General features: G+C 28.9%; 46 protein-coding genes, 5 tRNA genes and 1 other annotated feature (1 of these 52 running past the window's edge). Of the genes, 14 read left to right on the top strand and 37 right to left on the bottom strand.

What is annotated here, in order from left to right; all coding sequences use genetic code 11:
* The 4 genes in view from Q0V24_RS03210 to Q0V24_RS03195 are tightly spaced (at most 18 nt apart) and all read right to left on the bottom strand, a layout consistent with a single transcriptional unit that may run on beyond the window.
* Positions 1-336 carry the 5' end (the start) of a hypothetical protein gene (locus tag Q0V24_RS03210; RefSeq protein WP_297518682.1) on the bottom strand. Its footprint begins 369 nt before the window's first position, so only the first 336 of its 705 coding nucleotides appear in the window; its start codon is at positions 334-336; its stop codon lies beyond the left edge, outside the window.
* 10 nt (positions 337-346) lie between these two features.
* Positions 347-1,237, bottom strand: a complete 891-nt coding sequence (locus Q0V24_RS03205; RefSeq protein ID WP_297518681.1) for a permease — start codon at positions 1,235-1,237, stop codon at positions 347-349.
* Between the two features lie 16 nt (positions 1,238-1,253).
* Complete coding sequence (locus tag Q0V24_RS03200; protein WP_297518680.1) at positions 1,254-1,841, bottom strand: GTP-binding protein; 588 nt, start codon at positions 1,839-1,841, stop codon at positions 1,254-1,256.
* Between the two features lie 18 nt (positions 1,842-1,859).
* A complete protein-coding gene (locus tag Q0V24_RS03195; RefSeq protein ID WP_297518679.1) occupies positions 1,860-2,804 on the bottom strand; it encodes a GTP-binding protein in 945 nt (314 codons plus the stop codon).
* 753 nt (positions 2,805-3,557) lie between these two features.
* On the opposite strand from Q0V24_RS03195, the gene Q0V24_RS03190 reads away from it, so the two are divergent.
* The gene (locus Q0V24_RS03190) at positions 3,558-4,310 is read left to right on the top strand and encodes a hypothetical protein (RefSeq protein ID WP_297518678.1); all 753 of its coding nucleotides are present in this window, start codon (positions 3,558-3,560) and stop codon (positions 4,308-4,310) included.
* Positions 4,311-4,326: 16 nt separating this feature from the next.
* Entirely contained in the window at positions 4,327-4,536 is a 210-nt protein-coding gene (locus tag Q0V24_RS03185; RefSeq protein WP_297518677.1) for a hypothetical protein, read from the top strand.
* A gap of 36 nt (positions 4,537-4,572) precedes the next feature.
* Here Q0V24_RS03185 and Q0V24_RS03180 read toward each other — a convergent pair whose 3' ends face one another.
* The 5 genes from Q0V24_RS03180 to Q0V24_RS03160 form a co-directional block, all read right to left on the bottom strand.
* Positions 4,573-5,028 carry a hypothetical protein gene (locus tag Q0V24_RS03180; protein WP_297518676.1) on the bottom strand — a complete coding sequence of 152 codons (456 nt, stop codon included), beginning with the start codon at positions 5,026-5,028 and terminating at the stop codon, positions 4,573-4,575.
* Positions 5,029-5,271: 243 nt separating this feature from the next.
* Positions 5,272-5,763: a hypothetical protein gene (locus tag Q0V24_RS03175; protein ID WP_297518675.1), complete on the bottom strand. Its 492-nt coding sequence runs from the start codon at positions 5,761-5,763 to the stop codon at positions 5,272-5,274.
* 218 nt (positions 5,764-5,981) lie between these two features.
* Entirely contained in the window at positions 5,982-6,440 is a 459-nt protein-coding gene (locus Q0V24_RS03170) for a nucleoside deaminase (protein ID WP_297518674.1), read from the bottom strand.
* Between the two features lie 4 nt (positions 6,441-6,444).
* Positions 6,445-7,719 (bottom strand): HlyC/CorC family transporter, encoded by a 1,275-nt coding sequence (locus tag Q0V24_RS03165; protein ID WP_297518716.1) that lies wholly within the window; start codon positions 7,717-7,719, stop codon positions 6,445-6,447.
* Positions 7,720-7,940: 221 nt separating this feature from the next.
* A tRNA-Arg gene (locus Q0V24_RS03160) sits at positions 7,941-8,012 on the bottom strand.
* Positions 8,013-8,161: 149 nt separating this feature from the next.
* Here Q0V24_RS03160 and Q0V24_RS03155 point away from each other — a divergent pair.
* On the top strand, positions 8,162-9,052 hold the full coding sequence (locus Q0V24_RS03155) for a phosphatidylserine decarboxylase (protein WP_297518673.1): 891 nt from the start codon (positions 8,162-8,164) through the stop codon (positions 9,050-9,052).
* A gap of 82 nt (positions 9,053-9,134) precedes the next feature.
* Here Q0V24_RS03155 and Q0V24_RS03150 read toward each other — a convergent pair whose 3' ends face one another.
* From Q0V24_RS03150 to Q0V24_RS03135, 4 genes are all read right to left on the bottom strand, one after another.
* Positions 9,135-10,292, bottom strand: coding sequence for a DUF1887 family CARF protein (locus tag Q0V24_RS03150; RefSeq protein WP_297518671.1), 1,158 nt, complete (start codon positions 10,290-10,292; stop codon positions 9,135-9,137).
* 436 nt (positions 10,293-10,728) lie between these two features.
* Positions 10,729-11,247 (bottom strand): isopentenyl-diphosphate Delta-isomerase, encoded by a 519-nt coding sequence (gene idi, locus Q0V24_RS03145; RefSeq protein ID WP_297518669.1) that lies wholly within the window; start codon positions 11,245-11,247, stop codon positions 10,729-10,731.
* Between the two features lie 157 nt (positions 11,248-11,404).
* Positions 11,405-11,596, bottom strand: a complete 192-nt coding sequence (locus Q0V24_RS03140; protein ID WP_297518667.1) for a hypothetical protein — start codon at positions 11,594-11,596, stop codon at positions 11,405-11,407.
* Between the two features lie 370 nt (positions 11,597-11,966).
* Positions 11,967-12,043: transfer RNA gene (locus Q0V24_RS03135), tRNA-Arg, on the bottom strand.
* 230 nt (positions 12,044-12,273) lie between these two features.
* Between Q0V24_RS03135 and Q0V24_RS03130 the strand changes: the two genes are divergently transcribed.
* Positions 12,274-13,167 carry a DegV family protein gene (locus Q0V24_RS03130; RefSeq protein ID WP_297518665.1) on the top strand — a complete coding sequence of 298 codons (894 nt, stop codon included), beginning with the start codon at positions 12,274-12,276 and terminating at the stop codon, positions 13,165-13,167.
* 176 nt (positions 13,168-13,343) lie between these two features.
* On the opposite strand, the gene Q0V24_RS03125 is transcribed toward Q0V24_RS03130, so the two are convergent.
* Complete coding sequence (locus tag Q0V24_RS03125; protein ID WP_297518663.1) at positions 13,344-16,514, bottom strand: AAA family ATPase; 3,171 nt, start codon at positions 16,512-16,514, stop codon at positions 13,344-13,346.
* Positions 16,514-17,701, bottom strand: coding sequence for an exonuclease SbcCD subunit D (locus tag Q0V24_RS03120; RefSeq protein WP_297518661.1), 1,188 nt, complete (start codon positions 17,699-17,701; stop codon positions 16,514-16,516). Before Q0V24_RS03120 ends, Q0V24_RS03125 begins: the two co-directional genes overlap by 1 nt.
* Before the next feature lie 276 nt (positions 17,702-17,977).
* Here Q0V24_RS03120 and Q0V24_RS03115 point away from each other — a divergent pair, with 276 nt between their 5' ends.
* Both Q0V24_RS03115 and Q0V24_RS03110 read left to right on the top strand, forming a co-directional pair.
* Positions 17,978-18,532 (top strand): manganese efflux pump, encoded by a 555-nt coding sequence (locus Q0V24_RS03115; RefSeq protein WP_297518658.1) that lies wholly within the window; start codon positions 17,978-17,980, stop codon positions 18,530-18,532.
* Between the two features lie 295 nt (positions 18,533-18,827).
* On the top strand, positions 18,828-20,426 hold the full coding sequence (locus Q0V24_RS03110) for an SH3 domain-containing protein (RefSeq protein ID WP_297518657.1): 1,599 nt from the start codon (positions 18,828-18,830) through the stop codon (positions 20,424-20,426).
* 66 nt (positions 20,427-20,492) lie between these two features.
* On the opposite strand, the gene Q0V24_RS03105 is transcribed toward Q0V24_RS03110, so the two are convergent.
* The 4 genes from Q0V24_RS03105 to Q0V24_RS03090 all read right to left on the bottom strand — a co-directional run bounded on the left by Q0V24_RS03105 (position 20,493) and on the right by Q0V24_RS03090 (position 24,785).
* Positions 20,493-21,179: an ABC transporter ATP-binding protein gene (locus Q0V24_RS03105; protein WP_297518655.1), complete on the bottom strand. Its 687-nt coding sequence runs from the start codon at positions 21,177-21,179 to the stop codon at positions 20,493-20,495.
* 11 nt (positions 21,180-21,190) lie between these two features.
* On the bottom strand, positions 21,191-22,357 hold the full coding sequence (locus Q0V24_RS03100) for an ABC transporter permease (protein WP_297518653.1): 1,167 nt from the start codon (positions 22,355-22,357) through the stop codon (positions 21,191-21,193).
* A gap of 262 nt (positions 22,358-22,619) precedes the next feature.
* Entirely contained in the window at positions 22,620-23,948 is a 1,329-nt protein-coding gene (locus Q0V24_RS03095; protein WP_297518651.1) for an MFS transporter, read from the bottom strand.
* 135 nt (positions 23,949-24,083) lie between these two features.
* Positions 24,084-24,785: a MerR family transcriptional regulator gene (locus tag Q0V24_RS03090; RefSeq protein WP_297518649.1), complete on the bottom strand. Its 702-nt coding sequence runs from the start codon at positions 24,783-24,785 to the stop codon at positions 24,084-24,086.
* 182 nt (positions 24,786-24,967) lie between these two features.
* On the opposite strand from Q0V24_RS03090, the gene Q0V24_RS03085 reads away from it, so the two are divergent.
* Positions 24,968-25,438 (top strand): hypothetical protein, encoded by a 471-nt coding sequence (locus Q0V24_RS03085; protein ID WP_297518648.1) that lies wholly within the window; start codon positions 24,968-24,970, stop codon positions 25,436-25,438.
* A 31-nt stretch (positions 25,439-25,469) separates the two neighbouring features.
* Here the strand turns inward: Q0V24_RS03085 and Q0V24_RS03080 are convergent, their stop codons facing one another.
* Positions 25,470-26,969 carry a hypothetical protein gene (locus Q0V24_RS03080; RefSeq protein WP_297518646.1) on the bottom strand — a complete coding sequence of 500 codons (1,500 nt, stop codon included), beginning with the start codon at positions 26,967-26,969 and terminating at the stop codon, positions 25,470-25,472.
* A 420-nt stretch (positions 26,970-27,389) separates the two neighbouring features.
* On the opposite strand from Q0V24_RS03080, the gene Q0V24_RS03075 reads away from it, so the two are divergent.
* Entirely contained in the window at positions 27,390-27,530 is a 141-nt protein-coding gene (locus Q0V24_RS03075; RefSeq protein ID WP_297518644.1) for a hypothetical protein, read from the top strand.
* Between the two features lie 132 nt (positions 27,531-27,662).
* A complete protein-coding gene (locus tag Q0V24_RS03070) occupies positions 27,663-28,298 on the top strand; it encodes a BRO family protein (RefSeq protein ID WP_297518642.1) in 636 nt (211 codons plus the stop codon).
* A 546-nt stretch (positions 28,299-28,844) separates the two neighbouring features.
* Here Q0V24_RS03070 and pepT read toward each other — a convergent pair.
* Together pepT and Q0V24_RS03060 are read right to left on the bottom strand one after the other, a co-directional pair.
* Entirely contained in the window at positions 28,845-30,074 is a 1,230-nt protein-coding gene (gene pepT / locus Q0V24_RS03065) for a peptidase T (RefSeq protein ID WP_297518640.1), read from the bottom strand.
* A gap of 277 nt (positions 30,075-30,351) precedes the next feature.
* Positions 30,352-31,323, bottom strand: coding sequence for an HD domain-containing protein (locus Q0V24_RS03060; protein WP_297518638.1), 972 nt, complete (start codon positions 31,321-31,323; stop codon positions 30,352-30,354).
* 145 nt (positions 31,324-31,468) lie between these two features.
* Between Q0V24_RS03060 and Q0V24_RS03055 the strand changes: the two genes are divergently transcribed.
* The gene (locus Q0V24_RS03055) at positions 31,469-32,698 is read left to right on the top strand and encodes a CCA tRNA nucleotidyltransferase (protein ID WP_297518636.1); all 1,230 of its coding nucleotides are present in this window, start codon (positions 31,469-31,471) and stop codon (positions 32,696-32,698) included.
* A gap of 41 nt (positions 32,699-32,739) precedes the next feature.
* Here Q0V24_RS03055 and Q0V24_RS03050 read toward each other — a convergent pair whose 3' ends face one another.
* From Q0V24_RS03050 to Q0V24_RS03040, 3 genes are all read right to left on the bottom strand, one after another.
* Entirely contained in the window at positions 32,740-33,915 is a 1,176-nt protein-coding gene (locus Q0V24_RS03050; protein ID WP_297518634.1) for a hypothetical protein, read from the bottom strand.
* A 210-nt stretch (positions 33,916-34,125) separates the two neighbouring features.
* Entirely contained in the window at positions 34,126-35,106 is a 981-nt protein-coding gene (locus Q0V24_RS03045; protein WP_297518633.1) for a GGDEF domain-containing protein, read from the bottom strand.
* A 131-nt stretch (positions 35,107-35,237) separates the two neighbouring features.
* Positions 35,238-39,071: a UvrD-helicase domain-containing protein gene (locus Q0V24_RS03040; protein ID WP_297518631.1), complete on the bottom strand. Its 3,834-nt coding sequence runs from the start codon at positions 39,069-39,071 to the stop codon at positions 35,238-35,240.
* Between the two features lie 285 nt (positions 39,072-39,356).
* Between Q0V24_RS03040 and pnuC the strand changes: the two genes are divergently transcribed.
* Together pnuC and Q0V24_RS03030 are read left to right on the top strand one after the other, a co-directional pair.
* Positions 39,357-40,115, top strand: a complete 759-nt coding sequence (gene pnuC / locus Q0V24_RS03035) for a nicotinamide riboside transporter PnuC (RefSeq protein WP_297518629.1) — start codon at positions 39,357-39,359, stop codon at positions 40,113-40,115.
* A 136-nt stretch (positions 40,116-40,251) separates the two neighbouring features.
* Complete coding sequence (locus tag Q0V24_RS03030; protein ID WP_297518627.1) at positions 40,252-40,872, top strand: hypothetical protein; 621 nt, start codon at positions 40,252-40,254, stop codon at positions 40,870-40,872.
* A 24-nt stretch (positions 40,873-40,896) separates the two neighbouring features.
* Here the strand turns inward: Q0V24_RS03030 and Q0V24_RS03025 are convergent, their stop codons facing one another.
* The 3 genes from Q0V24_RS03025 to Q0V24_RS03015 all read right to left on the bottom strand — a co-directional run bounded on the left by Q0V24_RS03025 (position 40,897) and on the right by Q0V24_RS03015 (position 46,815).
* Complete coding sequence (locus Q0V24_RS03025) at positions 40,897-41,994, bottom strand: hypothetical protein (protein ID WP_297518625.1); 1,098 nt, start codon at positions 41,992-41,994, stop codon at positions 40,897-40,899.
* Between the two features lie 93 nt (positions 41,995-42,087).
* The gene (gene addB, locus Q0V24_RS03020) at positions 42,088-45,552 is read right to left on the bottom strand and encodes a helicase-exonuclease AddAB subunit AddB (protein ID WP_297518623.1); all 3,465 of its coding nucleotides are present in this window, start codon (positions 45,550-45,552) and stop codon (positions 42,088-42,090) included.
* A 396-nt stretch (positions 45,553-45,948) separates the two neighbouring features.
* Positions 45,949-46,815 carry a metallophosphoesterase gene (locus tag Q0V24_RS03015; protein WP_297518621.1) on the bottom strand — a complete coding sequence of 289 codons (867 nt, stop codon included), beginning with the start codon at positions 46,813-46,815 and terminating at the stop codon, positions 45,949-45,951.
* Positions 46,816-47,148: 333 nt separating this feature from the next.
* On the opposite strand from Q0V24_RS03015, the gene yjeM reads away from it, so the two are divergent.
* Entirely contained in the window at positions 47,149-48,687 is a 1,539-nt protein-coding gene (yjeM, locus tag Q0V24_RS03010; RefSeq protein ID WP_297518619.1) for a glutamate/gamma-aminobutyrate family transporter YjeM, read from the top strand.
* A 329-nt stretch (positions 48,688-49,016) separates the two neighbouring features.
* On the opposite strand, the gene Q0V24_RS03005 is transcribed toward yjeM, so the two are convergent.
* The 4 genes from Q0V24_RS03005 to Q0V24_RS02990 form a co-directional block, all read right to left on the bottom strand.
* Positions 49,017-49,107 (bottom strand) — tRNA-Ser (locus Q0V24_RS03005).
* A gap of 29 nt (positions 49,108-49,136) precedes the next feature.
* Positions 49,137-49,227, bottom strand: a tRNA-Ser gene (locus Q0V24_RS03000).
* Positions 49,228-49,344: 117 nt separating this feature from the next.
* A complete protein-coding gene (locus tag Q0V24_RS02995; protein ID WP_297518617.1) occupies positions 49,345-49,599 on the bottom strand; it encodes a hypothetical protein in 255 nt (84 codons plus the stop codon).
* A 152-nt stretch (positions 49,600-49,751) separates the two neighbouring features.
* Positions 49,752-49,842, bottom strand: a tRNA-Ser gene (locus Q0V24_RS02990).
* Positions 49,843-50,004: 162 nt separating this feature from the next.
* Here Q0V24_RS02990 and Q0V24_RS02985 point away from each other — a divergent pair.
* The gene (locus Q0V24_RS02985) at positions 50,005-50,670 is read left to right on the top strand and encodes a phenylalanine--tRNA ligase beta subunit-related protein (protein ID WP_297518615.1); all 666 of its coding nucleotides are present in this window, start codon (positions 50,005-50,007) and stop codon (positions 50,668-50,670) included.
* A 52-nt stretch (positions 50,671-50,722) separates the two neighbouring features.
* Here Q0V24_RS02985 and serS read toward each other — a convergent pair whose 3' ends face one another.
* The 5 genes from serS to Q0V24_RS02960 all read right to left on the bottom strand — a co-directional run bounded on the left by serS (position 50,723) and on the right by Q0V24_RS02960 (position 57,554).
* Positions 50,723-52,000 (bottom strand): serine--tRNA ligase, encoded by a 1,278-nt coding sequence (serS, locus tag Q0V24_RS02980; protein ID WP_297518613.1) that lies wholly within the window; start codon positions 51,998-52,000, stop codon positions 50,723-50,725.
* A gap of 101 nt (positions 52,001-52,101) precedes the next feature.
* Positions 52,102-52,312 (bottom strand) — a binding site (T-box leader).
* A gap of 60 nt (positions 52,313-52,372) precedes the next feature.
* Positions 52,373-52,603 carry a DUF1667 domain-containing protein gene (locus tag Q0V24_RS02975; RefSeq protein WP_297518611.1) on the bottom strand — a complete coding sequence of 77 codons (231 nt, stop codon included), beginning with the start codon at positions 52,601-52,603 and terminating at the stop codon, positions 52,373-52,375.
* Between the two features lie 11 nt (positions 52,604-52,614).
* A complete protein-coding gene (locus tag Q0V24_RS02970) occupies positions 52,615-54,009 on the bottom strand; it encodes an FAD-dependent oxidoreductase (RefSeq protein ID WP_297518609.1) in 1,395 nt (464 codons plus the stop codon).
* 172 nt (positions 54,010-54,181) lie between these two features.
* Positions 54,182-56,917, bottom strand: a complete 2,736-nt coding sequence (locus Q0V24_RS02965; RefSeq protein ID WP_297518608.1) for a UPF0182 family protein — start codon at positions 56,915-56,917, stop codon at positions 54,182-54,184.
* Between the two features lie 121 nt (positions 56,918-57,038).
* Positions 57,039-57,554, bottom strand: a complete 516-nt coding sequence (locus tag Q0V24_RS02960) for an HD domain-containing protein (RefSeq protein ID WP_297518606.1) — start codon at positions 57,552-57,554, stop codon at positions 57,039-57,041.
* Between the last annotated feature and the right edge of the window lie 117 nt (positions 57,555-57,671).

The following is a 57,671-nucleotide window of genomic DNA, read 5'->3' as shown; positions in this document are numbered from 1 at the left end:
TCCATGTCCATGTTCAGAGTGATACAGTTTAACGCCTTTCATTGCAAGAGAAGTTTTTGGGATATCTATAACAGAAACAAGTATCAAAATCCCTATAAGTAAAATATATTGTACATACCCACATTTAACTCCTTCTCTTGATGGGACTGTAAATACCCTACTTATCTGAACAATTGTAAGTAAATATAAAATTACAAGCATTATTATTGTTGAAAGAATTCTCTCTCCATCTATAAGTAAAAACATCTTTCCTGTAAAAAGCATCACTGTTAAAACTAGAGATAATATTGCTAAAATACAAAACCAAATAAACTGATCTAAATTAAACCTCTTCATATACTACCCCCTAGAATATAAATGCTGTGCTGATAAACACAAGTGCAAAAATAACAAAAGTAAGTTTTATCACAAAACCTTTTTTAAATGATGACAATAACATACTTATGTTCTTTACATCTATCATAGGTCCAATTATAAGAAAACTCATAACCCCACCAAGTGAAAAACTTGATAAAAAGCTCTGTGCAACAAAAGCATCTGCTTCAGAACAAAGCGAAATAAGAAAACTTACAAGCATCATAATTATAATTCCCATAGTATGACTTAACCCAAGTGAACTTAAAAATTCTTCTGTTACGTTAAGTTGAAAAATTGCTGCAATACCAGATGCAACTATAAAATATTTAGCAATATCATAAAATTCCATACTCGCACTTTTCAAAAGCTTCAATACATTATTTTCATTACTATTTTTTATATCTTCACACCCACAATCACATCTAAATGTTGCTACCCCACTTTTTAATATGTCATCCCCAGCAGTCAATGGAATCATTATAAGTCCTGCTGTTATGGCAATTAAAATACCAATACCAACTCTTAAAATTACAACTTTTAAATTACCATCAAAAGCTATATAAGTTGATGCAATTACAAGCGGACTAACTATTGGTGCTGCAAGCATATAAGTCACAGCCACATTTACAGGCACTTTCTTTTGAATAAGACTTTTAGTTATTGGTACTGTAACGCATTCGCATACTGGTAAAAACACCCCTAAAACAGATGCAACTAAACTACCTAAAAAACTATTCTTTGGTATGAATTTTTTTATCAATTCCTCAGTTACGAATAACTGCATTATTGAAGAAAGAATTGCCCCTATTAATATAAAGGGCAAAGCTTCTAACAATATTGAGGAAAAGATTATCGAAAATTTCGATAAAACTTCTAACATCTTTTTCCCCCCTTAGCTAAGCATTAATAACCTTAGCTTTTATTATTTTTTTCTCTAAATCTAACTTGTCATAAGCAACTAATATATGTGCATGTGTATTTAAGTTTTTTACTATTCCTAAATTCTTCTCTAACACCTCTTCTGAAATTACATTAGATTTATTTAAAATAATCAAATCACTCCTTTCAATACAAGGCACAATTAAATGACTTAAATTTTTAATTAGCATATTAAATGTTAAAGAATCTAAAATACTTATAATTCCTGTAAGTTTAAAATAAGCTCTAAGCTTATTTGAATTAAACAAAGTAACTAAACTCGTTATATCTTCAACCCCATTACACTCAACTATCATTCTCTCTGGCTTATAAAACTTAATAAGTCTAATTAATCTTTCCTCATTAAGTTCACTACTTGATGAAAATTTTTTAACACTAACATTAAATTTCCTCTCTAAATCCTCATCAATCAGAACTTTACCATCCTCGCATTGAATCACAATTAACTCTTCTCTTCTTAAAGTTTTATTTAGAAAAATATTTATAAAACTGGTTTTACCAGAAGATAAAAATCCAGTAACTAAATCAACAGAACACTTTCTCATTATAGCTACCTCCTAGTTTTATTTATTTTTTAAAAATAAATTTTCTATTTCCTTCTTATTTAAATTACTTCCTATAACGCAAACTCTCCCTGTATAATCAGCAGAAAATCGCTTTATCTCAACCTCACCTGGAACATAATCAAACTGAACCCATTTACCAGTCTTTGTAGGTACTATACCTTTTGCTCTTAAAATCTTTCCAAATTGCCCTTCTTTTGAAAGATTATTTAGTAAACTTTTAAGTGTTGCCTCATCAAAAAGTTTAGAAGTTTCCACTCCCCAATTATCAAAAACATCATTTGCATTATGCACAATTCTAACAGTAGCTTTACCTTTTAAAGTAGCTTTCTTAAACTCGGTAACAAGCTTTTCTCTTGGCATCTCTCCAACTTCTATAATTCTTTTTGCAGAAATTTTATCCCAAGGTGTAGTTATTATATTTGCAGTCTTATTTAAAATCCTTATTTCCTCAGCTACTTTGAAAAGTTCTAACTCCGTAACATCTGCTGCTCTGCTTAATAAAATAACTCCTGCACTAACAATTTGATTTTTATAAAACTCCCCAAAATTTCTTAAATATGCCCAAAAATTATTAACATCAACAACTGTTGCTATCATATTTATCTTTGCATTAACTGTATTTGCTTCCTTTACAGATATAATAATCTCAGATAATTTTGCAACACCTGTTGGCTCTACAATAATTCTAGTTGGTTTATAATCTTTAACTATTTGTGCAATACTCTCCTTAAAATCACCTTTAATATTACAACAAATACACCCAGAGCTTATCTCTGTAACCTCTACCTTTTCACCACTTAAAAGGCTTCCATCAATAGCTACTTCACCATATTCATTTTCAATAATTGCTATCTTTTCTTTATATAACTCTTCTGCCAAAAGCTTCTTTATCAAAGTTGTTTTTCCCGCACCAAGAAACCCCGATATAATATCTATCTTCATACAATCTCTCCTCTAGCTTTTTCCTTATGATTATATTCCTATAACTATATTTTTATGACATTCTAAAACTTCACAGAACCTTATAGGCAAATAATCTCAATAATTTCAAATTTTTGAGATTATTTGCAGAGTTAATTACTTGTTTTTAATATTTACCTATATTTTTCAATAAATTTATATGCAATCTTCATAAACATTTATGAAAACGCTAAAAAATCTAATTTGAAATTATAAATATTTTAATATAGATTTATAAATGAGAATTATAATGGACATACTGTTTATTAAAATGAATGATAGAAATATCTTAATACATAAGAAAATTTTAGAGGAGTGTTATTTATGGCATCATCAAACCAAAAAGCTAGCCAAACTCGTTTGAAAAATGAAGAAATCATGAAAGAAAACATGAGAAAAAGTCATGACTAGAGGTGCTATCATGATATATGTTATAATAGCTGCTAGCGTAGGTAACTACTTACCTCATATTTTAGAAAATAAAAAATGGTTTTGCCTATTTATCTTATGATCATGATACTTACTGTTATTGTAGTTGAATTCATTAAAATATCCTTCAGAAAACTAGCTCTAAAAAGAGCTATTGCTCAAGGAAATTTAAAAAGAAGATAACTAAAAAAACCATTACTAAACTTACTCTTCAGTTTAGTAATGGTTTTTTAGTTTAGCATGTAATTATCATACTTATAGGATAAATTTTTCTTATAATCAAAACTAATAAAGGAAGGTACTTAAATGAATATTACTATAAATAAAAAAGCTATTTGTCTACGTCTTGCAATAGCTGCTACAATTTTTTACTTAATAATAACCCTTGCTTTAAATAAAATTACAACTCCATTTCTAACATCACTTATCTTTGATAGTGGTTTATACTTTGGTTTTTTCTATGTAGGAATGCTTCTTGTATTTAATCCTAATAAAATAAAAAAACAATTTCTAAAAGATTATCCAATAGAACTTTTAATAGAAGATTCTGAGGTTTCTTGCGTTAAAATTTTTAACAATGAAGATTCTATACAATTAGTAAAAAAAAGTTCTATGCAAATGCTATCAATTATATTAATAGGAACTATTGTAATACTAGTAGTAAGTGGGGCATATCGTTCTAACTTTCAACAAATAGTTAAAATGGCTATTCTCTTTGGTGCTTTAATTATCATTGCTGCTATAAACTATGCAAAAGCTCACTCAAAGGATATTACTAAACTTGGAAAAATAAATAAAAATGGCTTTTTAATATATTCATATAGTAAAACTGAATATATTCCCTGGGAAGCACTTAGTCAAATTAAAGAATTTCAAGTTGATGGGTCTTTTATATTTAGCTTTTATATAAATAAAAAATATTTAAATGTATCTAATCCATTAAAAATGCTAAAAATAAAAAATACAGAAGATTACGGTATAGGACTTCTTACATTCGCTACAACTGATCCGAATAAAGAATTTTTACTTAAAGATTTTTTGTATTTAAAAACTAAATAAAAGGTGGCCTTTATAAATGGAACGTTTCCTAGAAAAATCTGATAACTTTGTAGGCAAAATAACTGAACCAAAATCAAAAAAAACTATAATTCCACTTACTTCTATCATTACAGTAAGTGCTTTTATAGCCTTAACAGGACTATGTTTTTATAGATTCTTCCAAAAGACAGAAACTATAAAAACAAATAATAATATAATAATACACACAACTAAACTAGAAGATTAAAAAAAGAATTTATGAGAGATTTCTCATAAATTCTTTTCAATTTATATTTATTCTAACTATCTTAGTATACTTACCTTCTATTTTATTTAAAACATTATACATATGTGTTTCTGCCTTTTTCATATCCCCATCCTTATACTCTAACATATCAAGAATATTTTTTTTCATCCACTCATTTGCAAACTCTTTTTTAACCTCTAAATTTCTTGTATTTGCATTATAGCTAAAACTTATATCCTTCTTTATCATTTGATCAAAGTCTACTACTAATGAAAAAATAACTCTATTCCCCAAACCTTTATCTTCCTCAGCTAAAGATAGATAATAATATATCCAAACATACATTATTCCTTCTTCTACTTCGATACTTTTTATTCTTTTTCCAAGTGTTACCTTAAGACAATTCTTTAATTCCCCAAAAACAAACTCCTTATTCTCAAAGAAAATCCTCTTTAAGTCCCCAATACTTGTCTTTTTTTTCATCTTAATCAAACGCTCGTCCCCCTTTTAATTATTCCCCAATATTGCTTTTCTTTTCACCTACTAAAACTCTTGATATCCTTTTCTAAAACCGACAACATCTTCTGTATATCCTATTTTCTCATTTGAATATCCTCTTTTTTTAATCTCTCTATAATCATAAAATTCCCCTATATTTATAATTAAACTTGTTTAATTATAACATTTTTTGGAAAATAAAAGAACTGTATAATAAACACAGTCCTTAAAAAATCTTTAATTATTTGGTGTTGCAGTATATATTATTGCTTTCCCCATAGGACTTCCCCAAGCTGATATAGTAGCACCGGTTCCTCTTTGAACTCCTAATTGTAAGTTAGATTGTATAACTCCAGCATAAACAGCTTCAAGTCCACAACCTGTACTTATTATTACATTCCCTGTAAGTGCTGTAACAGCTGTTAAGCCACCAGCACTAGCAATTGTAAGTTGTAATTCATTTATTAAAACTCTACATCCTTGTAAATTAACAGCACAGTAAAAACCATACCAATTATAGTGGAAGTTATAACAGTAAGTATGTACAAATTGGTCACTCATAAAGTTAAAACCAAATCCCTTATAAGTATCTTGGAAAAATGCTTTATTTACAGCATCTTTATTTACTGACTCTGTTTTTACTGTTTTATTTCCCTCTACCTTAAAATTAATATTACCTTGTAAGATTTGAAGATTCATTCCCTCCATACCTTTTGTAATTTGATCCATTACTTGCTTTGGGTATAGCTCATAAGCTATTTTCTTTATAGAAAAAGTTCCGTTAGAATTCTGTACTAAATAATGTTTTTGAATTGACTTAATAACATTATTATAAGTTGTTTGTGTCTGACTTCCCCCAACAGTTTTTTTAATAATATTAAAATTATTATCAAAAACTTAAAAAATAACTATTTTTATTAAAAAAAGCAAAAAAAGAATGCCTTTATTTAGACATTCTTTCCTCTATTTTCTTTTCTTCTTTGTTCAAAAAAATTAGTTAATATCTCGCTGCATCTTTCATCATAACACCATTTAACATCATAAAAGGTATTAAGCCTATTATTTTGTGCAAGGTCTATTAAACTTCCACACGCACCGCTTGTTGGATCAAAAGTTCCTATATATACAGTTTCTATTCTAGCTTGTGCTATTGCACTTGCACACATAGGGCAAGGCTCTAATGTAACATACATCTGCGCCCTACTGAGTCTCCAATTCCCAATTTTTCTACTAGCTTCTCTAATAGCTAAAATTTCCGCATGAGCAGTAACATCTTTTAAAGTTTCCTTCATATTATATGCTTTAGCAATAATCTCACCTTCATGCACTATAATAGCTCCAACAGGAACCTCTCCAAGTTTTAATGCTCTTTTTGCTTCATCTAAAGCTAAATCCATATAATTCATAATGTTAATCTTCTTGTTCCTTTGGAATTACTTTTCCAACAAACACTCTAACCTTCTTAATTCTTTTTTTATCTATCTCTTCAACAACAAACTTAAGATTTTCGAATTCAATATGCTCTCCTGTCTCAGGTAATCTATCAAGTGTTCCTATTACAAACCCACCAACAGAATCAAATTCATCAGATTCAATAGAAACATCAACTATTTCACTTAAATCCTCTAATCTTGTACTACCATCTACAATATACTCATTTTCTTTAACTTCTACAATCTCTTCTTGATGTTCATCATACTCATCTTCTATTTCACCAACAATTTCCTCAATAAGGTCCTCAATTGTTACTATTCCAACTGTACCACCATACTCATCTAAAACTACAGATATATGATTTCTTGTTTTTTTCATTTCATTAAATAAATCTGTTATCTTTTTAAACTCAAACGTATAATGAGGTTTTCTCATGTGAGTTTTTATATCAAAGTTTTGCTTTTCTTCATCTGATAAAAGTATTAAATCTTTAGTATTAAAAATACCTACTATATCATCAATATTTTCATCATATATAGGAATTCTAGAAAATTGGTACTCTTTAATTCCCTCTAAAAGCTCCACATAACTTACCTTAGTATCCTCTGCTATAATATCAACTCTTTGAACCATAATATCTTTAACTTGTGAATCACCAAATTCAAAAACGTTGAAAATCATTTCCTTTTCATCTTCCTCAAGAACACCTTCCTCATTACCAACATCAACAAGAGTTTTTAACTCTTCTTCTGTGATAAATGGTTGAGCCTTATCAGGGTCACCACCAAGTATTCTTATAAATAAAGATGATATTTTAGTAAATACCCAAACAAATGGTTTAAGTACAAATACTATTACTGCTATTGGCTTAGACACTTTTATACTAACAGTCTCTGCATTTTGTTGTGCAAGAGATTTTGGTGTAATCTCACCAAATATTAATATTAGAATAGTCATTACTCCAATTGCTATAGCAACTCCAGTATCTTTAAAACTAGTATTTTCAAACAATGTAGTAGCTAAGACAGTTGCTAAAGATGAAGCTCCTATATTAACTATATTATTTCCTATTAAAATAGCTCCTAAAAGCTCTTTTGGCGAATCTATTAATTTTTCAACTAACTTCGCTCCTTTTACATTTCCCTCAACCATATGTCTAATCTTAATCTTATTAACAGATGTAAGAGCAGTTTCTGATGATGAGAAGAATCCTGATAAACCTATCAGAACTACAAGAACCACGATTTGCATAATCACGGACGGTTCCAACAATACCACACTCCTATTTTTTTTAAAAATTATTATAATATACTATTATATCATAATACTATATAAATTCTTTTGTGATTATAAATTTTTGGTAAATTTATCTTTATCACAATTTTACTTTAATAATATTTCATAGAATATTACTATACATATAAATTATTATAAACAAAAAGCCTAATATTAATTAATATTAGGCTTTTAAGCACCCCTAATAGGAATCGAACCTATATTTATCCCTTAGGAGGGGATTGTTCTGTCCATTAAACTATAGAGGCTTATCACTTTATATACTTATACTTTAATTCTATATATTATGCTAATCGATGTCAACAAAGTAATAAACCATATTTTTTTAAAAAAGTTGTTTGAAGTACCTTTTTAAGATATTATAATAGTTGTTTTACTTTTAATAAGGAGATACTAAATGTTTAAAATATATAACAGAGAAACTAAATGCTACGAAGTTGAACAAGTTGCAGGACTTAACTATATAAATTGGTCTTACAGTTCACCTGTTGGTAAAGGAGTCCTTGAATTATTTATAAAGAAAAAAATGTTTTCTAAAATTTATGGACTTTATTGTAGTAGCAAATTTAGCAAAAAGAAAATTCCAAAGTTTATAGATAAATTTGATATAGATACTGATTTTCTTGAAAAAGATATATCTGAATTTAAAAACTTTAATGATTTCTTCGCTAGGAAATTACTTGATGAAGCAAGACCAATAACTTCAGATACAGATAATCTTATATCTCCTGGTGATGGAAGACTGCTTGGATATGAAAATATTAATATGGATAATATTGTTCAAGTAAAAGGATTCACATACTCACTAAGAGAGCTTATAAGCAACGACTTAGTAGCGAAAGAATTTGAAGGTGGAACTTGTCTTATTCTAAGACTTTGCCCAACAGATTATCATAGATTCCATTTTATCGATGATGGTGTTTGTGGTTCTAGTCAAAAAATTAAAGGGGCTTATTACTCCGTTAATCCAATAGCCTTAGAGAAAGTACCTAATTTATTTTGTAAAAATAAAAGAGAATGGTCTATCTTCAAAAGCAAAAATTTTGGAAATGTAATAACTATGGAAGTTGGAGCAACTTGTGTTGGTACAATTATTCAAAGTTACAGAGCTGATACGCCAGTTAAAAAAGGAGATGAAAAAGGCTTCTTTAAATTCGGTGGTTCAACTACAATTTTATTCTTCAAAAAAAATATAATTAAAATTGATAATGATATCGTTAGAGAAACAGAAAAAGGATTTGAATCACTTGTTACTATGGGTGAAACAATCGGTAAAAAATACAAATAAAAAGCACTAAAATTATTAACTTACAATGCTTTTAAGATGTCGAAAAACTACAATGTCAGTGTCCTAAAAAGAGAAACTAGTTTTAACTAGTTTCTCTTTTTTCATTTATAATTGCAGTAATTTCTCTTTTAAAATTATTAATATTCCCATCAAATACTACAAGTTCTATATTCATTTCCTTAGCTCTTTGACCTACTGTACTCTTCATAGGTTCTTTAGTTGCAACAAGTATCTTTATAACATTATCTCCGCCTATTTGAGTTGCATACACATTAAGTTCATTTAGCGTAACTTCATCATATTTTTTAGAATCTTTACATGATATACAAATCATCACAGAATCCTTTATTGCTACAACATCTAACTCATTTCTAACCTTTGCCTTATCATTATTCCAAAGAAACATAAGTCCACTTTTAACATCATCTATTTCTTTTATATTTTCTACTATATTTTGAGTTAGTATTTCAAGCCATGTTCCACTTTTAAACAAGAATGTCTTTATAAAATCATTTGAAAATACAATATCATAATAACTACCAGTATCAACCAAACTTATTTGATTGTTTCTTGCTAAAAACTCTAATCTTTCTCTTAAAAAAGGCATAATTTCAATTGGAATTTTCTCTTTATCCACTTTCAAAAAATCTGGATTACTCTCATCTCTTAAAAACATACTAACATCTTGCAATAACATTTTTAAAATATCCCAAACCTCTAAATTTTGGCTAATCCATGTTGTAAATTCAAATATAGCCTCATCATTATATGCCTTTGTAGAATCTACTATTATAGAACCACCTATACTTTTAATAATATCTTCTATATCTAAATCAACAAAACTATCTTGCTCTAATATAATTTCTTTTGGATCTAATGTAATTAAAACCTCGTTCTTAATATCTACATACCTGCAATCCACACCATATTTCACACAAAAACTATATACCATCAAAGTAACTAATTTCTTACCTGAAGTAAGATTACATACACCTTCTAGTCCTCGATATGATGTTATTACATCCTCTATACTACTTGGATTATTTAAGTCTAATTTTTGATAATCAAACTTACAAACTGGGAACTTTTCTTTATAATATTCTTTTAGCTTTTCTAATTGAACCTCTTCTTGTGAATTCATATAAAAAAACAAAATATTTTTAGGCTTATACTTTTCAGTCAAAAGTATACTTGCTTCATTGTGAGAATCAAAAATGTTTATAAGTAAATCAAATTCCATGCTAATCACCCTTATAAGTTTATTTACTATTAGCTTCCTACTTATTGAAAAGAAATATTCAAAAAAAATAAGAACCTCACAAGGTCCGTTGGAGGAACATCTCTTGTGAGGCTCTTTTAGATATCTATTTTATAAATTCTTTAATGGGATACTTAAGTAATTTATTCGGACAATTTGTAACTCTAGTTTCTATCTTTAACTTTGAAATTTTATAGTAGCTATAATTTCTATATTTTTATAATATCATAATCAATAACTATTATCTAATAATATACTTTATTGATAATATTGAATTTAATTGCTATTTTCATATTTTTAATATAATAAAACCCAATTTATTATTAATAATCTTGAAATATATATTTTATTTTTATTAATTTATTTTTTCAATAGCATCTACTAAACTAAAGAGCGCATCAAAATTGATGCGCTCTTTTTAAAATTTAAAATTCTCAGGTATTTTTTTCATGATATTTTTGAACCAGAAAGTAAAATCTTGCGGCCTCTTATTGATCCAACTAAGTAAATCTTCATACGAAATCCATTGTGTATCACAAACTTCTTCTTTATTAAAGTTTGTAATTTTTTCATTATATATACCTGTAAAAACATGGTCTATTTCATTCTCATATAATTCATTACTAAATTTACATTTATAATGAAATACAAATCTTTCTATAAGGTTTGGGGGAACTATTCCAAGTTCTTCTGTGATTCTTCTATACGCTGCTTCTTTTATTGTTTCACCATCTCTTTGGTGACTACAACAGGCATTAGTCCATTCTCCTGGTGAATGATATTTTTCTAATGCTCTTCTTTGTATTAACATTTTATTTTTATCATTAAATATTAATACTGAAAAAGCTCTATGTAAAACGCCCTCTTCATGGACTTTCATTTTTTCACTATATCCAATTATTTTATCATCTATATCTACAATTGCTATTTCTTCCATAAATTATACCATCCTTAAAAGTTTATATTACTTATTTAATATTATAACTTATAATGCCCTAATCAAGGATAAAATAAAATACCATACTGCCCTTCATAACTTATTTAAATATAAAAAAAGACAAGATTTTAATTATCTTATCTTAATTTTCTAGTTTTTAATTATTTTTTTCTAGGAATTCTTTTCTTGCAGCAAAAAGAATTGATAGTTCTTCTAAGTCTTCAATTGTAGCCTGTCCTCTTATAAAACTTCTAGCAGATGATCTATTTCTTAGATATCTAGCTCTTTCTCTATTCTTTTGTTGCCATCTTTTATTTGCTTCTGTTTGTGGATTCTTTTTTTCAGTCATACCTTTGACCCTCCTATGATGAAAATTAAAAAATCTTCTAATATACTTGTGCTTAATCGTTCTTTATAACTTATAAACATTGGATATCAAAACAATAAAAGATTCACACACACCTTATATTGTCTAAAAAAAACTACTCTATCTTGTTTTTTGATTCGTATATTCTCCTAAAAACAAATAATTAAAAAATATTAGTTTTCATCATAATTTTACCAAATCTAACCAATATTTTGTTCTTTTTTTTCCTAAAAGGTTACTATAGAGTCTTATACGGATAGTATTTATAATAGTAGCATTTAAAGCATCTCTTTAGCCTTTTTTACATAAAAAAAACACTAAACTCATTATAAGTTTAGTGTTTCTATTAATTTGGTGCATCAGAGAGGATTCGAACCTCCGACCAATCGGTTCGTAGCCGAGTACTCTATCCAACTGAGCTACTAATGCATATTACGTTAAGATTCTATCATAATTATAAAAATAAAGCAAGATAAAGAATAAAAGAGCTTTTTTTATGATTATTATCCCAATTTCAAATTATCTTCTTGTAATATTCTCTAATATTATTTAATATAAACTTCTAATGTATTATTTAGTTCGTAACATTTAATATAAGTATTATTCGCTAATTAAATTTAAAGAATACAATTTTTTTAACAATAAGGATGGATTTTTTTATGAAAAATTTCACTATTTTTACAGACTCGAGCGCCGATTTAAATACAGATTTAAATTTAGCTCTTTTAAATGATTTAAACGTTAAAGTCTTAGGGCTTTGCTGTAATTTTAAAGATAAAGAATATATTGAAGAAGGTAATTTCGGATTAGATTATTCAGATTTTTATGCTTCTTTAAGAACTGAAAAGACATTATCTACAACATCACAAGTAAATGCATTTAGATTTGAAAATGCATTTGAAGAAGAAATTGAGAAAGGTAATGATATTTTATACATAGCTTTTTCATCTGCTTTAAGCGGTACTTATAATTCTTCAGTTCTTGCAAAAACTGAATTATTAGAAAGATACCCTGATGCTAGAATTGAAATTGTAGATGCTAAATGTGCCTCAACTGGTACAGGCATACTTACACTTATGGCTTCTGACCTAAAAAAGGCTGGAAAATCTATTGATGAAATAAAAGATGAACTTTTAAAAATTGCTCCAAATCTATTCCACATACTTTCTGTAAGCAGTTTAGATCACTTAAAAAGAGGTGGTAGAATTTCTGCTACAACTGCTTTTGTTGGAGGATTATTAAATGTTAAACCAATTATATATGTAAACGACGCGGGAGAGCTTGTAACATTTACAAAAGTAAAAGGTAAAAAGAAATTATTAAAAACTTTAGCTGCCTATATAGAGACAAATGTGATAGATTCTAAAAATCAAACTCTTTATATAAGTCATGCAGGTTGTTTAGATGATGCTCTTGCACTTAGAGATTTAGTTTTAGAAACAACTGAATTTAGAGATGTTGTATTTAATAATATTGGGCTAGTTATAGGTTCTCATACAGGACCTGATGCACTTGCTATCTTCTTTATTGGACATGGTAGAGAGCTTAAATAATTTTTTGCATAAAAAACACATTTATATCACATACTTATAAATGTATTTATTTGCTGAAAATTAATATAAATACTACACGGCTATATTAAAATACTTCTTGAGTAAAAAGAATTTTAATAAGCTATCCTTTTATTTATCTTTAAAGGCTAAGCGCTTTGCGCTTAGCCTTTTTTTATTTATTGAATTTTAAATTCTGCCTTGCTACCTCTATTATCTTCTCTTACTCTAACTTCAAGAGTTGCTTCTATTCTTTCTTTTAATTCTTGAACATGTGAGATAACCCCAACAAGTCTTCCTCCACTTTGAAGGTCTAACAAACATTGTATAGCACTATCAAGAGAATCAGGGTCTAATGTTCCAAACCCTTCATCTATAAACATTGTTTCTATTGATATGCCACCGGCATAGCTTTGTATAACATCAGCAAGCCCTAACGCAATCGCAAGTGCTGCCTTGAAACTTTCCCCACCTGAAAGTGAATTAATCCCTCTAGCAAAGCCTGTGTTATTATCAAGCACATTAAGTTCTAATCCTTTTTTACCATTGCCTTTAACTTCTTCTGTTCTTTTAAGTTCAAATCTCCCATTAGTCATTTTCCCAAGTCTTTGATTTGCAACAATTATAATCTCATCAAAATATGATGTAAGTATATAACTTTCAAATGTAATTTTCTTTTCATTTCCACCTTCACCTCTAGCAATTTTAGAAAGGTGTTCTACATCTTTATATACTTTTTCTTTATCTCTAATTTTATCAGTTGCTTTTTCTATATCTAAAATACTTTCTTTGTTATGATTTGCCCTATTTAAAAGTATATTAGTTTTTACTTGAATCTCTTTCTCTAGATTTTCAAATTCTACTATTTTATTCTTCTCTACAATTAACAACTCATCTACCTCTGATACATTTTTTATCTCTAACTTTTCATATTCATTTTTAGAATTATTAAAAGAACCTTTAAGTTCACTAATTTCTTTATCATAATTTTGTATTTTAACATCAATTAAATCTAGATTACTTATATTAGAAAAACTTTTATATTCCTCTAAAGTAAATCCTTCTTCTTCTAATAATTTTTCAAACTTATCTTTTAAACTATCTAACTCTATATTATTTGTATTTAGACTTTGAGTATTTATTTCTATAGCTTTTGCACTTGCTGAATATTTTTGTGATAGGTCTGAATACTCTTTTTCTGCAATCTCACAAGCATATAAAATTTCTTTTATCTTTTTATCTAAACTACTTTTTTTCTCTATAATTTTATCTAAGCTTCTTATCTCCTCTGGTATTTCAACTTCTATAACTTTAACTTGTTCTTTTGATAAAATAACTAAATTATTGTACTTTTCATACTTAGGTTTTAAATTATTAAGCGATACCATTATATCTTCTAAACTTTGATTAACTTTTATAAGTTCCTCTTTTTTTATCTCACATAAATCTGTTTTTGCTTTAAGTTCCTGATATTCTTTTAAAAGCTCACTTCTTTGAGTATTTAGTTTAACACCCATAAATGTTGTTCTTTCTCTTTTCTGTGTCTCCACAAGTTCTAAGAAATCCTCACCAAGTACATCTAATAATTCTGTGGCTAAACATATGATTAAATTTTTATAATCACTATCTATTTTTGTATTCTTAGTTGTTAACTCATTTAAAGATTTTTCTCTCTTTATATTAGCTTCTTCAAACTTAGTTTTTAAACCTTTAAGCTCACGCTCACTTGGAACCTCACTTGGCTTGATAGCTTTAAATGGATGTTCTTTAGAACCACATACAGGACACATTTCACCCTTTACAAGAGTTTCAGCTAATATCCCTGCCTGTGCTTTTCTAAATAATTCTTCTGACATTTCATATAATTCTTTAGCACTCTTATAGATACTTTCTATATTATCAAACTCTACTTTCTTTTCATCAAACTCCATCTGTTGATACCTAATATTCTCAAAATTATTTGATAACACTTTTATCTGCTCTATCTGAGTTTTTTTATTTATTCCTGTATTCTTTACTTCTTCTCTTCTTTGAGTCAATTCTACCCAAGTTGCTACATATTTTTCACACTCAACTTTTGATTTTCCTTCTGCCTCCTGCGAACTTTCTAACCTTTTAATTTGTGCATCTACTAGCTGAAAATCTCGCTCTGCTTTTATAAGTTCATCTTTTTTTGTATCATATTTAGTTACCCTTAACTCTTGTTTTCCTAAAATATCTAACTCTAAAGTTAATTCTTGTTTCTCAACTTCTCTAAGTTTCACCTTATCTAATTTAACTTTTGCATCTTCAACTTTTTTAATAAGTATTTCTTTTTCACTTTCTGATTCTTTTAATGTCTTTTCTGAATCTATAACTCTTTTACTCGCTAAATTATAATTATCTTCTATAGCTTTAACGCTTAATGCTTTTCTACCATTTTCAAGTTTAACTCTCCACTGTGAAACAGTTTCACTAAGTAGACTCTTCTCCTCAAAAATACTTTTACTATCTTCATACGATTTTATTACAGTCTTATTATTATTTAAACTTCTTTCAATCTCCTCTGACTTTTTAATAATAACTTTATTTTCCTCATACTCTTTTTTCAAAACAATAGCTTTTTCTAAATCTGAATCTACAAACTCTTTAGTAAGCTCTAAAACTAAATCTATATCAATTTCTAAGTCTAATATCTTTGACTCTAAAACCGAACCTTCTTCTGCTTTTATTTTTTTAACAAATACATTTCTACTATTAAGTTCCATCTTCAGCTCTGAGCCTAAACCTTTAGCTCTATCAGTAAGCTTTGTTTGAACCTTATTAAACTGCTCTGTTCCAAATATCCTTCTAAAGATAATCTCTCTTTCCCCAGAACTCGCTTTTAAGAACTTTATAAACTCCCCTTGTGGAAGCATTACTATTTGCTTAAACTGCTCACTTGTAACCCCTAGAATATCTACAATGCTATTTGTAACTGATGCTATCCCTGTAATTGGTCTTTCAATATTGGGCATATAAAAAGTTGCTTCAGCATCAACACTCCTAAGCCCTTCACCTCTTTTTTTATTAAGTCTTTGAGTTGGTTTCCTTATAACTTTATAAACCTCCCCCCTAAGTTCAAATTCTAACTCTACATAAGTTTCCATAGCACCATCTGCATAATCACTTCTTAAAGATTCTATCCCTCTAAAATCTCCTGATGGTTTTCCAAAAAGCGCATAACTTATAGCATCAAAAACTGTTGTCTTTCCAGCACCTGTTTTACCTGTTATAAGAAACATATTCCTACCATTAAGTTCTGTAAAATCTATTACTTGTTCTCCTGCATAATTTGCAAAAGCCTGCATTGTTAATTTAAGTGGTTTCATTATCTCTTCCCCTCCACTTCTTCTATAATTTCATTTATAATCTCAAATCTTTCATCAGAAAGTTCTGCCTTAGTTACATTTTCATAGAAATCTTTAAATAACTCTGACTTACTTTTTTTCATTTCTTCAATTTTAAGTTCTATATCTTTCCCATCTAAAGTCTTATGATAATCTCTTATAAGACTCAAAGGATTTTTATATACACTTTTAAGTTTTGCCATAGGCTCATATAACTCACCATCATCAGTTAAAACAAAATGAATATAATCATCTACCTTTTGAGTTTTTACAAAATCCTTCTCTATAAGATCTGCAAGGTCTCCCTTTAAAACTCTAATATCCCTAAGTGGTTTGACTTCCTCTAACTTAACAGTTACCCCATCATTAGTTATCTCAACAATACTAATACTATTATTATGATTTTTCTCTGATACAGAATATTTAAGTGGTGAACCAGAATACCTCATAGTTTCAACATCTTTACTAACCTTCTTTGGTTCATGCAAATGCCCTAATGCTACATAATCAAATCCTTCAAAAATCTTGCCTGAAATAAACTCAGTTCCCCCCATAGTTAATGGTCTTTCTGAATCTGACTCTATAATATCTATATCACTTATAATTTCTTTTCTTGATTTACTTTTATCAAAATTAGTACTTGTCACATATGCATGTGTAACTATAACTGCTTTTCTACTTCTATCTCTATTCTCATTTATCTTATCTATAGCTTTTTGCATCCCATCTTCATGACATCTTATACTCTCATCATCAAAAACCTTTCTTGCAACAGCTGGATCAAAATAAGGCACTAAATAAAAGTCTGTATCTTTTATAGTTACTAATTGAATTTTATCTTTTAAAATCCCAGCCATATAATAACCACTATTTTTCATAATACTACTTCCATAAGAAAGCCTTTCACCACCATCATGATTTCCTGCAATAGCTAAAATGGGGATTTCAAGTTCATTAACTATTTTATCTACATATTTATCTAAAAGTTCAACTGCAATTGCTGGTGGAACACTTCTATCATATACATCTCCTGCAATAACTAAAGCATCTGCTTTCTCTCTTTTTAAAACCTCCATTAAATCATCAAGAAACTTCTCTTGATTTTCCAACATAGAATACTCATTAACTATCTTTCCAATATGCCAATCTGCTGAATGAACAAACTTCACACCAATCACCTCTATCTCAAAATTTACTTAACATAATTATACATTAACCAAATTGGAAATGTTACGGGAATTATTTATAAATTTATCTATATTTATAAAATTAATTACAATAATTAAAACTACTATAAATTCTAATCACAAATTTTGCTATCTTTCATTTTTAGCATAAGCTAATTTTAATTTATATATATCTTTCAATTTTTTCTCTAAATTGCTTTATCAATATACCTATCATATATTAAAAACATATCTTACTTAAGACTAGGAGGGATTCTTATGCTTTTAATATCAGCATTCATCTTTAGCTTATCCTCTAATATAGATAATCTAGTTATAGGAATATCCTATGGAATAAAAAATGAAAAAATTTCTATGATTTCAAATATAATAATAGCAATTATAACTACCCTTGGAACTTATATATCAATGGAATTTGGTAAGTTTATCTGTAGGTTTATAAGCAATGATATTTCTAATCTATTTGGTGCAATAACACTACTTTTAATGGGTGCTTATTTTGTATCACAAAGCATCATTGAAAAAGAAAGAGATAAAAAAGTTAAAAGTAAAAAAGTAACTAAAATGAATATGAAAGATACAATTCTACTCTCTCTTGCACTAGCATCAAATAATCTTGGAGTTGGAGTTGCTGCTAGCATCACTGGTCTTGGAGTAAAATGGGTTGTCATATTTACTTTTATAACAAGCATTTTAACTATATCTATTGGTCAAAATCTTGGTGACCATGTTATTGGTAAATTTATAGGTGAATATGACTCTTTAATTTCAGGAATACTACTTGTAATCCTTGGTTTTATAGAAATTTTTTAAGCGTCAAATCTTTGATGCTTTTTTTATTAATTCTTAATTACAATTCTGTAAAATCAACCTTAAAACGGGTGTTTTAAACCTTTTCATTTCTTTGATTTTTTTCATCTATATACCAAATCATACGGCTCTTGAATAAAAAGTTGTACATCTTCCTTTATCCTATTAAATCTATTCTTTTTTTATTATCTAATCTACTAAACTTATATATTTTCATTTTTGTAATACAAATATTTACTTGTTACTATAAAAATATAAATATAGTTCAGATAAATTAAAATAATAGGAGGAATTTAAAATGCTAAATAAAAAATTAATTGTTGGACTTGCCGTTATTGCAGGCGTTTCTGCTTCACAATATAAAATACATGAACATAGCGCCCACAAAGATTTTGTATCACTCTACTCACAGCACGAAACTAATAATCACACTACAAACTTAAAAGCTATAAATTCAATTGGGACTACTACTATAAAATCCCCTATTGGACTTTGGCAACTTACAGCACCTGCAATGACTGGAAGTAAAATTACTGTTATCCCAAACAATACTAAAGTTACAGTTCTTGGAGAAAGCAATGGTTGGTATAAAGTTATTTATAATGGAATTACAGGTTGGTCTTATGCTGAATATACAACAGGGTTACATCACTCTAATATTTCAACAGAACCAACTACAAAAACTAACCAAGCTAACTTAAAAGCAAAAGTTACTTCACCTGTTGGACTTTGGCTAATTAAATCACCATCTATGCAAGGTAATAAAATAGAAATAATGCCTAACGATAGTGAATTAACAGTTTTAGGTCATAATGGTAATTGGACAAAAGTTAATTACAATGGACAAACAGGTTACTGTTATACAGCTTACACAGAAGCTATTAATAGTCCTATCAAAACTCCTGTAAAAGAAATTAATCATACAAAAATGGTTAATCACAAAAAAGAAGTTAAACATATAAAAGAAACTAAAGTTACAAAAACTTCTGCTCAAACTAAGTTACATGGTGAAGTAGGTTCACAATATGGTCTTTGGCTACTTGAAGCTCCATCAATGGAAGGTCATAAAATTCAACTTATGCCAGATGGAGGCCAATTCACAATCCTTGGTTATAGTGGAAACTGGACAAAAGTTGATTATAACGGGAATATTGGATACTGCTATACAGAATACACAAGCAATATAAGTTCAACAAAGCTTGGTTCAAAAATAATCGGACAAACAACTATCACATCTCCTGTAGGACTTTGGCAGCTTGAAGCTCCCTCATTTGCTGGAGAACAACTTGAGATAATACCTTACCAAACTAAACTTAATGTTTATGGCGAGCATAATGGTTGGTATCAAGTAGAATATAAAGGTGTTATAGGTTGGTCTTATTCTAAATATACATCTAGGCTTAATAGTTCAAATAAAGTAGCTACTAAGACTACCAATTCTGTAACTAAAATAGTTACTCATAAAGATGTGGATTATAAAAATGCTAAAAATGGAACTTATGGAACTGTAAATTCTTCAATCGGACTCTGGATGTTAAACTCACCTTCAATGCAAGGTAATAAAATAAAGGTTATTCCTGCAAATGCAAACCTTAAAATTTTAGGACATTCAGGTGATTGGACAAAAGTTGATTACAACGGAAATATAGGATATTCATATTCTAAATATATTACACAAAACGCATCTTCAAATACTACTAATTCTCTTAAAAATGTGAGAGTTCAACCAATGGTAGGTCTTTGGATGCTACAAGCACCAAATCTTAAAGGTGGTCATATCACAGTTATACCTTATCGCACAGAATTATCAGTAAGAGCAGTGCGTAATGGTTGGTATGAAGTTTCTTTTGGAAATAATATCGGTTGGGTTGATGGTACTTATACAAATGCACTTTAAAACTATCAAAATATTTTATTCACAAATAAAAATAGCCTTCTAAGAAAATTTCTTAGAAGGCTATTTTTAGCTATTCTTAATATCTGAAACTATTTTTCCATCTCCAACAGTAATTACTCTATCAGCTTTATCTGCTATCTTCTGATCATGAGTTATAACTACAAATGTTGTATTATACTTTTTATTAATATCTCTAAGTAACGCGTAAATATCATCAGTTGTTTTAGAATCAAGATTACCTGTAGGTTCATCAGCTAAAACCATTTTAGGGTTATTGATAAGTGCCCTTGCAATAGCTCCTCTTTGTTGCTGACCACCTGATAAATCAGTTGCCTTATTATTCTTAACCTTTGATAAATTAACTAACTCTAATAATTCTTCAGCTCTTTGCTTTATCTCTTTAGTTACTTTTTGACCAGATAACATATAAGGCATTAAAACATTTTCCATTACTGTAAACTCTGGTAGAAGATAGTGAAACTGGAATATAAATCCCAAATCTCTATTTCTAACTTTTGAAAGTTCATTCTTTTTCATTTTATCTGTTCTTTGCCCATTTATATAAATCTCTCCACTTGTTGCAGAATCAAGTGTTCCAAGAATATTAAGCATTGTACTCTTACCACTACCACTCTGTCCTATTATAGATACAAACTCACCTTCTTTAACATCTAGGTTTATATCAAAAAGAACCTGTGTCTTAACTTTATCACCATATATTTTATTTATATTTTTTAATTGTAAAACATTCATTTTCATACCTCCTAGTTATCTCTGATTATTTCCATAGGGTCAAGTTTTAATGATTTAGTTGCTGCAAATACTGCTGCTATTGTAGCTGCTATAAATGCAATTATCATACTCACTATTATAAATGTAGGATCTAAAACTCCTGGTATAATAGGTTGTCCATTTGGTGTTTTTACAAAGTTAGCAAATATCTCAAATACTCCAACTCCAAGACCTCCACCAACTAACGCACCAATAACTCCAAGTATAGAACCTTGATATATAAAGATTTTAGCTGCATCACTATTTTTAATTCCCATAGCTTTTAAAATACCGATTTGCTTTGATTTTTGTAATACTGAGATTGCAAGAACTGATGCTATACTCATAACTACTGAAATCATTATAAATACCTGAATTGTTAGTGATGATGAATTCTGACCACTTAAAGCACCTAAAAGACTAGCATTCTCTGCTTTCCAGTTAGTAACCTTTAAATCTTTGTTTAAGTTCTTTGAAATTCCATCAGCTATTACATTAGCATTAAATATTTCACTACTAGAAAGTTTCATTTCTATTGAATTTACTTTATTCTTTTCATTAAACATGCTTTGTGCATAATTTAAGTCTGTAACCACCCAAGTATCATTAAGTTGTCCAACATTTAAATTAAGAACTCCACTTATTTTCACTTTTTTAGTTCCCTGTGATGTTTGAAGTGTCATGCTATCTCCAACTTTTAAGTTAAACTTCTTAGCAATTCCTTCTCCTATCATAACTTCATCTTTATTATTTGGAAGTGCTCCCTTTGTAATATCCTTTTTAATGTTATAGATATTGTGACCTTCTCCAAAATTCATTCCTCTAACAAGAACTGAAGCATTAATCTTATCTATATTTATAAGTGCTGGATTATCTAAAACCCCACTAATTTGTGTAACCTTGTTTGGATACTCTTTTTGTATGTTATTTATTATTGCATCATAATTATCAAATGTATTAGATGAACTCTTTGCATTTACTACTGAAACTTGTGCACTATTTCCAACAGTTGTTTGAATCATATTAGTATTAACATTCTTAATTAATAATCCTAAAAAGATTTGAACTGTAACCCCAAGGGCAATCCCAAGTGCTATTAAAGTTGTCTGTATTTTATTTGACTTCAAGAACCTTGAAGCTATTTTTAAACTTATTCCCATAATGTAAAATCTCCTTTTCAAATATATATGTAAATTTATTAATTTCTTTTTTCAATTTCCCTTTCCACTATTTGAAGTATAAAGCCTGACCTTAGGTCAGGTGCAAGGACTTTTTTTCACATTTTTCTATCCCCTCCATCTCCAACCCCTTTTAAAGTTAGTGACAATGCCACTCTACACACTTTAAAAACATTTAGCACACTAACTATTTCAAAGCAAAATAAAAAGCCTTTAAGATGAAATCACCTTAAAAGCTTTCTAATTAATATTCTAATGTCTTATTATATTTCTTATCAAATACTACATATAACATTATTCCACATAGGATAAATACTATTGCAAATCCAAAGAATAACATGTGATATCCTCTTGCTGTGTTAAACAATGTTTTAGCACCAAAGAATCCTATTATTATTGAAATGACTGCATTTATTCCTGTTATTATAGCTAGGAATACTGGTCTATTCTCCTTTTTAACTAAAAGAAGTTGTAGTGAATCTTGCACTGGATGAACTGCATGAGTAAATCCATATCTTAAGAATATTGCTGCTCCCATAACCATTGCTGTTGCTGGAAGGAATATATTCCCCATTCCTATCACTATCATTACTGGTCCTGATAAGAATATAAGAAGTGCAAATGATTTTATGTTCCCCATTTTTTTAACTATAAATGGAGTAGCTAGTAAGAATACAAGCATCCCTATACTTTTAAATGAAAGTATTGTTGATGTTGCTCCCCTGCTTATATGTAAAATTCTATTAAAATATATTGCAAGGTTTGGAGTTATAAAGTTTGACTCAACTCCCATTGCAACTGAGTAAATAACCCAAGATACTATATATTTATTTTTAAATACACTTTTATCAAATTTAACTTTTTCTATTTTCTCAGTTGTTAACTCTTGAACACCTCTATAGTCTTCTCTCTTCTCTTTCATCATTGCAAGAAGAATTATAATTGCTACAAGTATAGCAACTGCTATCCAAAGAACAAACTTATATGACTCTATATAAGAAGCTAATTGATCGGGCGTCATTTTACTTGTATGTGCTGTAAGCTTGTCTGCTTTATCATATGATACTCCAAGTAATTGTTTAAATCTCCAAACTACAAGTTTACCATCAAACATACTTACAACTGCTTCTACTATAACATTAATTATAATAACTCTTGTAAATACCATTATTCGATTATCTTTGTTAGTATAAGCCATTATTACAAGTGCCATCATTATATCAAATGCTTTATCCCCTAAATGTAACACTGCAGATGAAACTGCTATTGGTAGATAACTATGAAAATAAATCGGCAAAATAAATGCTATAAGCATAGAAATTGCAATGGCAATAAATACTTTCTTATGACCAAACCACTTAACTGCAAGTAGTGCTATAACCAATATTAACATTGCAAATCCTATGAGCATTGATAAATCATCTGATGCTGCTTTATTACTAAGTCTTAAATAACTTCTATAAGCATCTCCAACGATGCTTTTAACTCCACCAACCAAGGCAAATACTATTGTGAATAGAAGAATATTATAACTCATACGTCTTTCTTCTAACGACTTTATCTTATGTTTCATTTAACTTTCTCCCTATTTATGTATTGTACTTTCACAATAATATCACAACTGATTATCAATTTCAATTACAATTAGGTTTCATTAAACCCAAATAGAAAAAAAGTTGATATAAATTTAATATCAACTTTTCCTCAATTATTCAAATGACTCTTCACTCTTATATTTATTTATGAACCCAATAAGGTTCTCTATATCCTTTGGATTAACCCCTCTAAGCTCTTCTGGAATAACATCAACTTCCTCTAAAACCTGCAATAGATTATCAAGACCATTTTCTATATCTTCCATATTATTAACATTACTTTCTATCTCTTTTACTATCTCTACTTTTCTTTTCTCACCCCTAGCTTTAGTAAACTCAGCTAAAAGCATCATCATATTATGATGTCTTTTTCTATAACTTTCATCTATATCAGGGTTTATCCCATCTCTTTTTTTGTGTTTATTAATTCTAATATTCTTAACCTCATCAAGAAGCATATCCCAATCAACCCTATCAGAACTTCTTAAAGTATTATCAATAGCATTTAATGATTCCTTTATAATCTTTAAATGCTTAATCTTTAAATCTATAACTTTCTGTTGATTTGCTATAACCTCTGATGTTCTCTCTACATCATCAAGGTCATACTCTTTTATCTCTGCAATAGAAAATCCTAAAAACTTTAAAGCTGTAATCTTCTTTAACTTTTTAAAATCATCATCTGTATAAAATCTGTGCATTGCTTCATTCTTATGACTTGGCACTAAAAGTTCTATCTTATCATAATACCTTAGTGTTCTTTCTGTAACTCCAGCCATATTTGCAAATTCTTGTACCTTGTAATAACTATCCATGCACTCGCCTCCTATGTTTGTTCCTATTAATTCCATTTCACTACCTTATATAAATAGTATCTTGTTATGATATTGTTTTGTCAATATATCTTAACTCTAAGTATTTTATTTTTACATCTTACTCGGATATAATTTACTACATAATATATGAGAAATTGAGAATAAACATAGGAGGAATTAGAATGAAGAAATTAGCTTATGAATTTGGAATAGTTGGATATTTTGCTATCTTTATTCTATGCACTTTTGAGATAATAATGATATCTGTTAACTCATACGGCATAGATACAATAGCAAGTCTTTACTTATTCTTTGGTATGAATTTACTTGGACTAGCACTTTTAATATTTACTATGCTAGGGGACAGATACGAGCGAATACATAAATCTTTCAACTTAAACAACAGGGGTGTTGCAATATTATATTTAGGAGTAACTGTGGTATCAGTTCTTCTATTAATAAACTCAAGTAGATATAATCTAGCAGCTGATAGTTTTCCTTTACTTATAAAAGGCTTCATATATGAACCTGAAATATATCTACCAATAATTCCAGTTATAATATCAGGAATACTATTTGTAGTTAGTAGTAAAAGAACTAAAGTTCAAAAAGAATATCAACTTGAAAAAGAAACAAGAGTTAGCCATTCATAGAATGACTAACTCTTATTTTATATTATAGATTTTACTCAATAGTAAATTTATTATAATCTATGCTTCCACCTGAAGCCATAGTATCATTAACTAATTCATTATGCCCAATGTTGAAAATACTATCATACTTACTAATATCTATATCAAGCTTTTGCTTTTCACCATTTACTAGATTATACATAAACTCATCATTACCTTTATATAAAACTTCCCCGTTTGCTAAACTTGCAAATGGAACACCTTCTTCCACTTTTTCAGTATCCATATAAATATTGTATTTCATTGGCATGCCAAGTTCCACAGGCTCAAAAGAAACTGTAATAAGACTTTCATCTACAAACTCAAATGTATTAGTAACTCTTTCCCCTGTTTCTATTAACAGTTCTGATTTTCCATCTTTGAATTCATATAGCCCTTCATTTAGAACTGAATATACTACTCTTCCCTTATCACTAACTTTTAAATCAAAAAATAAAATTGGTTCTGCTCCCTCATAAATAACTTCCGTAGTTGGCTTTTTCTCAAACATATTTACCCTAACAATTTTTGTTTTTTCTCCATCTATAACTAAGCCATAGATATAATCTCCATGCACCTTAAACTCGGCTGCATTTTCAATTAATAATACTCTTTTTTCACCAACTTCTTTTCTATATATAGCCCCACTACCAAACTCACCTAAAATTCTTGAAGTATCTTTATAAACTAAAGTATCATCAGTTCCAATAATTAAACTTCCCTTTCCTTCTATTTTATCCTTTGTAATTTCCCCATTATTCATATCAAAATATATAGCCTCATTATTTTCACTTATCATACTAAAAGTATTTTCTCTAAAAGCCTCTCTATCAATATGGAATAGCTTCCCTAGTCCATAAGCTCTTCCACCAGCAATAGTTTCCCAAACCTTATCTCTCAAATTATAAGATTTAACTTCTTCATCTATTTGAACCACAAGATAATTATCACTTACATCAATAACTCTAAATGCCTCTGTTTTTACCTCTACTGGAATATCTGTTACATTTCCACTTTCTATATTTAAAATTTTTATTTCCTGTCCTGTTTCAGAGAAATAAAAATTCTTCCCATCTATAATTCCAAAATCACTCTCTAATTTAGTTTTTAATAAAACTCTCTTCTCACCATTTTTATTTGTAGCAACAATCTCATCTTCTAAATCATCTATACGCTCAACATCATCCTTCAATTCACTACTCATATTCTCAAAAAATCCAGAATCATCAACTGTATCAAAAGTTATAAACTCATTTGTAGACTCAGCATACATAGCACTCCTTGTCCTAGACTCCCCAAGTTCTATAAATTTTCCATCATCTAAAACTGAAAGTATATCATTTAAACCATTATTCTTATTAGCAGTAGCAAGATAAATAGCAGAACCTTCTTTTTTTGTCTCAACTTCACTTTGAACTTTACTCTCTACATCTAAACTAACACACCCTATAAAACCTGCACCACCAATAATCATTGCACCAATCATTAAACCCATTAACTTTACCTTCTTCATCAAACACCCTCCTTAGTCACTTCATTTTGTCTATCCTCTTTAGTTTATAAAATGATTATGTACTAGCTTTTATCAAACTATAAAATTAATTTAGCTATTAACAACCTTGCCCCTTTAAAACCTTTATCTACACAAAAAAAAGGTTCTCTCTTTTAAAAGCTATACCTTGATAGGTTATCCCAAGCTGACTCCCTAAAAGGGTCCTACCTACAAAGATTCAATTCCTTCATCTTTTCTAAAACCGCTTATATCAATGTTTGTAGAGGTCACTACCAATATGGTAGTAACCTCTTTTTACTTATCCACAGAATTCTTTTGAAATTACATGAATAATATTGCTATCATTAGGAATACTAAAATTATTAAATAAAAAACCATGTTAGGTACTTAATTCAAATTTATAAATTAGGAGGATACCTTATGAAAGTTATTACTATCAGATTAGATGAAGAACTTCATAACAAACTTAAATTAAAAACAGAAAGTGAAGATAGAAGTATACAAAGACACTTAATTCGCTTAATAAAAAAAGATGTTGATACTACTGAAATAAAAAATTAGAAATAAAAAAGGCAGCTCTAAAAAAATCTGACAATTTTAGAACTACCTATATATGAGTGTTGTTATAAACAACCTTACATTAGTTTGATTATAACAATCCTTATAAATTAAAACAATAAGGAGCTTTTAACTATGCGAAAAAAATTTCTTACTACGCAATTTAATGGATATAATATTTGTACCTATCTTTGGAATGGGAAAGTATGTTGGGTCGCTATCCAAATCGTAAAGTCATTTAAATATTTAACACCTTCAAAAATAATTTATCATTGTATAAAAAGAGAATGTTTTATCGAAGGTTTAGATTATAATATTTTAACTGGTGATACCCTTAAAATATTTAAGGAATCTGCTAATTTAAATAATACTGATATTAGATATGCCCCAAAATTAATTATTTTTTATGAAAGTGGACTATTGGGATTTTTAAGCTATTGTGATAAACCTGAAGCTATGCCTTTTAAATCTTTGGTTAGACATAAAATTTTACCAAGCATCCTTAGAGATGGCTATTACGTAATTGATGATTTAAAAAAAGATTTGCCGACTTCACTTGTAGCATCAAATAATACTAACCTTAATGATTCAGCTTCCTTTGAAGAAGAAGATTCCTTAATACCGCTAGAACCATCCACACCAAAAGTTAATCTTCCTCTACTTGAAAAATATATAGAACTTTCAGATTCTTCACCAAATGATAAAATAAATCTATTACTTAATCTTTACCAAAGTCTAGGTATTTCAATTGGAAGTGAAAAGTTTTTATAAAGCTAATATAGCAAAATCTATTGATAAGATTTTGATTTTTACGACCTTACTTTAACCCAGTTATTTAGCCAAAGTTTTCAAAGGTTCTTTCCTAATTGGAAAGAACCTTTGCCACTTATCCACGCAACCTTTCATCCTTAATATAGCTTATCATTCTATTTAAATATCTTATCTTTTAACATACATATCCTTCATTTTTCTAAAAGCAATTTGTTTTATAGTTTTCATTATATCTAGTTCTAAACTTAGTTGTACACTAAAAAAGGCACACTATTTCATCATAAAGCATTGTGCCTTTTACTTATAACTTTCTATATTAAATCTATTATTGAACCTATATCAAGGGCTTGAAAATAAAATAGAAAACATTAATTTTATAGATAGATTTTAACTTAATATCAATTAAACTTTGGATAACCTATACAGTCTAATCTCTTTATTCAAGCCATCGAAAAAAGGTTCTTTCCTGTGGGGAAAGAACCTTTCTTAGATTATCCACACTAAAAAGGCACAATATTTCATTATAAAATATTGTGCCTTTTACTATTAGTTATTTCCGTATATCTTAACTATGTTTACGATAGTTTCAACAGCTTTTTCCATTGATTCTATTGCAACAAATTCATGTCTACCGTGGAAGTTCTCTCCACCAGCAAATATGTTTGGACAAGGTAATCCCATAAATGATAATCTAGCACCATCAGTTCCACCTCTTATAGGTCTTACATGTGGAACTATATCAGCCATTTCCATAGCTTTTCTAGCAGTATCAACTACGTGCATTACTGGTTCTACTTTTTCTTTCATATTTTTATAACTTTCTATGATTTCAACTTTAACAGTTCCCTCACCATATTTATTATTTAACTTTTCTTCTATTTCTTTAAATAGTTTTTGTCTTGCCTCATATTTATCTTCAAAGAATTCTCTTATTATAGCTACCATATTAGCTTTTTCAATACATCCTTTAACATCCATTACATGTATAAATCCTTCATAACCTTCTGTTTTTTCTGGAACTTCTTCAAGAGGAAGCTCTGTCATAAACTCATGTGCTACCATTATAGAATTTATTAATTTATTTTTTGCATAACCTGGGTGAACATTTCTTCCTGTTATCTCTATTTTAACAGTACAAGCATTGAAGTTTTCATACTCAAGTTCTCCAACATGACCACCATCCATTGTATAAGCAAAATCTGCTGCAAACTCTTTAACATTAAAGTGGTCTGCACCTTCTCCAATTTCTTCATCTGGAGTAAATCCAACTTTTAAATCGCCATGTTTAATCTCTGGGTGATTTATAAGATATTCCATAGCAGTCATTATCTCTGCTATTCCAGCTTTATCATCAGCACCTAAAAGTGTTGTACCATCAGTTGCAATTAAAGTTTTACCAATATAATTTTTAAGTTCTGGTGATGAACTTGGTGCTAAATAAACTTTTAATTCTTCATTTAGAACTATATCTTGTCCCTGATAATTCTCTATAATTTGAGGTTTAACATCTTTACCACTCATATCTGGTGCAGTATCCATATGTGCTATAAACCCTATTGTAGGAATTTCTTTTGAATCAGTATTAGATGGTAATGTTGCATAAACATATCCAAACTCATCTGTATGAACATCTGATAATCCTATTTCTTTTAACTCTTTAACAAGTTTTTCTCCTAAGACTAATTGCCCCTTAGTACTAGGAGTAACCTTTGTTGACTCATCTGATTTTGTATCAAGTTTTACATATTCTAAAAATCTATCTTGAACTTTTTTCATAAAAAAACATCTCCCTTTTCTTTCAATTCTATATAAATATTATCATACTTTTTTATCTCAATTTAAAGTCATATTTTTCTTTATTGCTTATTTCTAAACTTTTTCACCATACTCCATACTATAATAACCAAAGCAATTGCTACAATTGCATTAATTATTGTTCCCAAAAATGATCCCATTTTAACATCCCCTTACTTATCTTTTGTTCTTTTAATAATTGTATCATTCTTTTTTAATTCAAAGAAAAGCACCCCTAAAATTAGGAATGCTTTTAATATTATTTTTCCATACCAAGTCCATGATTGTACATTCTTCTATTTTCTATAGACCAAAGTCTTTCAGAGAATTCACCAACTTTTGTTTCTGTCATAAGTTTTTTCATATCATACATTCTTGCATCTATTGTATCTATAAAGTGGACCATTTCAGCCTCTGGAATCATTGGTTTTACAGGACTTCCATAGTCTGCTTCAAAGTGATGTGAAAGTATCATATGTTGAAGTAACATCATTTTCTGGCTATCTATACCAAGTTCTCTTCCCACTACCTCAAGTTCTTTAATTCCTTGTGTTATGTGTCCAAGAAGTGTTCCTTCTAATGTATATTCATCTACTACACCAAGCTCTGATGAGTTCATTTCCTTGATTTTAGCAAGGTCATGAAGTATTATTCCTGCATAAACTAAATCTAGGTTTAAGAAATCATATATGCTACAAATTTTCTCTCCAAGTCTTAGCATTGTAAGTATGTGATATAAAAGTCCACCTTTCATTGAATGGTGATTCTTTTTAGCAGCAGGGTAATACATTAACTTTTCTTTATTTCTTTCTACTAAAGAAGTTAAAAGAAGTTGTATATCTTCATCTTTCATACCATCTATATATTTTTCTATTTCAGCTAACATTTCTTCACTTGGCATAGGAGCTGATTTAACATACTCATCCACAACTAAGTTATCACTTGCTTCTGATTTTCTCATTTTTTCAACTTTAAGTTGAAGACTTCCTTGCCAATTAGTAACTGTTCCTCTAGTCATAACTATTTCATTAGGTTTATATAGCTTTTCATTTTGGTCATTAACTTCCCAAACCTTCCCTGCTATTTCTCCTGTTTTATCGGCTAAGATAATATCTAAATATTTTTTATTACTATTATTAGCAACCTTACAAACAATCGACTTTATAAGATAGAATCCTTCCACTCTTTCGCCTTGTTCAAATTCGCCTATTTTCTTTTCTAAAACGCTCATATTCATATCCTTTCATCTTTGTTTAATGATATACTTATTTTAACAAATTCCGTTAGAGCTATCGCTCTACTAAATTACTCTCAACTACTATTTTGCCACATATCTGAAATTTGTAAACCACTTTACAAGAAAAAGGAGATTTCAAATGTTTTTACCAAATGATGCCAAACTCATAATTGATACTTTCTACCAAAATAGCTATGAAGCTTTTATAGTTGGTGGATGTGTTAGAGATACTATGTTAGATAGAGAAATAAATGATTATGATATTACAACTAATGCACTTCCACAGAAAACTATAGAACTTTTTGATAAAACTATTCCAACAGGACTCCAGCATGGAACTATAACTATAATGCTAAATAAAGAACCTTATGAAGTCACAACTTACAGAGTTGATGGTGAATATAAAGATAATAGACGACCAGATGGAGTTATATTTGTAACTAACCTAAAAGAGGATTTAGCTAGAAGAGATTTTACTATAAATGCTATGGCTTACAGTCCATACTTTGGATTCAAAGATTTCTTTGATGGAGAAACTGACCTTAAAAATAAACTTATAAAAGCTGTTGGATGTGCTAATCAAAGATTTAATGAAGATGCACTAAGAATGCTTAGAGCTATTAGATTTGCAGCGCAACTTAATTTTTCAATAGAAAATCAAACTTATAGTGCTATAAAAGATAATGCTAATCTTATTAAAAATGTAAGCATGGAAAGAATTAATGTAGAGCTTATTAAAACTTTAAAAAGTGAAAAACCATCACTTGGAGTTAAAATGCTAGAAGAAACAAGGTTACTTAAAAATATATTTGTAACACAATACGATACCTATTTTAATTGTGAATATTTCAATCAAAATATATCTAATCTTGATAAGCTAGCAAATATTCCATATATAAGACTTTGCTTTATGCTTAAAACTTGTTTTAAAAATATAAATGAATCTGACCTTAAAAATATTCTAAAAAAATTGAAATGTGATAATAAGATAACTTCTTATATTTTATCGCTAGATAGTAACTTTAAAAGTTACCAAAATATAAAATCAGATATAGATTTAAAACTTTGGATTGCATCAATTGATATATCTATTCTTTTTGAAACTTTTGATTATATTGTAGCTAAGCTACAATTTGAAAATTCTGATATAACTCAAATTCAAAAATTATATGATAGGACTAAAGAAATTATAATTAATAAAGAACCACTTTCTATAAAAGACCTCGCTGTAAAAGGTTCTGACCTCATAAAAGAATGTAATATGAGTGCTGGAAAAGAACTTGGAGAAAAACTTAATTTTCTACTACTTAAAGTTTTAGAAAATCCTAGCCTAAATTCTAAAGAAGTTCTTCTTAATTTTTTACAATAAAAAAGTGATTGAACTATATTTATTAGTTCAATCACTTTTAACTATTTTAATGTATATTCAGTTACTACTTTAGTTTCACCTTTTAATGCCGTAACTAATACTTTTTTATATCCTACTTTATGAGAATAAATATAATCATAATTTGTTGCAACCATATCATTTTCTAAAACTATAAACTTTTTGTTTTTCAAATCATAAACTACACTATTTTCCCCAAGCATATAAATATATGATTCATCTACATGTAAATTCCCAGCATCATAGTCAAGTTCACTCTCTAACTTCTCATAATACTTATTTAAATTACTATCCTCAAATATTCTGCCTGTAAGTTGTGCGCTCTCTAAATCATAAATATATAACTCTAAATTATCTCTCTCACCTTCTGATATAAAAACTACCTCTTTATCATATATATCAAGATTTTTAACCTCTAAACCAAGGTCTATCTCTTCTAAGATTCCATCATCTATTTGATAATTTATAAGTGTTTGCTTAGTTATTTCTCTACTTTGATGATCGCGCTCAGATTTTATATAGATAACATTATTTAAACCAACTTTCATATTTTCTAATGAAATATCTTCATCATTATCTTTTATAATTTCCTTTTGAAAAGTTTTATCTAAATTATAAAGAATAACTTTTTCTTCAACCTCACCACTATTATCAAGCTTGTAATATTTATATATTAAATTATTATTCTCTGATATATCAAGCCCGCTAAGACCACTTTGATAATCTTCTAATTTACTGTAATCCAAACTTGCTATTTGAACAAACTCACCCGTTTCAATATTTCTTGAATATATATATTCTTTATTTAACTTTTCAGCTCCAGTTCCTAAGTTCTTTGCATCAGCTTCTATCCAAACTAAATACTTTCCATTACTAATGTATTCAACTATAGAAAACTCTTCATTCTGAGGTTCTATATAATCAGTTTTTCCATCATCATAAATTATATCAAGTCCACCATTTTCAGAAGAATTAATAACTCTATCTTTTAAAATCAAAGTCTCTCCATTGTAATAATTCTCTTTTTTTTCTTCTCTTGAAATATAGTCACCACTACTTATTGTTTTAACTTCTGAATCTGTCTTAGTAAGTGTTCTGCCATTATCAATCGTAACCACTTCCGTACTTTTTTTATTTCCACAAGATATAAAACTTGCACATACACAAGCTATCATAACTGCAATAGCTATTTTTTTCAAAATATCACCCCAAATAAATTACTATACTCAAATACTACCATATCATTTGCCCTGTTTTTTTACTTTATTATTAAGATTATTATTAAGATTTAATGACCTAAAAAAAGACATTGATGAAGTAGTTCATCAATGTCTTTTTTTATTACTAAGATTTATGTTGGCTAAATCTTATTCTTTTAACTTATCATCTTACATTATGTGCAAAACTTTTTATTTTATCCTAAAATCTTTAGGATTATTTTTTTTAATGGCTTCAATATATTTATTTATTGCTATTTCACTATCGTCTCTATGTTCAAGTTTATGTTGGTACATAAGATAATCTGCCATTTTAAGAATATCCTTTATCCCCTCATTTGGTCGACTTTTCATATAACCTCCAATTGAAACACTAATGGGCAATACACAATTTTTTTCATTATATATCTTAAAACTTGTTTTAACAGTATCTACAATTTTTTCTAAATACTCGATACTCTTATTCTCTGTTATAACTACAAACTCATCTCCACCAGTTCTAAATATAAAATCATCTTTAGATATAATTTTCCTTATTTTTTTACTAAAAATCTTTATTATATCATCACCAAACGAATGACCAAGCCTATCATTTATTTGCTTTAATCTATCCATATCACAAACTATCATCCCAATACCAACTGCTGACCTATACTCTTTCATTTTTAGCTCAAAAAAGTTTCTATTATGACATCCTGTTAAAACATCATAAAAAGATTTTCTAGTTAAATACTCTTCTTTAAGCTTTCGCTTATAAGAACTTGCTAATATTCTTTTGAATACTTCTTGATATGGTAAAAATATTTTTTTATCTGCCTCACTAAGCATTGGCTCAAATGCAATAAATAATTTTTCTTCAGCTCCACACTCAATAATAATACAATCTTTATTTTTCAGAAGTTCTGATATCTTTGACTCTTTATATTCTAGCCTACTTATTCCTATACATTCTCTTTGATTATAAGCTCTATATACAACTGAATTTTTTTCATTTAAAAACTCGACTGTAAATATTCCTTCTAGTTTAAATAACTCTCCAAACTTTAAGATTACATAATCTAAAACTTCATAAAAATTATCCATACAAAGAAGTTTAAATAAAATATTATTCAATTTATTTGTCATTTCATAATTTTCAAATTTAAAACTTCGCGCCTCTAAATTAGAGCACATAACTATCACCTCATACAATTAAGTACTTTCAATTATATATTATTCCCACTTATTGGAATATACAACAACTTTTCATAAAATATTTTCTCCCATTTGTATGATTAAACTATAATTTTTTAAAATTTGTATACTTAATATTTTACTTCTTTATCAATTCCAAATAGGTATAGATACTTCCCATCTACTTTTTTGCCTAAAATCCCCTCTAATGTTTGACTATACAAATCAATCTGAATCTTATATCTTTCAAGAATTTTCTCTTCACTTCCAGCCTCAACATAATCTGTTTTATAGTCTATTAAAACCACACCATCTTCATCTTCAAAGAAACAATCAATGATGCCTTGTAGTCTTAACATTTCATCTTTATAAATTTTTTTATCTAACTCAACATATAAATCAGTAACTTTAAACTCTCTAAAGAATGGAAGTTCTCTATAAATTTTATATCCATTATTATGAGCTTTCAAAAGTCTTTCACCAAGCTTTGTTCTAAAGAATCCACTTACCTTATATGGATTTACAACTTCGGCTTCTTCCTGTGTTATAAGTTCTTTTATAACCATCTTATCTAAAAGTTTATTTATATCATTCACATGTACTTTATCATAATCAACATGCTGCATAACAAAGTGAGTTATAGTTCCTCTTTGAGCTGGTGTTATCCCAACTTTTTCTCTCATAAAACTAGGTAATTTTTCACTAATTTCATCAAATGAAACATCATCTTTATCTTTATTAAACTCTTCTATTTCCTCATCTTTAAATAAGTTTATAACCTCTTCATTACCTTCCATAGCTTTCTTTTTAAGGTCTGAAACTGATATATTTGAAGGTATATTACAAACGCCCTCATATTTATATCTAAAATCTAATCTATCTAAAATCTCTTTGCATATATCTTTCTGTGATTTTTCTAAATCAAGAACTTCTTTTTCCTCAAGTTCTATCTCAACTTTATTTGAAAGGTCACTCTTAATCCACTTTTTAATACTCCACTTTGATTCATTTTGAATATTAATAATTTCTTTTCCAAGTCCTCTAATAATATCTCCATCTGGATGTTTTGATAAAGCCATACCTATCCAATCAAGATAACTAAGTCTTTCACCAATAAGTTTTGATGGGTCTATCTTATCACCTTTAGAAACAATTCCAGCTTCATACCACTTTGCAAACTTCTTATCTATCTCTTTGACAGAACCTGTAATTATAAGTTTCTCTCTTGGTCTTGTAAGTGCAACATATAAAATTCTCATTTCTTCTGATAACGCTTCTAATAATGCCTTTTTCTTTATAGCTGTTTTTGCTAGACCAGTATATTGATTCTGAGTTTCAACATTCACTACATCAACCCCGATTCCAAGTTCATCATGGTGTTGTATACTCTTCTTTAAATCCATAAGGTTAAACTGCTTCCCTGTCCCTGATAAAAAGACTACTGGGAACTCTAGCCCTTTACTTTTGTGGATACTCATAATTCTAACAACATCTTCATTCTCTCCAAGAATCTTTGCAGATCCTAAATCATTACTAGCTGACTTTCTCATCTTCTTTATAAAGTTTATAAAGTTAAACACGCCTTTAAAACTAGTTTCCTCATACTGTCTTGCTCTTTGGAATAATATCTTAAGATTCGCTTGTCTTTGAGGTCCATTAGGCATAGCCCCAACATATCCAAAGTATGATGTATCAGTATATAAAAACCATATAAGTTCATCTATTGGTATATACTCAGACCTCTCTCTCCAAAGGTTAAGTTTTGCTAGAAAATACTCACACTTTGTTTTAATCTCTAGTGATATATCAGTTTCTCCCTCGCATACTTTTTGGATATTTTCAAAGAAATATTTTTCTTTATTTATAAGTCTAAGTTCTCCAAGTTCCTCTGCTGAAAATGCAAATACTGGTGACCTTAAAGATGCTATAAGATAAATATCCTGCATGGGATTATCTATAATATTTAAAAATGACATTATAGTTCTTATCTCTGTTGTATCAAAATATCCTGTACCTGTATCTGCATAAACAGGTATACCAACATTTCCAAGTTCCTCAACTATTCCACCACTCCAAGATTTTGTAGCCCTAAGAAGTATTACTATATCTTTATACCTAAGTCTTCTATACTTCTTTTGACCTTTATCCCAAACTACATAATGCTTTCCATCTTTTTGTGTCATAAGCTCTTGAATTTTTCTCGCTATAATTCTTGCCTCAAACTGTGCATCCTCTATTTCATCCTCATCACTACTCTCACCAAGTTCATCATCATCAAAAACAACTAACTCTTTTTTCTCCGTGGTAGACTCACTTTCCACAGGTGCAACTCCTACTTTATCTAAAATATGAAGTTCCGTATCTAAAGAATGATAAGAAGTTTCTACACTCTCACCCTCTATCATATTTTCCTGTGTAAGCTGTGCATAAGGAAATCCAAGATTTAATCTTTCTACTTCTGTATAATCAAGTTCTCCAACTCTTTTAGTCATAAGTGTTTCAAATATAAAATTAGCTGCATCAAGAATTTCTTTTCTACTTCTAAAGTTTTTAAATAGCATTATTTTTCTATCTTTACTACCCTCATCCCCACTATACTTCTCATATTTATCAAGAAATAGCTCTGGTTTTGCCTGTCTAAATTTATAAACACTCTGCTTTACATCTCCAACCATAAAAGCATTAGGATTTTCTTCCTCTCTTCTTGAAACCATGTTTATAATAGTTTCTTGAATATTACTACTATCTTGATACTCATCAACTAGAACTTCAACAAACTTTTCTTTAAACTCTTTTGCAATTGATGATGGCTTTACTTCATCTCCATCTTGGTCTATAAGGATTTTTAAACATAAATGTTCTATATCATTAAAATCTATAATATTCTTTTCTCTTTTCTTCTCTGAAAATTTCTCTCTAAATTCTATAACAAGTTCCCCAAGACATTTCACTATAGGGTACATATATTGTAATCCCTCTACAATATCATTTATATCCTCACTTGGAATATCATCAGCAACTTTCTTAATAGCTTTCTTAACTGTATCCCTTGATGCTTTTATATCTTCTACTAAAACCTCATTTTCAACAGTTCCTTTTTTAAGTCTTTTTATTGTGCTAAACTTCACTCTTTTTATAGCTATATATGCACTCTCTATATTTCCTATTTTGATAGCCTCAACTGCATTTATAATTTGCGATAAATCATCTGCTATTGTAATTCCATAAGGCTCAAGCCAACTACACTCATTACATCTATCTAAGAGTCCTATTACTATATCTCTATAACTTTCAAAATCTATTTTTAATGTTTCCATTATAGCTTTAGCCCATATATTTTCATTTAATTCTTCTTTATCTTTTATGTTATACTTTTCTGCCTTTTCTCTAAGCCACTGTTCTGGCCAAGGTCCACTCATTACAAATCTATATAATGAGAGTATCTCATCTTTTATCTTTTCATCATTATTACCACTTGCAAAAGCATCAATTAGGTTTAAAAAATCTTGATTTCGCTCCTCATATCTATCTTCTAATAATTCTGCAATAACATCATCTTTAATAATCGCTGCCTCTGCCTCTGATGCTATCCTAACTCCTGGGTCAAGGTCTATAAGATGATAATTACTTCTTATAACATTAAGACAAAATGAGTGCATAGTCATGATGTTTGATCTATTTAAAAGTGATAACTGTCTTTGTAAAACTGATGAGCTTGGATCTTTTTCTAATGCATCTGAAATAGCATCTCCAATTCTTTCTCTCATCTCAGCCGCTGCTGCATTAGTAAATGTAACAACTAAAAGCTTATCTATATCAACTAAATTTTCACCCTCTGTAAGCATCTTTATTATTCTCTCAACCAAAACTGCCGTCTTTCCAGACCCAGCTGCAGCTGCTACAAGTAAATTAGAATTTCTTGTGTAAATTGCTTGTGTTTGTTCTTTTGTCCAAGTAGTTCCCATAAGTTCCTCCCTCTACAATTCATTTATTATGTAAATTCATTTCTCAGTAAAATTTTGCCACTCTTTATCTAATATTATAGCCAACTCAAAAACTTTAAACAAATAACTCGAGTTTTTTCTTTATTTACACTTAAAATGTTTAATTTTTCACAATGTTTCTTTATCGATACTTTCTTGCACAATATATTTATGTATAATATATAAGGTATAAAATTTATATACCTCTTATTTTTGGCTGAATTAGTCAAAATTTTAACTAATGATAAATCAAAGGAGTGATCTATTTTGGGTTTCTACAAAAAACTCACGAATTTTAATAAGATATTTTTTATAATCTTCTTATTAATAGATATACTACTTTTTATTGTCCCCTCTATTCAAACAGGCTCAATAGAAAGTTTATTTACCCCACTTTCACTTATTACATTTACATGTAGTGTTAGTGGTATTCTTATGGCTATTTATAATTCTGAGGCAACGCTCCATTTCTTTATATGGGGTCTTGTTAATACGACAACATATGTTGTTATCACATATTTTCAAAGTTTATACGGACAAGTTATAGTAACTTTATTTGCTATAATTCCAGTTCAAATCTTTGGACTATACATATGGACTAAAAATGCTAAAGAAAATCAAGGTGAAACAATAAAAATCCAAAGATTCAATAAAAAACTTTGGATTAATCATATATTATTTATGGTAATTGGAACTATACTTTATTGTATCTTCCTATATAAATTACCCAATATCCTTCACTCACTATTTGGAATAACTATCCCTGGTGATAAACAATTCATATTAGATTCTATAAATGCCATTGCTACGCTACTTGCTATGTATACAGGTGCACAAAGATATGTTGAGCAATGGTATTTTTGGATGCTTGCAAACACTACAGGAATTATAATTTTTATAATTTCAGCAGTCACTACTGGGACTTTATCTATTGATTCACTATCAACTGCTATTATGTGGCTTCAACTTGAAATTAATTGTTTCTATGGATATGTTCAATGGCAAAAAATAATTAAACGTCAATAGTATCGCTTAATTTTGTAATCTTATTTTAATTGAGTTTTTATTTTTTTTACGGTATGATTTCTATTGATAGATAACGATATTTAACAATTAACAGAAGATTAAATGTTTGAAAAACATAGATTTAAGGAGTTTATAAATGAAGAAACTTATAGTGATACTTATTGTAATTCCACTTTTAGCACTTATAGGATATACAGCTTATGTTTATGAGCAAGCTCATTCAATAACTGGTAGTGTTAGTGTAATTAACAATTCACAAAATGAACAAGCAAAAGAGAACTACATACCAAGACTACCAACTCCTCAGGAATTCCCTGAACAACCAGTTAGCTCTGTGCCTGCTGCAGTTAAGCCATATCTTGGAACTTGGGTTGTTACTTCTTCAGTAGCTGGACAAGTTGAATGGCCTGCAATTGGCTCTGCTACTTATGGTGTTGGAAAACTTATTACAATAGAACCAAATTATTTTAATAATGATTCACAGATGTTTCCACAATCTATGAAAAATCCTCAGTATTCTGTGATTTATCCAGATGCTCATGATTTCCAAATCAGCTTCCCTTATATAGCTGATAGAGGTGGTGCTGGTGGACTTGGTTTATATGATGGTGTTGAAACTCTTGTAGTAAACGACCATGGTATAACACCAAACCCATCTCCTGAATATAATTTTGCCACTATATATTTAATGGGTGGAGGAATCATTGTAGATTCAAATGGTATGTTCTTTAGATGTGTTAGACAAAAAGCAAAATAATTTATAAAAAAGTAGCTAGTGTGATTAATTCGCACTAGCTACTTTTTCTATATTCATTCCCATAGCTTTGTTTATTTCTTCTTCTATTGCAATAAAATACTCTTTATTATTTTCAAATATATCTTTCCTTACAACTATAACTTCACCTATTTCGAAATTTAGAATTATATTTTCTCCACAAACTCTAATATCCTCTAAATCTTTAAAGCTATAATATTCTTCTATAGCATTTGTAATATTATATATCCCTGTTTGGAATATGTATAATGTTCTTCCTTGAATTCTTCTATTTTGTGCAATAAAACTAATTCTATTTTTTCTCGTAATTATTGCTACAAGAATTCCTGCTATAACACCACTAGATATAATACCTAGCATCTCTACCTTACTTTTAACCCCAATTGCTAAAACTATTCCTAGTTGAGAAAATATAAAAATAACATATGCTATTATTACTTTATCAAACTTTTTTATAAACTCTAAAACATCTGAAAATTTTCCATTCATAACAGCACTTAGATTATTATTCCAATTTTCTTGTACCTTTAATGCTTTATCAAATGAAATTTTCTTTTTTCCTTCTTCAAATATTTCATTTGCTTCAACCATCGATGATTTTTTTATAAATTCTTGAACATTCTCTTTTGTAAGGGTATTTGCATCATCTATAATTGCACAAGTCGATCTATCTTTTAACTGAAGTATTACAGTATCATAAATATAATCTTTAACTCTCCCCCCTTGAAGATTATATCTTACAAAAGATTTCCCAACTCTTTCTTCTGCATAAAAATTTTCAGTATCAAAAATTATTTCTGCCTCTAAATTTTCTTCATCCTTACTTTTAAATTCATCAAATTCTTTATTTTTTATAATACTTATCCCTTTTGTAGAAAATACTATTTGAACTATAAAACTAAGACCTAAAACTGTTACTGTATTCCCAAAGTTAAATGTTATACCATTTATACCACTTGCTACATACATTCCAAGTATAACTATTAATGTTATGCTTGATATAAATGATACTTTTCTAGTAAATGCTGCTGCTACTATTGATTGCCATCCCTTATCAATCAATTTACGTTTTTTTCTTAAAAACTTATTAACTCCAACCTTCATGAAAGTTTCCCCTCTTTTCTCACTCTATTATTGCTATCTTAACTTATATATATTAACTAAGTATTTAATAGTTATAAATTTATAGTAAAAATATTATTCTACTTCTTCACCAATATCACTTGCTATCTTCTTCCATACATCTTTTGGCTTATCTTTTTCAAGTTTTTTATACTTATTCCCAGGTATTGAAGTATCAAACTGGAATATATGTGCATAAGGTGAATTTTCATATAAATACTCTTTATCTGTATCATATGGTTCTAATGCTATATTCCCACTTATCATATTTGTACAAATCTCCACAACTTTTGAATTTACATAATCACGCAGAATATCAAATTGCTTTTGACTTATCATCTTATCATTTTTAGCAAAACTACCATTCTTATTTATCTTAGCTGGTATCACAAGAGATGATTGCCCCTCTTCAAATTCTGTATCCATTGACCTAACTACTTTTGCATCATCTATTAAAAGCCCATCAAATCTAAGTTCCTCTAATATCTTTTTCTCTATTTCTTCATCGCTAAGTTGTGCCTTACTTTTTATTGTTGGGTCATTTAATCTAAAGTAGAACATAGCACCCGGCATAGCTTGTTTTTCTATAATCTTTTCTGAGTTTTTAAGTAACACATCAAGATACACTAAAAGCTGAATTTGAAGTCCACTATAAAGTCTATTCATATCAAACTCTTTTTTACCTGTTTTATAATCTACTACTCTAATATATGTCTGCCCCTCAAGGTCTAGAGTATCAATTCTATCAACTCTTCCTATAAGACTTATAGACTCTCCTGTTGGAAGGTCTATTTTAATCGGGTCATTTCCATACCCAAAGGCAAATTCATTACTGAATATCTCAAAATTACTTCTTCTCATTTGTTCTGCTATAGTCATAACAGACCTTGTTAGAATCTTTTTATATCTTTCTGTGAGATACTTAAATCTATTTGAACTACTAAGTATAGAAGTATCATTTTCATTAATTTTATCATTAACTAAATCATTAACCATACCTCTACATTCTTTTTTGCTAAGTTCTGACCATCTAATATTTTTCCTTCTAATATTAGTAGTAAAATCATCTAAAACTTCATGCATAAAACTCCCAAGGTCAGGTGCAGAGAAATCATAAAGCTTTCTATCTTTAGCTTTTAATCCATACTCTATAAAATAAGCAAATGGACACTGTGCATACCTTTCAAGTTTTGATACAGAAAATTGTAATCTTCCATCTTCTGTACTGTATAATTTTTTAGCCATTTCTTTTGAAATAGTGTTTTCTATATTTGAATATTTAAGCCCACTAACAACATTTGAAAGTTTAGTACTCCACTCTTCCTTATCATTAAAGTATTTAAATACTTCATCCCAATGTGCACCAGCCTCTTTATAATCAAAATCTCTTCTAATAGCACCTATAAGTTCATTAAATGTTGGTGACTTTGCAGTAATATCATAAAACTCATCTCTAGCTTTCACAAGATTAAATCCATTACTCTCTTCTTTAAGTCTTGGGAATAACTTTTTAATTCTATGAGTTATTATTGAAGGTCTCATTGCCTTCCCCTCAAAATCTGCTAAAGGATATGTTATAACAAGATATTCTCTAGCTATTGTAAGTGCTGTGTAAACCATAAATTGTTCTTCAAAGACTTGCGTCCTAGTATCTGCTGCAAGTTCCATTCCAAGGTCCTTAAGCATATTTCTATCTCTATCTGATAAAATACCTTCCTCCATACTTGCAGAAGGTAGAACACCATCATTAGTCCCTAATATATAAATAGCTTTTGCACCTCTACTCTTAATTCTTGTAATATCACCTATATTAACTTGATCTAAAGCAACTGGCACAACTCCCATCTCATACTTAGAGAATCCAACACTTAATATTTTTATAAATTCTTTTTTATCTACCTTTTCATCCCCAAGTACATCAACTGCCTGTTCTAAAACTTCCATAAGAATATCTAAAATTTGTGAGTATTCCTTAACCTTACTTTGCATCCCAAGTTCTTCAAACTCTTTAATTTTAGATTCCACATTATAAAGAACCTTAGTATCTTGTAAGAACTCATAAAGATACATAGCATAATTTTTCAAAGTATTTTTCTTGCTACACTTTTCTTCAAGGATTCTAAGCGGCTCTTCAACCCACGCTTTTATATCATTAATAGTATTTAAATAAACTTTATTTTCCTCAGTCAGATTCTCTTCCTTCTTAAAACTATTAACACTAAAATACGTCCACTCTTCAAAGTTCCACTTAGCACCCTTTATTCCATAAGCTAAAACATAATTCTCAAGCATATCAATATGCTCTCTTTCCATTCCAAGAAGTCCACTTTTAAGGTATCTAAACACACTCTCATAAGACCAGTTTTTTGTTAAAATATCAAATGCTGCTGTAATTAAAATAACCAAAGGATTACTTGCTACATCAATTTTTTTATCTATATAATAAGGTATTTTATAATCTTCAAATATAACAGAAGTAACCTTCTCATACCCCTCAACATTTCTACATATAACAGAAATATCTTTATATCTATATCCCTCATCCCTTACAAGTCTTAAAATATCCTTTGCTACAAAATCAACTTCATCATAACTATTATTAGCCCTATAAAGTCTAATATCATCTACCTTTCCCTCATATGATTTAAGTGGATATCCATAAATATTTTTTTCTAAATGTGCTAAAACTTCATTTTCTTTAAATCTACTTGGCACATCAGAATTTATACTATGAAATCCTTCAAAAGCAATATTATGTTCTTCTATTACCTTTAAAATTCTTCTCTCCGTTCTCTTTGTAACGTTATAAACATCACTCTCAACTAAATCAGTTGTAGTTTCTCCATCATCCATAGAAAGAGTTATATTAACCCTACTACCTTGCTTCATAAGTTCAACTATAATATCCATCTGCTGTGGAGTAAATGTTGTAAACTCATCAATCCAAATTTCTGCGCCCTCATACATTTTGCTTTGTGATAATTTTTCTACTAAAAGCCCAAGTTCATCTTCACCATCTATATAAGCCCTATGAAGTCTTTCATTAAAATTCCTAAAAATTTTCTCTAAATCAGCAAGTTTAGATACAAGTTCCTTATCATCTAAAGTTTCCATCATTTGAAGAAGTACATTCTCATCTACGTTATACTTTTTAAACTCAGTTACAAGAGTTGATATAACATCAATAAATCCTTCTTTTTTAGCTGCAACTCCAAAAACTTTCATTTCTGAAATAACATCATCAAGCACCTTATGTATTAGCATACTTTTAGCAGCATCCTTAATAGTCTTTTTAGTAAGACCACCTTCTTTATTAAACACTCTATTTGCAAGTCTTCTAAAACTTAAAACCTCAGCATTTAAAACGCAACTTTCTCCTATCTCACTAAGCATTCTATTCTCTGTTTCAAAAGTAAATTGCTCTGGAACTATAAGAATTAATTTGTTGTCCTCTTTTTTATTTATCTTATTTCTAATCTCTTCTATACAAAATGAACTTTTTCCAACTCCAGCCCTACCATATATAATTCTTAAAGACATATTTTCACCTCTACACTATATTCTTTATCTATATTTAAAAATCTATTTTCCACAATAAAAACAAGTTTTCCACAGGTAACCCCTAAAATAAAAAGTTATCCACAATTTAATACTATTGGTGTGCAAAACTTACATTAATCTCTTTTTACATTATTAACTAATAATATAATTCTAACACTTTATCTTCTTCTATAAAAAGAAAAAGGACTAGGAAAACAAATTCCTAGTCCAACAAATAATTATATTTTACTATATAGTTTTATTCTACAATATATATTTAACCTAATTTATTATACTAATATAAATGTGTGTGATATTTATAAATGACAATAAATATATTAAAACTCCTACTATATTTATAATTATAAACCCTGTATCAACTACAGTGTCAAGACTTTATTTTATTAACCTTGGAGTTGCTAACAATTCTTTTTTTACTGCCAAAACTCCATTTTCAATAGATTTTATAGTCCATTTTACAAGTGTTATTGTTCCATTCTTTATTTCAATACATGTCACCGCATAAGGAAGGACTGCTGCACCAATATTATAATACTGCACCCCATCATTGCTTGGAAAAATAGTATTGTGAGTATGTCCTATAATTACTGACATTTTATTTTTCTCTGACCATGCTCCTATCCTTTTATCAACAGTCTCTCTAATATTATCTGACTTAGCAGGACTTAAAACTTCCCTAAAAGAAAGTACTCCATTTAAAAAGCTCCAAACATATCTAACTAAAAATTTAGAAACACAAGCAAATTCATAACTTACATAATCAAGTTGGTGTCCATGAAAAACTAAAAATTCTTTTTTCCCTTCAATATTAAGCAATAACCCTTCATGTATTTCTAAATCAGAATAAAAATCTTTTAAAAATATATTTTTACCTTTTAAAATTTTCTTTTTAAACTTAACTTTTGATTTCTCATCATCATGATTTCCATAAATCATATGAAAACGACCTTTTTGTTTAAATGCAGAAAAAAGCTTATATTCATCCTCATGTGCAATATAAATATCATTTATATTTTTAAACTTCCAAAGTTCATCTCCATCTCCTGCCTCAATATAGGTAAATCCTTCATTATAATAATGTCTAAGCGCTGTTATATAAATATTAGTATTAGGATATAAAGAATCTCGAAAACTACCATCCCCCCTATGACAATCACTAAAGATTACAACCCTATCTGAATTTTTAATATTTAAAACTTTCACACTCTCTTTTAAATTATTAATTCTATCCTTTCTTTTCACTAAAATTACCCCTTAAATATTAACTTATATACTATGATTATTTATTCAATATGCATTTTATTATTCAAATTCATCTCTTTGTATATTCTTCTTATAAATATACTTGTAATATTATATAAAGAGGATTTATAGTTATGAAATTCACATTTTATTAATTTTTTGTTTAAAAACTTTTCAAATTTGATGAAATATATTATAATAGATATATAAACAATTTAAATAAGCAAATGAAAAACATGTATAAATATTTATTTATACTGAATAAATATACGAAAGGGGAAATCTTATTTTAAACTAAGAAAATATCTTAAACTTAAAATAAGAAGTGATACTATGCAAGATTCATCAAAAGAAATGTTATCGGAAGAAAAAGCTGACAAATATAAAATATCGTTTTTAAGTTTTGTTGGAATTATCTTTATAACTGTTTACGGATTACAAAATGCCCAACAAATTTACTATCAAATGGGCTATGCAGCAATTACATATGTTATAATCGCAGCTATATTATACTTTATTCCATATTCATTCATAGTTGCTGAAATGAGTTCAGCATTCAAAGATAGAAGTGGAGGAATATTTTCATGGATGTCCGAAACAGTTGGACAAGGCTTTAGTTTAGTTGGAACATTTATCTGGTATGGAGCTTTCGTAGTATTATGGTTCTCTGCAACAGTTATTACAGTTAACTTATCTGTTGCTATTTATGGTAAAGATACTACTTCAACTTGGCATATGGGACATTTATTTAATTCTCCAGAGACTATAGCAATTATTGCTGCAGTTTATATGATTATTATATCGTTCCTATCAACAAGAGGTCTTAAAAAAATGACTCTTTTATCTAATATATCAATTATAAGTGTTATAATTTCTCATATTGTAGTACTTGGTGGAGGTTTACTAGTATTCGCTCTATCAGGATTTAAATTTGCACAAGGGTTTAATCCTCATCACGTAGAGAATTACTTCTATGGACCTAATCCCGCCTATGCTTCATTACTTCCAGCAATAGCATTTATGGTATTTACTATTTTTGTTTTTGCAGGTATGGAAAACAGTGCTGGATTTGTAGATAAAGTTAAAAATGCTAAAAAGAATGTACCAAAAGCAATTATACTTTCAACAGCAATAATAACAGTTTTATATATATCAATTATTATTATTACTGGTATGGTTTGTAACTGGGGTGCAACTTTTGGTGGGGACAAGGTTAACCTTGGAAACTATTCAATTTATATAATACAACAACAATTTTACAGACTAGGTACTTTATTGGGATTATCAGGAGCTACTTCAATCCAAGTAGGAATGTGGGTTAACAGAATTCTTAACATTCTAACATTAGTTGGTTTAGCAGGTATGCCACTTAGAATATATAGCCCTATCAAACACATGATAGAAGGATTACCAAAAGGTGTTCTTCCTGAAAAAATTACAGCGTCTAACAAACATGGAATGCCATCAATGGCAATTCTTATTCAAACAGTTATAGTTGTAGCCTTTATTTTACTTCTTGGATTTGGTGGTAATTCAGTATCATCATTATTCAATAAAATAACTCTAATGTCATACATTGCAGGGACTGTGCCAATATCATTTATTATATTTGCATATATCAAATTCAAAATGAATGACTCGATTGTTAAAGAATATCAATTCTTTAGTAAGAAATGGGGGATTATTGTTGGAATTATCTGTTTTATAGCAGTAACTTTCACAAATATATTCTCAATAATTCAACCAGCACTTAGTGGAAACTGGGAAAATACTTTTTGGGTAGCTATGGGACCTGTATTATTTGGTGGAATTGGATTATTCCTTTACTTAAGATATAAACGTAGATTAAAGCAAGGAAAAATTAAACTATAAAAAAAGCTTGTCCGTATGGACAAGCTTTTTTTATCTATTTCTCATATAAAATTCTATTTTAATTTTGCATAAAAATACACATGTCCTTCACCCATGAATATATAATTTAGTATTTCTATCTATTTTTTATATGTTAATATTCTTTTAATGCTAAAATATTTTTCACCAAAAAGCTTTTTTAACTATTTTCATAAAAAAATAGCAGCTAAATCTTCAAAGATCTAACTGCTATATTATATGAAATTTACGAATCAACTTATTCTATCTGTTTATCTCAAAATAATCAAGATTTATATAAAAAAAAACCTAGTTTAAAAACTAGGTTTTTTTGGCGGAAAATCAGGGATTTGAACCCTGGCGCCAGTTGCCCGACCTACACCCTTAGCAGGGGCGCCTCTTCAGCCACTTGAGTAATTCTCCACGCTGTTTGTTTATATAAAATATATAAATGGTAGAGAGAGTGGGATTTGAACCCACGGTACGCGTAAACGTACGCCGGTTTTCAAGACCGGTGCCTTAAGCCAGCTCGACCATCTCTCCAAGCTACATTTATTATTATAGCAACTTCATTATACAAAGTCAATACTTTCTAAAAAGTTTTTTTCAATATTTTTCTTTTAGAATAAAACACTAATAAACTAATTAGCATTTTTAAATCTATTTAATTAATTGCTCTATTGGTCCTAATACTAAAAATAAAATCAATACAATTACACTCAAACTCAAACCTATCAAAGATGAAAACATCACTTTAACGCTTTCTCCATGTTTTTTCATAGCTACAAGCGAAGCTATAATACCTAATATACCAAAGAAAAAACCTGATATAAAAGTAAGTAATGCACCTGCAACGCTAAGTCCCCCAAATAAATAAGCCATTGTTACTGATTTTGGTCTATTTTTCTTTTCCACTAATATTCTACCCCATTTCATCTTTAGTTAAATATTTTAATCTATACCTTTATTATAATATAAACTTCTATATAAAAGAAATTATATCTCTATATTTTCAATCTCATTATTTTTGGGTATAAAAAAAGAACTTAGTGAAAACTAAGTTCTTATGGTAGAGAGAGTGGGATTTGAACCCACGGTACGCGTAAACGTACGCCGGTTTTCAAGACCGGTGCCTTAAGCCAGCTCGACCATCTCTCCAGGCTACATAAGTTATTATACTAGCCTTATATAACTTTGTCAATATTTTTTATTATTCTTTTTTTATTTATCATATCCTTTACTCTACTTATATATAATTAATTTCTGTCAGAACTTAGTAATCATTAAATTAATAAAACGCTTTATAATAAAACTTAAGAGGTGATTATTTTGAAAATAAAAATTTCAGATGAATTAAGAGAAAAAACAAATCCAATACTTCTAAGTATTGAAGCTACGGTTAAAGTTAAAGAAGGTAATGATGCACTTTGGAATGAAATTAATTCTAAAATTAAAGAAATTACAGAAAATATTACTCCTTCAGATATTCTAAAAATTAAAAATATTGATTCTTCAAGAACGGCTTATAAGAAACTTGGAAAAGACCCCAGTAGATATAGACTTTCTTCAGAGTCACTTTTAAAAAGAATAGTGAAAGGAAATGGTTTATATAAAGTTAATAATGTTGTTGATATAAACAATTTAATTTCATTAACTACATCTTGCCCTGTTGGAATTTATGACTTATCAAAAACAGAAGGTGATATAATTTTAACTATTGGTAAAGAAGGAGAGGTTTATGAAGGAATTGGTAGAGGCGAAATAAAAATTGAGCATATGCCTACTTTTGCAGATTCAATTGGAAACTTTGGAACTACTACATCAGACTCAATAAGAGCAATGATAACAGAAGATACACATCATATTGTTATGAACCTTGTTTCTTTTTCTGGTGAAGATGAACTCTTAGAATTTAGCAAGCTTGCTAAAAGACTTTTAGCTCAATATGCTGATGCAGAAATATTAAGTGAAACAATAAATAGATAAATTTAATATTATAAAAAAAGAGCGAGTGCTATGTGCACTCGCTCTAAAAAAATTATTTTTCTAATCTTTCACATCTCATATATGATTTTAGAACTTCTGGAAGTTCTACTGAACCATCTTCTTGTTGGTAGTTTTCTAAAAGTGCAGCAAGTGCTCTTCCAATAGCAACTCCTGAACCATTTAATGTGTGTATGAATTGAGGTTTATCCCCTGGAGTTTCTCTATACTTAATATTACCTCTCATAGCTTGGAATGACTCAAAGTTTGAGCAGCTTGAAATCTCAACATATTTGTTGTAACTTGGCATCCAAACTTCTATGTCATATTTAAGTGCAGCAGTAAATCCTAAATCACCTTTGCATATTCTAACTATTCTATATGGAAGTCCAAGACCTTGTAATACTGACTCAGCATCAGCAACAAGCTTATCTAACTCCTCATAACTTTGCTCTGGCTTACAAAACTTAAGTAACTCAACTTTATTAAATTGGTGTTGTCTAACAAGTCCTCTAGTATCTCTACCAGCTGAACCTGCTTCTGCTCTAAAACAAGCGCTATAAGCAACATGTTTTATAGGAAGGTCTGCACCAGCTAAAGTTTCATTTCTATACATATTAGTTACAGGAACCTCAGCAGTTGGAATTAAGAAATATCCATTATCAACTATAAAAGCATCATCCTCAAACTTAGGTAATTGACCTGTAGCAGTCATACTTTCTCTATTAACCATGTAAGGAGGAAGTATTTCTGTATATCCATTATCAAATGTGTGAGTATCAACAAAATAACTAATTAATGATCTCTCAAGTCTAGCTCCATTACCTTTATATATTGTAAATCTTGAACCAGCTATTTTACTACCTCTTTCAAAATCTAATATATTTAAACCTGTTCCTAAATCCCAGTGAGCTTTAGGCTCAAAACTAAACTTAGTAGGCTCTCCCCAAGTTTTAATCTCAACATTATCCTCATCAGTTTCACCTTCTGGAACTGCTGGATTTGGTATATTAGGAATTCTTAACATAATATATTGAATTTTTTCATTTATATCTGAAAGCTTAACATCAAATGCTTTTATTGTCTCTCCAATTTCTTTCATTTCTGCCATTACAGGAACAACATCTTCTCCAGCTTTTTTTCTCTTAGGTATCTCAGCTGATACTTTGTTTCTCTCATTTTTTAAAGCCTCAACCTTAACTAAAATTTCTCTTCTCTCTTCATCAAGTTTAATTACTTCATCAATAGTTGCTAAATCAAAACTTTCTCCTCTATTAGTAAGAGCTGCTTTAATTTCTTCTGGATTCTGTCTGATTTTTTTTAAATCTAACATAATAATCTCCTTCCAAATTTACATATTTTTAAGATAAATCTACTAACAATATTATAAAAAAACTATTTTTGGGCGTAAAAAAGGAGTCTTCTATCCCCTTATAAAGGGACGAAAGACTCCGCGTTGCCACCCTAATTGATAAATTGTAATGCATAACAACTTATCCACTTTATCACTTTAACGATTAGTACCGTACTGCTTAAATTCACAGTCCCTCACAGGTGGATTCATAAGTATTTTAAATTAGTTCTCACCAACCACTAACTCTCTGAAGTTAAAATAACTTATTACTAGCCCATTCATAGGTTTATTGTAATATTGCTTTTGTGTTAATTATATTAATCTATCACTTTAATGTCAATAATTTCTTTACTAATCTTTAGGTATGCTCCTAGTACAAATTATATCTACCCCTGTATTTAAAATGTTTTTACAAACAACATCTCCAATAACAGTTGGAACACTCATATAAAGTCTTCCTAAAACCTTAGAAAATTCAATCCAAATTGCTATATCAACTGGCTTGCTGCTTTTTACAGAAACAACATTATGTTTTTGTGAACCTCTAAGTCTTATAACACTTGTAAAAATATCCTTAGCCATCTTAATCTCCTTTAAATTTCATCAAACTCTTTAATTCTAGATGCTAGTAAATTAGAGTTTTTAGAATCCTCAACTATTTCAGTTGGTTTCTTATCAAGTTCTCTAGCTAATATATCAATAATCTTACTAATACAATTAGCCCCATGACATCTGCCAAAAGTAGCCCCTGTTCTTCTTTTAACACCCTCAAGTGTTCTAGCACCAAGAGGTCTTCTAATACAGTCTATAACCTCACCTTCAGTTATAAGATTACACATACAAATTACCTTACCATATTTCTTATCAACTGAAACAAGCTCATTTCTTTGCTTATTATCTAAACTTCTAAATCTATAAAACTCTCTTCTCTTATCAATAAAGTTATTACTCTTAGAACACCCTAAATTCTCAACAACACTCTCACTAACAAGACTTGCAATTGCAGGTGCAATAGTAACCTCAGCATAATGCTTCCCAGTTATTTTTATATAACCTTTATTAATCTCATTATCATCAATAATAATAATATCTTTATGATGCTCATCATAAAAAACATTATTAACATTACTATTATTTATACTCGGCAAAATTGCCTTAGCTTTTCTAAGGGACTTATAAAAACCTAAAGTCTTCTCAGAATTAATTCCTATAATTCTCTCACCACTTGGGCTAGGTATATGAGTCATATAATTATTCTCATCATCAATTTTTACAATTAAATTAGAATAAGGTGCCTCACTACAATTATCAAGTAAAAGATAATATGTTTTAAGCTTCTCACTCTCTGATACTTCTCCACTCTCTTCATTAACATATAAATCACCAGGAATTGTATTAACAACAAACTTACAAGTAAATTTATTCTTATTAGTCGTAACTCTAAAACCACTTACAAGTCTTTGAATCTCATTAACCTTTTCTTCAAGTCTAAACCTAACACCATTCTCAAAAGCAACTTCTCCATAGGCTATAGCAAGCTCATAAGGATTTATAACAGCTGTATTTTCACTATACAAAGCCCTCTTAACTTCACCATGAAAATTAGGTTCAATTTCTGCTACCGCATCTGCATCTAAAAGTTTAACCCCTTCAAAATTTCTTTTCTTTGCTCTATTATATATCTTATTTAAGATTTTTTCCCCATCTTCATCATCTGCAATTCTAAGAGTAGGTCTATTAGTTATCGGAAGATTAAACTTCTTACTAACTTCCTTAATAAGTTTATTTCCCATGCTCTCTAAAGTGCTCATAAGATCATTCTTACACTCAGAACCATCATAAACTATATCAGCATTAACAAATGAAATATCATCTGCTACATCAAAATCTTTTTCTATCAAAGCTATATTAAGATTGTACTTTGATAACTCATAAGCAATAGCACAACCTGTTATTCCTCCACCTAAAATTAAAACATCATAATCCATTTTTTCTCACTCCTAATTACTCAAAATGTAATTAAATTTCTCTCTTGATTATATCACATAAGTAAATTTTTTTTATAATCAAATAAGTAAATTATCCCCCCCCCCCAAAAGAAAAGTAGGTATCCAAACTGAATACCTACCCTATACTTATATTAAATTATAAAACTACAAACTACTCATTTCCAGATAAATTATTAAGCATATCACCAAGCTTATTTATAAGCTCACCATATTTTGCCCAATCCCCACTTTTTTGTGCCTCAATAGCCTCATTAAATAAGTTTGCAGCCTCACCAAAGCTCTCTCCACCTGATTCAGGATCTATTTTATCTCCTTCCTCTGGTTTCTCACCCTCTGGATTCTTTTCTTCGTCCTTACCACTATAATCAAATAATTTTTCTAACGCTTTTTCTACATTTTCTTCTATAACAATTTTATCACCATTAGATAAAACAACTCTCTTCATCTCAGGAATCCCATTCGCAGCCTCAGCCTTCAAATAAATAGTATTCATATATAAAAGAGAATCTTCAATAGGAAGAATTACAACATCTCCATAAACAACCTCAGAACCTTTTCCAGCCCATAAACTTATTTCCTTAGAAATATCCGGATCTTGCATCATTCTATTCTTAAATAAATCTGGACTATAAACAGCTCTTTGTTGTGGGAACTTATACATAATAAGGTCACCATAGCTATCTCCATCCATTCTTGCTCCAAGTAATGAAACCATATTTTGCTTTCCTTTCATATTAAAATACTCAAAAAGCATCATCTCTAGATTTTCCTCACCATGAAGTCTACTCATAAGATATAAAAGTTCAACTTCCTTACTTGTATTTTCCTGCCCATCTCCAGCTGAAACTTCCTCACCAATTTTTCTACCAGAAACATCCCACAAATCTTCTTGTGTAAAAAGTTTCATAGCATCATTAACGTGATACTTAGCTAAAACCTCAGTCTGTAAATTAAACATATCTTGTGGATATCTAAAATGTGACTGAATTTCTTTTGGCATTTCAGACATTGGCTTAAACAGTCCCTCAAATATTTTTGAATAAGTTTTTATAATAGGGTCACCCTCATCAGTAACATAGAAATTTATATCACCACTATAAGCATCAACAGTTATTTTAACAGAATTTCTAATATAATTTATATCTTTATAAGGTTCAGAGAATGGATACTTATTAGAAGTTGTATAAGCATCTATAACCCAAACTATTCTATCTTCATAAACAACTGGATATGGATCACTATCATAAGTTAAAAATGGAGCAATTTTCTTCGCTCTATCTAAAATATTTCTATTAATTAAAATTCTACTATCATCATTTATAGCACCAGAAAAAATCATCTTTGGCTGACTATAAGCAATTGCAAAAGCAAGCTTATTTAATTGGTTCATAGGAATTCCTGCATCACCATCATATTTAAACTCATTTTCTGTTTCTCCATCTGGATAATCAAACTCAATAATATCAGTATTAACAATAGAATAATCGTTAGTGCTTTCCCCAAAATAAATTCTTGGATTATCAACTTTAAGATCTGTTGTATTAGTTGTAGGTATATCTCTCATAACAAAAGAAGGTTGTCCCTCTTTAGTCACTTGATTAACCTCACTCATAGCAAGTCCATATCCATGCGTATACCTTAAATGTTTATTCTGCCAAATATCCATCCCCGAAGTATCAATCTCTCTAGGAGCAATAAATACCTGACTATACTCACCATCAATTTCATATCTATCAGTATCAACATCATTAAATGTATAATAGTTTTTTATAAGCTGAACTTGCTTATAAAAATTAAGTACAGGTTCTGCTGAATTCACCTTTAAATTATCAATAATATCTGAATTAGCTTCTAACTTTTCAGAATTCAAATCATTAGTAGGATTAAATTCTTTAACCTCAATATTATCAATACCATAAGCAAACTTAGTTGCATCAATATTATATTCAATATAAGGTTTTTCAAACTCAAGTTCATTTGATTTAACAATAACTTGTTGAACAAAAGCAGCAACTATAGGTTGTAAAACTACAAGTCCAAAAATCGAAATTCCAGCTCCTATAATAAGCTTAACTTTCTTTTTAGCAATACCAATAGCTATCATAATAGCACCAATAATTGATGCAACACTTATTACTCTATAAAATAATAAAGTTACCTTCACATCTGTATAGCTTGCTCCATAAGCAATTCCCCTAGGACTATAAACTAAATCAAATCCCTTAATAATATATCCAATAGAAAAAAGCAACATAGCCATAGCAGCTATAACCGCAAGTTGTTTTCCTGCAAATTTAAGTATTCCTTCACCTCTAGAATTTAAATGTATCACTCTATTAGTATTTCCTGTATCAGCCTGTAAACTAGTAGCCATATAAACTAAAAATGTTATTGCTACCATAACAATAAGAACAGTAAATAATGATTGATACATTGAATCTATTATTGGTAACTTAAACATATAAAATGATATATCTAAACTAAAAATTGGATCCTTCATCCCAAAACTTTGCGCATTAATAAACTCAAGAATTTCTCTCCAGTTTGTAAATGCAACTACAATACCTAATCCTAGTGAAAATAATAAATTCCCAACACTAGTAATAACTCGATAAACTTTCAACTTATTAACTCCTACTATAGCTAAAATAGTAGTTTTCATACTTTTAAAGTAAATAAACAAAGCTATAAAAGAAACTAAAAATATTGGTACAACTAAAAATGCCGAAGCTATAAATTTTGTCATAAAAACATCAAAATATCCAACCTCTTTAAACCACTGAACATCAATAAAGAATCCTACTGACATAACCCCTATAGCAATTATAGCTAAAAATACTCCCAGTACTATCTTTAACCACTTACTAAACACTAATTTTTTAATCACGGAAATCCCCCTTATTTAATTTTTAAAATAACTATTCAATTTAATAAATTATTAAACCTTTATACTCTATTTTATGATTCAACTATTCATCTATTCATCTGAATACTTACTTATATATAAATTAATTCCTATCATCACAAATATTTAAATATACTAAATATTTATTTTTACTTCTAGATATCTGATCTACACTCATATGATGTTTTTCAACTGCTTCTAAAAATTCATCTGAATAAGAATTAAACTTACTTTCCCTTAATATTTCTACTCCCTTTATAGGATGATTATAATATAAATTCATACGTTTAAACTTACTATATTTCTTAAGATTTCCCTTACTAATCTTTTTTACAATAACAAATATAGATTTATCTATAGGTCCAAACTTTAATCCTTGCTTACCAACATCATGCAACAACCCTAATTTAGCTAATTTTTCTACATCAATAGTTGAATTCCCCTTATATAATTCAACTAAATCTAGCGAAACTCGCAAACAATGAAATTGTTCTGACTTTATTAAAGAATAAAATAAATTTTGTTCCTCTTTATTTAAAATATTATTTATATATTCAGTATCTATTTCTTTTAAATTAGCACTTATTGCCCAAAAAAATTGTTTTATTCTATATAACATCTTATACCCTCTTTATTATAAAAATATAAAAAAAAGCCTATGACTACGTCATAGACTTGAATTTTGGTGGAGATAATGAGATTCGAACTCATGACCCCCTGCGTGCAAGGCAGGTGC

Origin of the sequence: uncultured Clostridium sp. (genome assembly GCF_947039605.1) — a bacterium.
In the GTDB taxonomy this organism is placed as follows: Bacteria; Bacillota; Clostridia; order Clostridiales; family Clostridiaceae; genus Sarcina.
Note: the sequence above shows the minus strand (reverse complement) of the source record. Positions and strands in the feature narration are given on the sequence as shown.

Coding starts and splice junctions, on each gene's coding strand:
- Q0V24_RS03185 (WP_297518677.1), top strand. CDS start 4,327: ATGGAACGTTTCCTAGAAAAATCTGATAACTTTGTAGGCAAAATAACT.
- Q0V24_RS03165 (WP_297518716.1), bottom strand. CDS start 7,719: ATGCAAATCGTGGTTCTTGTAGTTCTGATAGGTTTATCAGGATTCTTC.
- idi (WP_297518669.1), bottom strand. CDS start 11,247: ATGGAAGAAATAGCAATTGTAGATATAGATGATAAAATAATTGGATAT.
- serS (WP_297518613.1), bottom strand. CDS start 52,000: ATGTTAGATTTAAAAAAAATCAGACAGAATCCAGAAGAAATTAAAGCA.
- Q0V24_RS03140 (WP_297518667.1), bottom strand. CDS start 11,596: ATGACTGAAAAAAAGAATCCACAAACAGAAGCAAATAAAAGATGGCAA.
- Q0V24_RS03105 (WP_297518655.1), bottom strand. CDS start 21,179: ATGAATGTTTTACAATTAAAAAATATAAATAAAATATATGGTGATAAA.
- Q0V24_RS03040 (WP_297518631.1), bottom strand. CDS start 39,071: ATGGGAACTACTTGGACAAAAGAACAAACACAAGCAATTTACACAAGA.
- Q0V24_RS03055 (WP_297518636.1), top strand. CDS start 31,469: ATGTTTTTACCAAATGATGCCAAACTCATAATTGATACTTTCTACCAA.
- Q0V24_RS03085 (WP_297518648.1), top strand. CDS start 24,968: ATGAAGAAATTAGCTTATGAATTTGGAATAGTTGGATATTTTGCTATC.
- Q0V24_RS03170 (WP_297518674.1), bottom strand. CDS start 6,440: ATGAATTATATGGATTTAGCTTTAGATGAAGCAAAAAGAGCATTAAAA.
- Q0V24_RS03075 (WP_297518644.1), top strand. CDS start 27,390: ATGAAAGTTATTACTATCAGATTAGATGAAGAACTTCATAACAAACTT.
- Q0V24_RS03150 (WP_297518671.1), bottom strand. CDS start 10,292: ATGGAATTTGATTTACTTATAAACATTTTTGATTCTCACAATGAAGCA.
- addB (WP_297518623.1), bottom strand. CDS start 45,552: ATGTCTTTAAGAATTATATATGGTAGGGCTGGAGTTGGAAAAAGTTCA.
- Q0V24_RS03190 (WP_297518678.1), top strand. CDS start 3,558: ATGAATATTACTATAAATAAAAAAGCTATTTGTCTACGTCTTGCAATA.
- Q0V24_RS02970 (WP_297518609.1), bottom strand. CDS start 54,009: ATGGATTATGATGTTTTAATTTTAGGTGGAGGAATAACAGGTTGTGCT.
- Q0V24_RS03070 (WP_297518642.1), top strand. CDS start 27,663: ATGCGAAAAAAATTTCTTACTACGCAATTTAATGGATATAATATTTGT.
- Q0V24_RS02975 (WP_297518611.1), bottom strand. CDS start 52,603: ATGGCTAAGGATATTTTTACAAGTGTTATAAGACTTAGAGGTTCACAA.
- Q0V24_RS03095 (WP_297518651.1), bottom strand. CDS start 23,948: ATGAAACATAAGATAAAGTCGTTAGAAGAAAGACGTATGAGTTATAAT.
- pepT (WP_297518640.1), bottom strand. CDS start 30,074: ATGAAAAAAGTTCAAGATAGATTTTTAGAATATGTAAAACTTGATACA.
- Q0V24_RS03060 (WP_297518638.1), bottom strand. CDS start 31,323: ATGAGCGTTTTAGAAAAGAAAATAGGCGAATTTGAACAAGGCGAAAGA.
- Q0V24_RS03045 (WP_297518633.1), bottom strand. CDS start 35,106: ATGTGCTCTAATTTAGAGGCGCGAAGTTTTAAATTTGAAAATTATGAA.
- Q0V24_RS03205 (WP_297518681.1), bottom strand. CDS start 1,237: ATGTTAGAAGTTTTATCGAAATTTTCGATAATCTTTTCCTCAATATTG.
- Q0V24_RS03100 (WP_297518653.1), bottom strand. CDS start 22,357: ATGGGAATAAGTTTAAAAATAGCTTCAAGGTTCTTGAAGTCAAATAAA.
- Q0V24_RS03025 (WP_297518625.1), bottom strand. CDS start 41,994: ATGAAGGTTGGAGTTAATAAGTTTTTAAGAAAAAAACGTAAATTGATT.
- Q0V24_RS03130 (WP_297518665.1), top strand. CDS start 12,274: ATGAAAAATTTCACTATTTTTACAGACTCGAGCGCCGATTTAAATACA.
- Q0V24_RS03175 (WP_297518675.1), bottom strand. CDS start 5,763: ATGGATCAAATTACAAAAGGTATGGAGGGAATGAATCTTCAAATCTTA.
- Q0V24_RS03080 (WP_297518646.1), bottom strand. CDS start 26,969: ATGAAGAAGGTAAAGTTAATGGGTTTAATGATTGGTGCAATGATTATT.
- Q0V24_RS03115 (WP_297518658.1), top strand. CDS start 17,978: ATGCTTTTAATATCAGCATTCATCTTTAGCTTATCCTCTAATATAGAT.
- Q0V24_RS03125 (WP_297518663.1), bottom strand. CDS start 16,514: ATGAAACCACTTAAATTAACAATGCAGGCTTTTGCAAATTATGCAGGA.
- Q0V24_RS03155 (WP_297518673.1), top strand. CDS start 8,162: ATGTTTAAAATATATAACAGAGAAACTAAATGCTACGAAGTTGAACAA.
- yjeM (WP_297518619.1), top strand. CDS start 47,149: ATGCAAGATTCATCAAAAGAAATGTTATCGGAAGAAAAAGCTGACAAA.
- Q0V24_RS02960 (WP_297518606.1), bottom strand. CDS start 57,554: ATGTTATATAGAATAAAACAATTTTTTTGGGCAATAAGTGCTAATTTA.
- Q0V24_RS03200 (WP_297518680.1), bottom strand. CDS start 1,841: ATGAGAAAGTGTTCTGTTGATTTAGTTACTGGATTTTTATCTTCTGGT.
- Q0V24_RS03090 (WP_297518649.1), bottom strand. CDS start 24,785: ATGGATAGTTATTACAAGGTACAAGAATTTGCAAATATGGCTGGAGTT.
- Q0V24_RS03195 (WP_297518679.1), bottom strand. CDS start 2,804: ATGAAGATAGATATTATATCGGGGTTTCTTGGTGCGGGAAAAACAACT.
- Q0V24_RS03030 (WP_297518627.1), top strand. CDS start 40,252: ATGAAGAAACTTATAGTGATACTTATTGTAATTCCACTTTTAGCACTT.
- Q0V24_RS03110 (WP_297518657.1), top strand. CDS start 18,828: ATGCTAAATAAAAAATTAATTGTTGGACTTGCCGTTATTGCAGGCGTT.